Origin of the sequence: Bacteroides mucinivorans, assembly GCF_034654355.2 — a bacterium.
GTDB classification, from domain to species: Bacteria; Bacteroidota; Bacteroidia; order Bacteroidales; family Bacteroidaceae; genus Bacteroides; species Bacteroides nordii.
Map to the genome: position 1 here is coordinate 1787820 of NZ_CP178179.1, position 57671 is coordinate 1845490.

At 40.0% G+C, this 57671-nt stretch carries 35 protein-coding genes, 2 tRNA genes and 1 pseudogene (1 of these 38 only partly in view); 19 read left to right on the forward strand and 19 right to left on the reverse strand.

The genetic code is table 11. The features are described from left to right. Nucleotides 1–381: 381 nt before the first annotated feature. Nucleotides 382–897, reverse strand: a complete 516-nt coding sequence (locus VCM39_RS06200; RefSeq protein ID WP_221650467.1) for an outer membrane protein — start codon at nucleotides 895–897, stop codon at nucleotides 382–384. Between the two features lie 892 nt (nucleotides 898–1789). On the opposite strand from VCM39_RS06200, the gene VCM39_RS06205 reads away from it, so the two are divergent. The 11 genes from VCM39_RS06205 (at nucleotide 1790) to VCM39_RS06255 (ending at nucleotide 25313) form a co-directional block, all read left to right on the forward strand. Beyond that, nucleotides 1790–2767, forward strand: coding sequence for a T9SS type A sorting domain-containing protein (locus VCM39_RS06205; RefSeq protein ID WP_221650466.1), 978 nt, complete (start codon nucleotides 1790–1792; stop codon nucleotides 2765–2767). A gap of 20 nt (nucleotides 2768–2787) precedes the next feature. After that, the gene (locus VCM39_RS06210; RefSeq protein ID WP_322933875.1) at nucleotides 2788–5397 is read left to right on the forward strand and encodes a LamG-like jellyroll fold domain-containing protein; all 2610 of its coding nucleotides are present in this window, start codon (nucleotides 2788–2790) and stop codon (nucleotides 5395–5397) included. 24 nt (nucleotides 5398–5421) lie between these two features. Continuing rightward, on the forward strand, nucleotides 5422–8622 hold the full coding sequence (locus tag VCM39_RS06215; protein ID WP_221650465.1) for a SusC/RagA family TonB-linked outer membrane protein: 3201 nt from the start codon (nucleotides 5422–5424) through the stop codon (nucleotides 8620–8622). A 9-nt stretch (nucleotides 8623–8631) separates the two neighbouring features. Continuing rightward, a complete protein-coding gene (locus tag VCM39_RS06220) occupies nucleotides 8632–10338 on the forward strand; it encodes a RagB/SusD family nutrient uptake outer membrane protein (protein WP_221650464.1) in 1707 nt (568 codons plus the stop codon). Nucleotides 10339–10642: 304 nt separating this feature from the next. Next, complete coding sequence (locus VCM39_RS06225; protein ID WP_289291314.1) at nucleotides 10643–12223, forward strand: sulfatase; 1581 nt, start codon at nucleotides 10643–10645, stop codon at nucleotides 12221–12223. Between the two features lie 21 nt (nucleotides 12224–12244). Next, nucleotides 12245–14569, forward strand: a complete 2325-nt coding sequence (locus VCM39_RS06230) for a family 20 glycosylhydrolase (protein WP_407934712.1) — start codon at nucleotides 12245–12247, stop codon at nucleotides 14567–14569. A gap of 47 nt (nucleotides 14570–14616) precedes the next feature. Beyond that, a complete protein-coding gene (locus VCM39_RS06235; RefSeq protein WP_322933877.1) occupies nucleotides 14617–17679 on the forward strand; it encodes a glycoside hydrolase family 2 TIM barrel-domain containing protein in 3063 nt (1020 codons plus the stop codon). A 98-nt stretch (nucleotides 17680–17777) separates the two neighbouring features. Then, nucleotides 17778–18908: a DUF5009 domain-containing protein gene (locus tag VCM39_RS06240; RefSeq protein WP_322933878.1), complete on the forward strand. Its 1131-nt coding sequence runs from the start codon at nucleotides 17778–17780 to the stop codon at nucleotides 18906–18908. A 34-nt stretch (nucleotides 18909–18942) separates the two neighbouring features. Further along, on the forward strand, nucleotides 18943–21615 hold the full coding sequence (locus tag VCM39_RS06245; RefSeq protein WP_407934713.1) for a glycoside hydrolase family 2 TIM barrel-domain containing protein: 2673 nt from the start codon (nucleotides 18943–18945) through the stop codon (nucleotides 21613–21615). Between the two features lie 125 nt (nucleotides 21616–21740). Then, nucleotides 21741–23555, forward strand: a complete 1815-nt coding sequence (locus VCM39_RS06250) for an alpha-L-fucosidase (RefSeq protein WP_322933880.1) — start codon at nucleotides 21741–21743, stop codon at nucleotides 23553–23555. Between the two features lie 228 nt (nucleotides 23556–23783). After that, nucleotides 23784–25313 (forward strand): sulfatase, encoded by a 1530-nt coding sequence (locus VCM39_RS06255; RefSeq protein ID WP_322933881.1) that lies wholly within the window; start codon nucleotides 23784–23786, stop codon nucleotides 25311–25313. A gap of 182 nt (nucleotides 25314–25495) precedes the next feature. Here the strand turns inward: VCM39_RS06255 and VCM39_RS06260 are convergent, their stop codons facing one another. From VCM39_RS06260 to VCM39_RS06270, 3 genes are all read right to left on the reverse strand, one after another. Then, a complete protein-coding gene (locus VCM39_RS06260; protein ID WP_322933882.1) occupies nucleotides 25496–26539 on the reverse strand; it encodes an endonuclease/exonuclease/phosphatase family protein in 1044 nt (347 codons plus the stop codon). Further along, the gene (locus tag VCM39_RS06265; protein WP_322933883.1) at nucleotides 26532–27965 is read right to left on the reverse strand and encodes a hypothetical protein; all 1434 of its coding nucleotides are present in this window, start codon (nucleotides 27963–27965) and stop codon (nucleotides 26532–26534) included. The genes VCM39_RS06260 and VCM39_RS06265 overlap by 8 nt, the downstream gene beginning before the upstream one ends. A gap of 77 nt (nucleotides 27966–28042) precedes the next feature. After that, nucleotides 28043–29503: an aminoacyl-histidine dipeptidase gene (locus tag VCM39_RS06270; RefSeq protein ID WP_322933884.1), complete on the reverse strand. Its 1461-nt coding sequence runs from the start codon at nucleotides 29501–29503 to the stop codon at nucleotides 28043–28045. Between the two features lie 161 nt (nucleotides 29504–29664). On the opposite strand from VCM39_RS06270, the gene VCM39_RS06275 reads away from it, so the two are divergent. Beyond that, nucleotides 29665–29895 carry a hypothetical protein gene (locus VCM39_RS06275; RefSeq protein WP_221650453.1) on the forward strand — a complete coding sequence of 77 codons (231 nt, stop codon included), beginning with the start codon at nucleotides 29665–29667 and terminating at the stop codon, nucleotides 29893–29895. 27 nt (nucleotides 29896–29922) lie between these two features. Beyond that, entirely contained in the window at nucleotides 29923–30534 is a 612-nt protein-coding gene (locus VCM39_RS06280; protein WP_221650452.1) for an OmpH family outer membrane protein, read from the forward strand. Nucleotides 30535–30893: 359 nt separating this feature from the next. Here VCM39_RS06280 and VCM39_RS06285 read toward each other — a convergent pair whose 3' ends face one another. Both VCM39_RS06285 and VCM39_RS06290 read right to left on the reverse strand, forming a co-directional pair. Then, nucleotides 30894–31235 (reverse strand): hypothetical protein, encoded by a 342-nt coding sequence (locus VCM39_RS06285; RefSeq protein WP_221650451.1) that lies wholly within the window; start codon nucleotides 31233–31235, stop codon nucleotides 30894–30896. Next, nucleotides 31235–31534 carry an FtsB family cell division protein gene (locus tag VCM39_RS06290; RefSeq protein WP_002561156.1) on the reverse strand — a complete coding sequence of 100 codons (300 nt, stop codon included), beginning with the start codon at nucleotides 31532–31534 and terminating at the stop codon, nucleotides 31235–31237. Before VCM39_RS06290 ends, VCM39_RS06285 begins: the two co-directional genes overlap by 1 nt. A gap of 223 nt (nucleotides 31535–31757) precedes the next feature. Here VCM39_RS06290 and VCM39_RS06295 point away from each other — a divergent pair, with 223 nt between their 5' ends. Beyond that, nucleotides 31758–33584, forward strand: a complete 1827-nt coding sequence (locus tag VCM39_RS06295) for a DNA polymerase III subunit gamma/tau (protein ID WP_322933885.1) — start codon at nucleotides 31758–31760, stop codon at nucleotides 33582–33584. Between the two features lie 150 nt (nucleotides 33585–33734). On the opposite strand, the gene VCM39_RS06300 is transcribed toward VCM39_RS06295, so the two are convergent. The 9 genes from VCM39_RS06300 to rho all read right to left on the reverse strand — a co-directional run bounded on the left by VCM39_RS06300 (nucleotide 33735) and on the right by rho (nucleotide 47664). Further along, entirely contained in the window at nucleotides 33735–35969 is a 2235-nt protein-coding gene (locus tag VCM39_RS06300) for an ankyrin repeat domain-containing protein (protein ID WP_322933886.1), read from the reverse strand. 116 nt (nucleotides 35970–36085) lie between these two features. Further along, nucleotides 36086–36164 (reverse strand) — tRNA-His (locus VCM39_RS06305). 73 nt (nucleotides 36165–36237) lie between these two features. Then, nucleotides 36238–37380, reverse strand: a complete 1143-nt coding sequence (locus VCM39_RS06310) for a CapA family protein (RefSeq protein ID WP_221650448.1) — start codon at nucleotides 37378–37380, stop codon at nucleotides 36238–36240. Beyond that, nucleotides 37377–38258, reverse strand: a complete 882-nt coding sequence (folD, locus tag VCM39_RS06315) for a bifunctional methylenetetrahydrofolate dehydrogenase/methenyltetrahydrofolate cyclohydrolase FolD (RefSeq protein WP_221650447.1) — start codon at nucleotides 38256–38258, stop codon at nucleotides 37377–37379. The genes VCM39_RS06310 and folD overlap by 4 nt, the downstream gene beginning before the upstream one ends. Before the next feature lie 401 nt (nucleotides 38259–38659). Beyond that, a complete protein-coding gene (gene ffh, locus VCM39_RS06320; RefSeq protein WP_221650446.1) occupies nucleotides 38660–39982 on the reverse strand; it encodes a signal recognition particle protein in 1323 nt (440 codons plus the stop codon). 219 nt (nucleotides 39983–40201) lie between these two features. Continuing rightward, nucleotides 40202–41524: an MATE family efflux transporter gene (locus VCM39_RS06325; protein ID WP_221650445.1), complete on the reverse strand. Its 1323-nt coding sequence runs from the start codon at nucleotides 41522–41524 to the stop codon at nucleotides 40202–40204. Nucleotides 41525–41564: 40 nt separating this feature from the next. Continuing rightward, on the reverse strand, nucleotides 41565–43523 hold the full coding sequence (locus VCM39_RS06330) for a histidine kinase dimerization/phospho-acceptor domain-containing protein (RefSeq protein WP_322933887.1): 1959 nt from the start codon (nucleotides 43521–43523) through the stop codon (nucleotides 41565–41567). Beyond that, a complete protein-coding gene (locus tag VCM39_RS06335) occupies nucleotides 43520–45346 on the reverse strand; it encodes an ATP-binding protein (RefSeq protein ID WP_323674039.1) in 1827 nt (608 codons plus the stop codon). Before VCM39_RS06335 ends, VCM39_RS06330 begins: the two co-directional genes overlap by 4 nt. A 260-nt stretch (nucleotides 45347–45606) precedes the next feature. Then, nucleotides 45607–47664 (reverse strand): transcription termination factor Rho, encoded by a 2058-nt coding sequence (gene rho, locus VCM39_RS06340; protein ID WP_289291286.1) that lies wholly within the window; start codon nucleotides 47662–47664, stop codon nucleotides 45607–45609. 268 nt (nucleotides 47665–47932) lie between these two features. Between rho and VCM39_RS06345 the strand changes: the two genes are divergently transcribed. Next, on the forward strand, nucleotides 47933–48769 hold the full coding sequence (locus tag VCM39_RS06345) for a 4Fe-4S binding protein (RefSeq protein WP_221650442.1): 837 nt from the start codon (nucleotides 47933–47935) through the stop codon (nucleotides 48767–48769). 121 nt (nucleotides 48770–48890) lie between these two features. Here the strand turns inward: VCM39_RS06345 and tilS are convergent, their stop codons facing one another. Next, the gene (gene tilS, locus VCM39_RS06350) at nucleotides 48891–50204 is read right to left on the reverse strand and encodes a tRNA lysidine(34) synthetase TilS (protein WP_322933889.1); all 1314 of its coding nucleotides are present in this window, start codon (nucleotides 50202–50204) and stop codon (nucleotides 48891–48893) included. A gap of 166 nt (nucleotides 50205–50370) precedes the next feature. On the opposite strand from tilS, the gene feoB reads away from it, so the two are divergent. From feoB to VCM39_RS06365, 3 genes are all read left to right on the forward strand, one after another. Then, the gene (feoB, locus tag VCM39_RS06355; protein WP_322933890.1) at nucleotides 50371–52857 is read left to right on the forward strand and encodes a ferrous iron transport protein B; all 2487 of its coding nucleotides are present in this window, start codon (nucleotides 50371–50373) and stop codon (nucleotides 52855–52857) included. Continuing rightward, nucleotides 52854–53072 carry a hypothetical protein gene (locus tag VCM39_RS06360; protein ID WP_007486464.1) on the forward strand — a complete coding sequence of 73 codons (219 nt, stop codon included), beginning with the start codon at nucleotides 52854–52856 and terminating at the stop codon, nucleotides 53070–53072. The genes feoB and VCM39_RS06360 overlap by 4 nt, the downstream gene beginning before the upstream one ends. 52 nt (nucleotides 53073–53124) lie before the next feature. Further along, nucleotides 53125–53196, forward strand: a tRNA-Cys gene (locus tag VCM39_RS06365). Nucleotides 53197–53494: 298 nt separating this feature from the next. Here VCM39_RS06365 and VCM39_RS06370 read toward each other — a convergent pair. The 3 genes and pseudogenes from VCM39_RS06370 to VCM39_RS06380 all read right to left on the reverse strand — a co-directional run bounded on the left by VCM39_RS06370 (nucleotide 53495) and on the right by VCM39_RS06380 (nucleotide 56054). Then, nucleotides 53495–53812: a hypothetical protein gene (locus tag VCM39_RS06370; protein WP_322933891.1), complete on the reverse strand. Its 318-nt coding sequence runs from the start codon at nucleotides 53810–53812 to the stop codon at nucleotides 53495–53497. A 19-nt stretch (nucleotides 53813–53831) separates the two neighbouring features. Next, a pseudogene (locus tag VCM39_RS06375) lies at nucleotides 53832–54644 on the reverse strand (DnaB-like helicase C-terminal domain-containing protein); the annotation flags it as partial. Nucleotides 54645–54854: 210 nt separating this feature from the next. Beyond that, nucleotides 54855–56054, reverse strand: a complete 1200-nt coding sequence (locus VCM39_RS06380) for a hypothetical protein (protein ID WP_322933893.1) — start codon at nucleotides 56052–56054, stop codon at nucleotides 54855–54857. 307 nt (nucleotides 56055–56361) lie between these two features. On the opposite strand from VCM39_RS06380, the gene VCM39_RS06385 reads away from it, so the two are divergent. Beyond that, nucleotides 56362–57671, forward strand: the 5' portion of a protein-coding gene (locus tag VCM39_RS06385) for a hypothetical protein (protein WP_322933894.1). It continues 28 nt past the right edge of the window; only the first 1310 of its 1338 coding nucleotides appear in the window; the start codon lies at nucleotides 56362–56364; the stop codon falls past the right edge of the window.

The window sequence follows — 57671 nt, forward strand, 5'->3', positions numbered from 1 at the left end:
TTTTTGCTGGTTGCCCTCGGTATGTGTATAAGTGGAAAATAGCAAGATGGTTGATATGTAAATTGTTTGCAAATAAAATGTAATAAAAATAGACGATATACATAGTATATTAACACGAAGTGAAATATGATACAAACTATCTGAATTATCTAACCGGGAAAATACGGGTATTTTTTACACTATCCCATACTTATGCCTTAAATATCTTATTTTACAGGATTAAGAATATCATTTTGACAGAATGCTAAAAGGATGCCCCCCTTTTCCCTTATGCATTTTTCCGTAGGAGCTTTACCACAAAAAAGAGGCTGTCTCCCGTAAGGAAATAGCCTCATAGTTATAAGTATAGAAAGCGATTGGTGTAGCTTTAGTTATCAGTATTTAGAATTTATATCCGTATCCCAACATGATAACGACATTGTCATCGTGGGCAAACATGAACTTCGCTTCCGCATTTAAGTAACTGTGTTCAGACAATGGCAGCGTTATACCACCACCAAGATTGAAGGCAAATTTACTTGTATTGTCTCTGCCTATTTTTACATGCTGCCCATCAATTTCAGTATCTTGTTTCCCATAAAAATTGTTTTGCATACCAAACCCGGCAAGGGGATAAACAGAAAATCCCTGCCCGTCTTTACTGAAATTAAAGACATAATGAAAATTGATATTTACATCTAATCCCGTAACTTTATCTTTAGGAAAGAAAAATGTAAGATCCGGGGCTATCCGAAGATTTTTTGCTATTACATAACGTCCTTGTACTCCCAATCCAAACCTTTCATAATTGGTCTGATAACCTACATTCCCAAGAAGAGAACCTTCACCTTTTAATGTTTGGGCATTTAATCCAGTAGCTGCTATCGCTATCATAAATGCTAAAAATAATTTTTTCATAATTGAAGCGTTTAGTTAATACTATTTTTTGATTGAAAACTTTTGCTTTCTCTGTCCAACCAACAATCCCTGATCGATTATTGTTTTCGGACAAAGGAGTAAATCTTGGTCATATTTATTTTATTAACAGAGTACGATAATGATTTATGTTTTGCCTATAAAATAATGATTAATTTATAATTTTAGAATATGAGTAGTTTGTAGTATGTACTGTTTTTGTGAAAAATGAAATAGAAAATCTGTTAACATTGTTAATGGGAAATTTAAATATACAACCTTAGCAATGTAAAACTACTATCTTTTAGGATACAAAGTAACGTTACTTTGTATCCTAAAAGATAGTAATTAATACACTATTAAATACGTACTTTTTCATTCTAAATTATGTATTGTTTATAGTGTTGATTATAAGCAGTAAAGCTACTTCTCTTAAAGGATTTCCAGATAAAATAGCTTTCATTGGGAAAAAACAGAATAAAGTATAGTTGTTGAAAAAACAACTATTAGAGGGTTATTCGGTAAATTAATCCTTCTGCCCAGCATTCTTCATTACTTTCTGTTGTATTCGATTGCCTCATTATACTGTTTGCTGTCATGATATAATCATTCCGGAAGGCTTTGATTATTCAACATAAGTACATCAGGGGCAGGAGATTTAAGGATACGTATTTGTGGTATCTCCACTATTTCTTATTTTCACTTCCAGGAATATCTAAAACTTGCTATTAATGGGTAATTTAGATGTTTTTGGAAGTATAAAAAGTTGTTTTTGAACATTGATTTGTGATTCAAGTCATATGTTTGCAAAGACAAAAGTCGTTATGTATTTGATTAGTGAAAATCAGTAAAGAACGATTGGAGTCAAATTATTAACTTTTAATTTTCTATTATTATGAGAAGAAATGTACTCCTTTCAGCAGTCGCACTGATGATGGCTGCTAATGTTTTCGCACAAGAAGATGTAACTCCTGCATCATTTAAGTTTAAAGATCTTCCGGTAGGACCCGTCCAGATGTATTGGGGAACCGGGGCTAATCCCAGTGTTGCAGAATTGAATGTAGCAGGTTCTATTGTTGCAGGTGTGGCTCCTGCGAACATTACAACTGAAGAAGCCATATCTTCTGGTCTCTCCATTGTTGATAGTGAGTTTGGACATCTTTTATTATTAAAAGGGAAGGATGCCCCTGCGTCTGTAGCAGGCCCGGCTTCTACGGGAAATTTATCTATGGGTTGGTTTAACTTGGCGTTTGTTGGACCGGCAAGTGCTGAGGGAGGAAACAATTATCGTGTTACTTTTCAGATGAAATTAGCTTCCAGTCTGGCGGTAGGTGCTAAAAAAATAAATTTAGAGTTAGTTTCCGGTGGTGGTAATAATAAACTGCTTGGATCAAAAAATGAAGTATTGTATACTGGAGATACCGGTTGGTGGCAATTCCAGGTTGGTGCAGTCACTGGTACTACAGATCCTTTCCGTGCTCGTGTTGGCTTTGATGGGCAAATGATGGGAGAGTCCGCTTTGTATCTTTATGAAATTACTTTTATAAAAAATCCGGAAGGAGACTTTGTAAATACAGAAGGTACTCCAAATTCAGATGACTCTATGCATGGTATGGACAAACCGAATGGGGCAGAAGGTGGTGGTTCTGTAGGTATTGGCTCAATGGAAGATACAAATGCTCCGTTTGTTGCCTGGGATCGTCATTCAATCTATGTAAATAATGCAAACAACGGTGAAGAGGTTCATATCTATAATTTGGTTGGACAGTTAGTTTACAGTGCTGAAGCAACACCCGGATTTATGGAAATTCCAATGGCTTCAGGAGCTTATATTGTAAAAGTAGGTACTAAATCAACCAAAGTAGTATTGTAATCAGTTGAATATTATTTCAGGTGACAAAGAAAAAGGGTGCCGGTATAGTTCCGGCCTCTTTTAATTTCTATTTCTTTAAATTTAATATAACTATGGGACAGGTAGGGAAGATATTTTCATTGGTTGTGGGCTGTTGCTTCTGTTTCTCTTGGGTACAGGCACAAGTCGTTAATTATGCTTTAAGACTTTCTGGAAGTGATTATGTTACTTGTGGACAAGTATCTGAAGTGGATGGAAAAAATGAATATGCCGTTCAGTTTCTGATGTCTCCACAGGAGTGGAGTACGGGTGCTTATATTTTTAAGCGGGGTTCTGGGACCAGTGAATTTTCAGTTAGATTATCCTCTGTTCAGGGAAATATCATTTTCAAAGTAGCAGATCAGGAAATTACGGTTACAGGAATTTCTGTTAATGGATGGACACAGGTTTCGTTCGGAGTATTTGCAAACGGAGCAGATACTTGGGTGAATGGAGTGAAGACGTGGAATGCCAATAATAAACTACAAATGCCTTCATCTAATGAAAATCTGGTATTAGGTCAAGGTTTTAAAGGGCGTTTGGATGAATTTCGTTTGTGGAATACTGCAATGCCGAGTGATAGTAAGGAGCTTTTGATGTTTCAGAATACGGTTAATAAATTTCATCCGCAGTGGGAACATCTTGTTTTGTATTACAAGTTTGACCAGGAGCAGTGTCCGGATATCGTGGACTACAAATTTACACATCATGGTACTTTAAATGGGATTGCTCAACGTGAAAAAGTGACAGATAATGATTATTTCCGTTATCGTGTTGTGAGTGGATATTCTGATTTTAATCGTCATTCCGACCGTTTACAGATCGATCAGGATATGCATTTACTGACAAATGATCTGATTTTTTTGAATGCTTCGGTGAATGGAAAAACCGGTGAAGTGACGATGACAGCTTTAGACGATGCTACTGTGACAGGAGGAGCTACCTATCTGGCTATGGATGGAGAACGTTCGGGCGTTTTAGTTTTAGATGGCACCGGCGAAGTGAATTTAGGTAAAGCGCTTCGTGAAGGGGCACCAGCAAGTGCAGCGGCAACTATTGAAGGCTGGTTTAATGTGAAAGAATGGGCAGAGAATGCTGTTCTATTTGAGCAAAAAGAGAGTGATACTAATTTATTTGGTATATATCTGGGAAAAGAGGAAAACAAACAGTTGATTATTAAAGCAGATGGATGGCAGATGGAGTGTAATGACGTCTTCAATGTAGGCCAATGGCAACATATTGCTGTGACAATGGATCCCAATTCATCCCGTAATCCGATTCGTCTTTATGTTAATAATCAAAGTGCTAAAGGAACCATAACAAAGCCTTCTGATGGTACGATGTATACTCTTAAGGATATAGATGCTGATGCTATGGTAGGTTCCGGTTTTATAGGGAAGATGGATGATTTGATGGTTTGTAGAAATGCGCGTACTTCTTTTGCTTCAGATATGGATGGAACATTATCTGCTGCAAAATTTCCGGGTGGTGGAAGTGATGCGATATACTTTGATGGTTATTGGAGATTTGACCGGGAAAATAATATTGGATATAATTCCAGAGGTTGGAAAGCGATGATCGAACAGACCCGGAATTTATATGAAGGTTACAGAGGATTTAAAATAAGAATAGGCCTGATCAGTTCGGATAGTGATGCGAGTGGAAATAAAAACTGGCCTAACTATATAGGTAATGAATTCTGGCGTACTAATATAGCTAAAGGAATTGAGGCGTTACTTCCTTATTGCGATGGTGTGGATATTGATTTGGAGTGGTTGGATAATAATCCGAATAATTCTAAATGGGCATCTTATGGAGCAATGGTAAAAGCTATACGTGCAGTAATGCCGGATAATAAAATTTTTAGTGTAAGTTTGCATCCGGTTTCATACACAATGCCTTTGGATGCTATTGAAGCAGTTGACTTTGTTACTTTCCAGAATTATGGACCACGAAAGAGCAGTTTGGTATGGGATGCTTATTCTTCTTTTTATACTACTGCTGTGAATTATGGTTATCCTGCAGAAAAGATTCGTCTTTCTATGGCAACAACGGCTGTTATGAGTGATAACTCTGCAAAAAATGTAAAAGGATATAAAGACTTGGATTTTTCTACAGTGACACCGGAATCGAATACAGGCACTATCAGTGGTGTGAGTTATACATTTAATGGAGTGAAGGAAGTACAAAAGAAAATGCAGTTATTGGTTGATAATAATACTGGTGGGTGTATGTATTTTGATATGGGAAATGATTTAAGTGTACAAAATGAGTTGAGTCTGGTGCGTGCTTTGAGTATGGCTATTCATTCCAATGTAGATACATTAGTAACAAAGGTGGATAAAGGCCCTGTAGGCATAATAAAAGAAAAATATTCCCAATCAGCTCAGATCAATGTATATCCCAATCCTTCTGATGGTAATTTTCAGGTAGACGTACCTTTTGAAGGTAAAGTTGTGTGTGATCTGTTTTCTATATCCGGTAATAAGGTATATAGTACAGTAGGTGAAAAACAAATTCGATTTTCATTAGATTCCCTTTGGGAGGGATTATACGTACTGAAAGTAAGTTCTTCTACGGGTGGAGCTACAGCGAAAGTACAGATAAAATAACAGTGAAACTTAATATAATAACGTATGAAAAACAAATGGCAATTTAGTTTATTGGCTTTTGCTCTGTTTATGATTATTCCTTTTCTATCGTTACATGCTGCTGTTGACGATGTACAGCAGTCTAAGGTAGTGAAAGGACAGATCACAGACGAGTCAAATGAGGGAGTTATTGGTGCAAATGTTTTGGTAAAAGGGACTACAAATGGAGTCATTACAGATATTGACGGTAATTATTCAATCTCTGTATCTGGCAGTAATGCTGTTTTGGTAATTTCATTTATCGGATATAAAACCCAGGAAATAAAAGTTGGTAATCAAACAACTATTAATATCAAATTGGTTGAGGATTCAGAAGTATTAGATGAAGTAGTAGTTGTAGGATACGGAACAGTTCGTAAGGGAGATGTTACCGGTGCTATCTCTTCTTTGAAACCTGATCAGAATGAAGCAGCAAAAGTTGTTTCTATCGATAATCTGTTACAAGGTAAAATAGCTGGTGTAAATGTAGGAGCCACTGTAGCTACTCCAGGTGCAGCTTCTTCGGTGACAATTCGTGGTGCCAACTCTCTGCGTGGTGATAATCAGCCTTTGTATGTAATTGACAACATACCGCAGGCTTCAACCGGTGAGTTTGCCGCCAGTGCATTTGGTGATGGTGATTTTCAGACAGCTCAAAATCCATTGACCAGTTTGAATCCACAGGATATTGAAGATATCCAGATTCTGAAAGATGCATCGGCTACGGCTATTTATGGTTCGCGCGGTGCTAATGGAGTTATCCTTATCACGACGAAGAAAGGAAAGAGCGGGAAACCAAAAGTAAGTTTAAGTGCCAACTTTACAATAGCGAATGCTACGAAACTGAAGGATATGTTGAATCTGGAAGAGTATGGACGTTTTCGTAACGAGCAACTGGGAGAAAAGGCTGCACAATTCTTTTTTGAAAACAATGAAGTGCGTTATATTTATTCCGGTGGAGAGTATGATCCTGAAAATCCGGAATCTTACAATGTATTAACTTATCATAATTGGCAAAAAGAGATCTATCAGAGTGCTTTTTCTCAGAATTATTCAGCCACTATTAATGGTGGTAACGATAAAACTACTTATTATGTTTCTGCTTCTTTTAAAGATATCAATGGTATTGTTTATAATACAGGTTTAAAACAGGGTGACCTGCGTACAAATCTTTCGATGGATTTGTCTAAGAGCGTGAAACTTAATTTGGCACTGAATGGCTCTATCAAACAGAATGATATGATGTCGGGAGGAGATACCAGAGGGGGAGCAACCGGATCTGTTACTCGTACAGCTCTTGACTCGGCACCTTATGTGGCTCCATCGGGTGAGCAAAATCTGTCGGCAGAACAAAAAACAACTGTATGGAGCTGGATTAATGATTATGATGATATTACGACAGAAAAAACATTCAGAGCTTCGGCAGATCTGACATGGAATATCGGTGCAGGTTTTTCATATAATGCACGTGTAGGAGGTGATATCTTTACACAAAATCGCGGACGCTGGTTTGGACTCCAATTATTTAAAGGAGAAAATGATAATGGTTCTCTTGGTCTGACAAATTTGGAAAAGAACCATTATACGGTTGAGAATATTGTAAATTACAATACGAAGATTAAAAACATTGTTGATATTGCAGCCACTGTAGGTGTCACTTATGATGACTATGGATATTTGAACAAAGTTACTTCGGCTCGTAATTTTGAAAATCATTCGTTCCGTACCAAAGGGTTACATATGGCAGGTACCATTAATGAAGAGCAACCCATTCAGAAAGACTATCAGTTGCTCTCTTATCTGGGACGCTTAAATTTATCTTTTATTGAAGGACGTTATTTGCTGACGGCTACATTCCGTGCGGATGGTACAAGTAAGTTTGTGAAATCCAACCGCTGGGCATACTTCCCTTCCGCAGCTTTGGCATGGCGTATGGAACAAGAGGACTTTATCAGAGAAAATACTCCTTGGATTGATCAGTTGAAATTTCGTTTAGGATATGGACAGACAGGAAATCAGTCTATAGATCCATACAATAGTTTTTATAATTATAAAAAGACAATTGATTATGCAGATGCTAACGGTAATAAAGAGTTGGCTTTGGCTGTAAGTAATTTGCAGAATCCTGAATTGAAATGGGAATCGACAACTTCCTATAATATTGGTCTTGATTTTGCTATATTCAATAATCGCCTGTCCGGTACATTAGACTGGTATTATAAACGTACAGATGACTTACTCATCGATCGTTCTGTTTCTTTCACTACAGGTTTTGCGAATATCCTGATGAATCAAGGTTCTTTGTCAAATAGGGGGTTTGAAATTTCTTTGGATGCAGATGTTATCCGTTCTAAAGATTTCACTTGGAATGTATCGGGTAATATCGGTTTTAACAGTTCTAAGATCAGAAAATTAGGATTACCTCTTGCTTTTTATGGCAATAATCAATATTCAGCTTATTTAGGGAACTCAATAGGTGACCATTTTGGTGTTGCAAATATCTTTATTGAAGGAAAAGCTCCGGGTTTGTTTTGGGGATATAAAACAGATGGTATAATTCAGGAGGGAGATGATGTTCCTCAGAAAAGTGAAAACAAGAATACGATTGCAGGTAGTACGGACCCGGGTAATATTAAATTTGTCGATAGTAACGGTGATGGTATGATTACTGAAGATGATAAAGTAATTCTGGGAGATCCGAATCCGGATTTTACATATGGTTTCCAAACCAGATTGACTTATAAAGACATTTCTTTATCAGCTTCCTTTAATGGAGTTTACGGAAATGATTTATTAAATAGTAATCTGCGCTATGAAGCTATGCCTGCCAAGAATTCATCTAATAATATTCGTAAAGAGGTTTATGCTAATATATGGAGGGCTGATAATCCTACAAACCTTTATCCGGGAGTAAATAGTACAAATCCGTCTTCAGCTGTACTTGACAGATATATTGAAGATGGTAGCTTCCTGAGATGTTCGGATATAACATTGGGATATACTATGCCGAAAAGTATTGTCAGTAAAATAGGTTTCGAGAATATAAATATTTTTGCTTCTGTAAAAAATGCATTCATTATTACCAATTATTCTGGATATGATCCGGAGGTGAATACTTTTGCATTCGATGGTTTAAAAAGAGGCGTTGATATGAACTCATTTCCTCAGTCACGTTCTTATATCTTTGGTTTAAGTGTAACATTCTAATCAGGTATTATGAAAAAATTAAAATTAATATATTTCTTATTAGCTATTTGTACTTTTTCTTCCTGCCTGGATGAAGATCCGCAATATGCTTTGAATAGTGAATCTGTGTTTTTGGATGAGAATACAGCTCAGTTGGCATTGCTTTCCTGTTATGGACAGTTGACTACTTATGATGGTTTTGGGCAGGCTGCTCAGGAATTACTGGTGGGAGCATCCGGTTTGGGATGGGCACAGACAAATGCCAGTGATCAGGACCGTTACGTATCTCTGAACGTATCTTCTGGTTGTGTGATAACCAAGATGTTTTGGAGAAGTTTATATAAAACGGTCTCAGAGACAACATTTTTTATAGAGAATATGAAAGAGAGCCCATTGGACGAGGACTTTAAAAACGGATTAGTAGCACAAGCTAAATTTCTGAGGGGATTCTCATATTACCATCTGTTGACTACTTTTGGTGGAGTACCTTTGCGTAATACAATTCCATCTCTCAAGTCGCTTTCTATTCCGAGAGCTACTGAAGAAGAGATTGCAGCACAGATTGAAAGTGATTGGAAAGATGCTATTGGTGGATTGACTGAAACCGCAGATGCCGGAAAAGCTTCGGGACTTGCAGCGCATGCTTATTTGGCTAAACTATATTGGTATTTGGCATGCCAGGGAAAACAAGCTTCGGGTAGCAAGACTTATTGGGAGTTAGCTTTGGAACAATGTGAATTTGTATATGGAAAATTTCAATTGGAACCAAACTATTCAAACTTGTTTGTACAACATTCAAACTCGAAAGAATCTATATTCCAACTCAATTTTTCAACAGAATCTTCTACTACCGGTAATCGTGGAAGTTGGATATTTGCTCCTCAAAACTCTACAGCCGGTATATCATGGGGACGTATTCGTATTTCAAAAGCTTTTCATGACTATCTGAAAGGTACCTATCCGGACGATCCGAGATATGGTGCAACTGTTCTTTCAACATGGGTAAATAAGAGTAATGGTGAAAATCAGTTTGCTTATCCGAAATTGAGTTACAAAGAGGGTCGGGTTACTCATAATGTAGAAATAAATTATAGTATATGTAACGATCCTACCAATCCTACAGTTGAAGAGTTAGAGGCGGTTGATGATAAGTTGGTGAAACGTTTTGTACAGCCTACCGGAGAACATTACGGATGGTCTTATTATAAGAAAGCGATGGACTTGAATTCTACTGCTCAAAATTCGCATATGAATCTTATTGTATATCGTTATGCTGATTTCTTATTGATGATGGCGGATGTGCTGAATGAATCTGGTGAAACAGGAAAGGCTATTAGTCTGGTGAAAGAAGTATTACAGAGAGCGCGGCAGTCAGGTACGCCGAATGCTGTTTACCCTAAGGACTGGGAAACTAATCTTACTAAAGATCAGGTGAGAGATAAAATATTCTGGGAACGTTTGGTTGAATTGGCTGGTGAACAAACGATGTATTGTGATGCACGCAGACGAGGAACTGAATATTTGAAGAAGGTTTTGGAAATTCAGAATAATCATCATATTACAAGAGCTATTGTTGAGAACAAGGAATTAGGTGAACATCGATTTAAAGAACGTCTGTTTAATAATGGAGATTTAACGGAAAATTTCTTGAAGAAAAATTTGCGGTTACCTATACCACAGGAAGAATTGAATACTAACGAGTCAATATCTGCCAGCGATCAAAATTACGGATACTAATTTTATTATTCTGTTGATTTGTAATGAAGCAGCAGAAACATCCGAAAGAGTTTTGTTTTCTGCAACAGGGGTAGTAGCATGGTTTGCTACTACTCTATTTAAGAGCTATCGTTTATTGTTTTTGTTCTTTCTTTCAAATAAAATTCAAAAAAAGACATATTTGGGACATTTTTGGAATATATAAAATTATTTTCGAACATTGGATTAGTACCTGCTGTCGTAAATTTGTATTTAAAAGAAACATAGAACTACTAAATAATAAAGGGTAGAGAAATTATTGTATTTATATTAATCTTGTTTTACCATGAACCGACCAGACTTAAAAATAGTTTATCCCTTTGCCGGATTGGCAACATTGGCTGTCGTAACTTCTTGTCAACAACAAAAAAAGGAAGAAGCAAAACCATATAATATTGTATATATTATGACGGACGACCATACGGCTCAAATGATGAGTTGTTATGATACCCGTTATATGGAAACTCCTAATCTGGATCGTATAGCCAATGATGGTGTACGCTTTACCAATAGTTTTGTTGCTAATTCGCTGAGTGGTCCAAGCCGTGCCTGTATGATTACCGGTAAGCATAGTTGTGCCAATAAATTCTATGATAACACGACTTGTGTTTTTGATAGTGCACAACAAACTTTTCCGAAGTTGTTACAGAAGGCTGGTTATCAGACTGCTTTGGTAGGGAAGTGGCATTTAGAGAGTCTGCCTACAGGGTTCAACTACTGGGAGATAGTGCCAGGCCAGGGCGATTATTATAATCCGGATTTTATTACTCAGGATAATGATACGATTCAGAAACAAGGTTACGTCACAAATATTATCACAGATGATGCTATTGACTGGATGGAGAACAAACGGGATAAGGATAAACCTTTCTGTCTGTTGATTCACCATAAGGCTATTCATCGTAATTGGATGGCAGATACCTGTAATCTGGCACTGTATGAAGATAAGACATTTTCTCTTCCCGGAAACTTCTTTGATGATTATGAAGGCCGTCCGGCTGCTGCTGCACAGGAAATGAGTATTGTGAAGGATATGGATATGATCTATGACCTGAAAATGCTTCGCCCGAATAAGAATTCACGTTTGAAATCTTTGTATGAGAAATTCCTCGGACGTATGAATACGGAGCAGCGGGCTGCCTGGGATAAGTTTTATGGTCCGGTGATTGATGATTTTTATAAGCAGAACCTAAAAGGAAAAGAACTGGCCAACTGGAAGTTTCAACGGTATATGCGCGACTACATGAAGACAGTGAAATCTCTGGATGATAATGTAGGGCGTGTACTCGACTATCTGAAAGAAAAGGGAATGCTGGACAATACGTTGGTGGTTTATACTTCCGATCAGGGATTTTATATGGGCGAACATGGCTGGTTTGACAAACGCTTTATGTATGAGGAATCTATGCGTACTCCGCTTATAATGCGTTTACCTAAAGGATTCGACCGGAAAGGTGATATAACGGAAATGGTACAGAATATCGATTATGCACCTACTTTTCTTGAGTTGGCAGGTGCTCCTGTTCCTGATGATATCCAGGGAGTATCTCTATTGCCTTTGCTGAGAGGAGAGCATCCCAAAGATTGGAGAAAAGCGTTGTATTATCACTTTTATGAATATCCTGCCGAACACATGGTAAAACGCCATTACGGTGTTCGCACGGAACGATATAAGTTGATTCACTTTTATAATGATATAAACTGGTGGGAGTTGTATGATCTTCAGAAAGATCCTGCTGAGATGCATAACTTATATGGAAAAGCAGAGTATGAACCTGTAGTGGGAGAACTTAAAGAAGAAATGCTGAAGTTGCAGGAGCAATACAACGATCCGGTTCGTTTTTCACCGGAAAGAGATAAAGAGTAAAAAAAAGGAATATATTGATTTATGATGAAATACACCTTATCAATTATAATAGCGTTACTGTTTTCCCCTATGATAGCAGTACAGGCTGAAGATTTAACACAAACGATCTCTATAGTACCCACCCCTGTGCAAGTTGTGCCAGGGGAGGGGAGCTATCGTTTTTCGGAGAATACGGTATTTGCTGTAGAGAATGCAGGGCAAGCAGAAATCGCTCGTAATTTTATCGGTCTTTTTACTTGTGCTGGCGGATTCACTCCGTTGTTGAAAGAAGGAAGTAACACCGGGGATGTTTGTTTTATAACAGATCGTAGCTTGAAGAGTGAGGCCTATCGGTTGGATGTCACTTCGGATAAGATTGTGATTAATGCTTCGGATGTAAAAGGCTTCTTCTATGCCTTGCAGACGATCCGTATGTTGCTGCCGGCTTCTATAGAGAATGCAAGAAATGTAGGCGGAGATGTTGACTGGGCCATTCCTTCGGTAAAAATCAGTGATGAACCTCGCTTTGGCTATCGCGGGTTATTATTGGATGCTGCCCGCTTTTTTATACCCAAAAAGAATGTATTGCGCATCATAGATTGTATGGCAATGCTGAAAATAAATAAACTGCATTTTCATTTGTGTGATGATAACGGTTGGCGCCTGGAAATAAAGAAACACCCTCGTCTGACAGATATAGGTGCATGGCGGGTAGATCGTACCGACGTTCCTTTTCATTCCCGAAGGAATCCGATGTTAGGAGAATCTACTCCAATTGGTGGATTTTATACTCAGGAAGATATGAAGGAGATAATAGCGTATGCTACCGATCGCCAGATAGAAGTGATCCCTGAAATAGAGATGCCGGCACATAGCAATGCTGCCTTGGCCTCTTATCCCGGATTGGCTTGTCCGGTAGTAAAGAATTTCATAGGTGTATTACCCGGGTTGGGAGGTGCACATGCTGAGGTTATCTATTGTGCCGGGAATGACAGTGTGTTTACTTTTTTACAAGATGTGATTGATGAAGTGCTGGAATTGTTTCCTTCCCGTTATATTCATTTGGGAGGTGATGAGGCCAGAAAGACGAACTGGGAAAAATGTCCGCTTTGCCAGGCACGAATGAAAAAAGAGCATCTGGCCAATGAAGAAGATTTGCAGGGGTACTTTATGAAACGGATGTGCGAATATGTACAGAGTAAAGACCGTGAAGTGATAGGCTGGGATGAATTGACGAATACGACTATACCGGACGGAACCATCATCTTAGGTTGGCAGGGATTGGGTACTGCTGCCTTGAAAGCTGCAGAGCAGGGACACCGGTTTATTATGACTCCGGCGCGTATTATGTATCTGATACGCTATCAGGGACCTCAGTGGTTTGAACCTGTGACTTATTTTGGTAATATAACTTTGAGGGATGTATTTGATTATGAACCGATACAGGATGATTGGAAACCTGAATATAAGTCTCTTTTGATGGGGATACAGGGTTGCATGTGGACTGAGTTTTGCAATAAACCCGAGGATGTGGATTATCTACTCTTTCCGCGTTTGGCAGCAGTGGCCGAAGGGGGCTGGGCTAAACCGGAATTGAAAGATTGGAATCGTTTTTTAAAAGGATTGGATGTATATAACTGCCATATTGCAGCTAAAGGAGTGGGGTATTCCCGTTCAATGTATAATATTCAGCATACAATAACACCTGAAAACGGGGCTTTAAAAGTTAATCTGGAATGTATACGTCCGGATGTGGAAATTCGTTATACGCTGGATGATAGTGAGCCTTCTGCAAAATCCCCCCGCTATATCAAAGAATTGACTATTCGGGGCGTACAAACTTTAAAGTGTGCTACCTTTGTGGGGGATAAGAAAATGGGAAAAACATTGATTTTACCTGTTATCTGGAATAAGGCTACCGGTAAGCCTGTTCTTGCCGATAATAAAAATGTGGAAGTAGTAACCAACGGGATACGGGGAAGCCTGAAACAAACAGACTATGAATGGGCTTCCTGGGAAAAAAGTGATACGGTATCTTTTACTATTGATTTATTGAAAAAGGAAACACTCCATACGGTTACAGTAGGTTGTATTACAAATTATGGAATGGCAATACATAAACCGGCATCGATAGAAGTAGAAATATCAGATGATAACCGTAAATTCAGGAAGGTGGGGACATTAAACTTTACTCCTCAGGAGATCTTCCGGGAGTGGAATTTTGTGGAAGATCTGTCTTTGAATATCAACGGGAAACAGGCACGCTATATCCGTGTGACTGCCAAAGGACCAGGGGCTTGCCCGGAAGATCATGTACGTCCGGGACAGGAATCCAGAGTGATGTTTGATGAAGTGATAGTGAAGTAATTTAGTAGTAAGTAGCCCAGTAGTAACTACTATAAAAACATAAAACCATGAATAACTTATTAAAACGAATTTATCTGATGATACTGGCAGTGCTGGTTATCATTCCCGCTGCGGCACAACAACAGCCCGAATGGCAGAGCCAGTATGCGGTAGGATTGAATAAGCTGAATCCCCATGCCTATGTCTGGCCGTATGCAACTGCTGCTGATGTACAGAAAGGAGCTTATGAAGAATCTCCTTATTATATGAGTCTGAATGGCAAATGGAAGTTCCATTGGGTGAAGAATCCCGATACCCGTCCGAAAGATTTTTATAAACCTTCGTTTTATACCGGAGGATGGGCCGATATCAATGTGCCGGGCAACTGGGAGCGTCAGGGGTATGGTACGGCTATTTATGTAAACGAGACTTATGAGTTTGATGATAAGATGTTCAACTTCAGGAAGAATCCGCCGTTGGTTCCATCTGAAGAGAATGAGGTGGGGTCTTATCGTCGTACTTTTACGATTCCTGCCGGTTGGGAAGGCCGTCGCGTGATACTTTGCTGTGAAGGGGTCATTTCATTTTATTATGCATGGGTAAATGGAGAGTTTTTAGGATACAATCAGGATTCTAAGACCCCTGCCGAATGGGATATTACCGACAAACTGAAAAATGGGGAAAATACAATAGCCCTTGAAGTCTACCGCTGGAGTGCGGGTGCTTATCTTGAGTGTCAGGATATGTGGCGGTTAAGCGGTATTGAGCGGGATGTGTATCTCTACAGTACTCCCAAGCAATATATTGCCGATTATAAAGTGACTTCTATCCTTGAAAAGAATACTTATAAAGACGGAGTTTTCGAACTTGATGTGACTGTAGAAGGAGCGGCAGCCGGAATAGCTACCATTGCCTATGAATTGCAGAATGAGGCCGGAAAGACGGTATTGAATGGTAGTCAACCGGTTAAATCCCGTGGTTTGAGCAATTTGATTACTTTTGATGAGAAACGTATTCCGGATGTTGAAAAATGGAGTGCAGAACATCCGAACCTGTATACATTGATATTGGAATTGAAAGATGCTAATGGAAAAGTGACTGAGGTGACCGGGACGAAAGTCGGTTTCCGTACTTCTGAAATAAAGGACGGTCGTTTCTGTATCAATGGTGTGCCTGTATTGGTGAAAGGGGTAAATCGTCATGAGCATTCACAGTTGGGGCGGACAGTAAGTAAGGAACTGATGGAAGAGGATATCAAGCTGATGAAACAGCATAATATCAATACCGTCCGTAATTCCCATTATCCTGCTCATCCTTACTGGTATCAGCTTTGTGACCGGTATGGCCTTTATATGATTGATGAAGCAAACATCGAATCTCACGGTATGGGCTACGGACCTGCCTCTTTGGCAAAAGACAGTACGTGGCTTACGGCTCATATGGATCGTACGCATCGTATGTATGAGCGTTCGAAGAATCATCCTGCCATTGTGATCTGGTCATTAGGCAATGAATCCGGCAATGGAATTAATTTTGAGCGTACGTATGACTGGCTGAAGTCGGTAGAAAAGAATCGTCCCGTACAATATGAACGTGCGGAAGAAAATTACAATACGGATATCTATTGCCGTATGTACCGCAGTGTGGATGTCATTAAAGAGTACGTAGCCCGTAAGGATATTTACCGTCCTTTTATTCTTTGCGAATATCTGCATGCAATGGGGAATAGTTGCGGGGGCATGAAGGAATATTGGGATGTTTTTGAAAATGAACCGATGGCTCAGGGTGGTTGCATCTGGGATTGGGTGGACCAGTCTTTCCGTGAGGTAGACAAGGATGGCAACTGGTATTGGACGTACGGTGGCGATTACGGCCCTAAAGACGTGCCGAGCTTTGGCAACTTCTGTTGTAATGGTTTGGTGAATGCCGTTCGTGAGCCCCATCCGCATCTGTTGGAGGTGAAGAAGATCTATCAGAATATCAAGAGTACATTGGTTGATAAGAAGAACCTGACTATCCGTGTGAAGAATTGGTTCGATTTTTCGGATTTGAATGAATATCTTCTTCATTGGAGTGTGACGGGAGATGACGGAACGATTGTTGCTGAAGGAAGTAAAGAGGTGACTTGTGCTCCGCATGCCGTAGTGGATATCACTTTGGGAGCTGTGAAACTTCCTAAAACGCTTCGTGAGGCTTATCTGAATCTGAGTTGGACGCGGGTGAAGGCTACTCCGTTAGTAACATCCGATTGGGAAGTTGCCTATGATCAGTTTGTACTTCCTGTATCTAAAAACAGTTGGTCCGGCAAACCTGCCAAAGCGGGGAACACAACGTTTGTTGTTGATGAGGCTACCGGTGCTTTGAAATCTCTTTGTCTGGATGGAGAAGAATTATTGGCAAGTCCGATAATTTTGAGCTTGTTCCGTCCGGCTACGGATAATGATAACCGCGATCAGAATGGAGCTAAACTCTGGAGACAGGCTGGTTTGGACCATTTGACACAAAAGGTGGTTTCTTTGAAAGAAGGTAAGAATAAGACGACTGTGAAAGCTGATATTCTGAATGCCGAAGGAAAGAAAATAGGAAATGCCGAGTTTATATATGCTTTGAACCGTGACGGTTCTATGAAAGTGCAGACTACTTTTGAGCCGGATACTTCATTGGTAAAATCGATGGCTCGATTGGGAATTACTTTTGAAATGAAGGATACCTACGAAAATGTAACTTATCTGGGCCGTGGGGAACATGAAACCTATACTGACCGGAATCAATCGGGAAAAATAGGTGTTTATAAAACAACTCCTGAACGGATGTTCCATTATTACGTTGTTCCTCAGTCTACAGGTAACCGGACGGATGTCCGGTGGATGCAACTGACTGACGAACATGGGAAAGGTTGCTGGATAGAGGCAAATTCTTTATTCCAGTTTAGCACTGTTCCTTTCTCAGATGTAATATTAGAGAAGGCACGTCATATTAATGAATTGAAACGGGACGGCAAAATAACAATACATCTGGATGCTGAACAAGCTGGAGTAGGTACTGCTACTTGTGGTCCGGGAGTTTTGCCTCCATATCTGGTTCCATTGACAAAGCAAACCTTTGATTTCACTATTTATCCTGTGAAGTAAAAAGAGAGAGAGTGATATATACTAATGAGGATATCTCCGGAAGGAGGTACCTCATTGGTTTTTCTGTTTTTCTTCCGGGGTTAAATCTATAAAATACCATGAACAAAATACCGGAAAATGATTTTACCCGATTAGCCTCATTGGATATACTTAGAGGTTTTGACTTATTTCTTCTTGTCTTTTTTCAGCCGGTGTTCGTTGCACTGGCACGACAGTTGAATCTGCCATTTCTCGATGAGGTTCTTTATCAGTTCGACCATGAGGTTTGGGAAGGGTTTCGTTTCTGGGATCTTGTAATGCCGCTTTTTCTCTTTATGACAGGGGCTTCAATGCCTTTTTCCTTATCTAAATACAAAACTGCTTCTGTAGATTATTGGCCTGTTTACCGACGGATTCTTAAACGGGTTATTTTACTTTTTATCTTCGGAATGATTGTCCAGGGAAATTTGCTTGGATTTGATGGCAAGCACATTTATTTCTATTCTAATACATTACAATCTATTGCTGTTGGTTATTTTATTGCAGCAGTTATCCAATTACATTTTTCATTCAGATGGCAGATAATAATAACGCTGTTATTGCTTCTTGTCTACTGGATTCCTATGACATTTCTGGGTGATTTTACCCCGGCAGGAAATTTTGCAGAGCAGGTAGATCGATGGGGTCTGGGACGTTTCCGGGATGGAGTTTTTTGGAATGAAGACGGAACCTGGAGCTTTTCATCCCAATACAATTATACATGGATATGGAGTAGCCTGACATTTGGGGTTACTGTGATGCTTGGAGCTTTTGCCGGAAAGATAATGAAAGAAGGCAAGATGAACCGGAAAAAGGTGGTACAAATATTACTGCTTACCGGTCTGTTATTGATCGGTCTGGCAGAGTTGTGGAGTTTGCAAATGCCTGTCATTAAGCGTTTATGGACAGCCAGTATGACGTTACTGTCCGGTGGATATTGCTTTTTGCTCATGGCATTGTTTTATTATTGGATTGATTATAAAGGGCATACACGGGGATTGAATTGGTTGAAAGTGTATGGCATGAATTCTATTACTGCCTACGTGCTCGGTGAGGTAGTGAATTTCCGTTGTATTGCAGCTTCGGTTAGTTATGGTTTGGAGCAATATTTTGGAAATTATTATCCAGTGTGGTTGACTTTTGCCAATTATTTTATTCTCTTTGTACTTCTGAGGGCAATGTATAAATGTAGGTTATTTTTGAAGGTTTGATTGTATAGATGGCATAACTAATTCCAAGAATAATATGATTATGAGAAAAGTTTTTTATTTATTATTTCTGTTTCTACTATGGACAGTTCCGGTGAGATCAGCTTATCAGCCTCAATATTCTGTGGCTGGCTTTTATCCGCTGGAGCACACAGGGCGTGAAGTGTATTCGATGAATCCGGCCTGGCGTTTTTATAAAGGAAGTGCTCCGGAGGCTTATCGGGTAGATTTTGATGATGATAACTGGGCGGTTGTTTCATTGCCGGACGGGATAGAATATTTACCGACTGAAGCAAGTGGATGTATAAATTATCAGGGGGAAGTATGGTATCGTAAGCATTTCACTCCTGACAATAGTCTTAAAGGTAAAAAGCTGTTTCTCCATTTCGAAGCTATTATGGGGAAGTCAAAGGTATGGATAAATGGTCAGTTGATTAATGAACATTTCGGAGGGTTTCTGCCCGTAATTGCCGATATAACTCCTTATGTGACTTTTGAAAAAGAAAATGTAATAGCGGTATGTGCCGATAATAGCGATGATCCTTCTTATCCTCCCGGTAAGGCACAGGATGTATTGGACTTTACCTATTGCGGGGGGATTTACCGGGATTGCTGGTTGATAGCCCACAATGATGTTTATATAACTGATCCGAATTATGAGAATCAGATAGCAGGGGGTGGTTTGTTTGTGGCTTTTGATAAAGTGTCAGAGCAGACAGCAGATATTTTACTGAATATACAAGTTAGAAATGACCGTAAACAGTCTTTTAACGGGAGAGTCGTTTATGAACTGTTGGATGCAGATGCTGAAAAGGTAGGTGAAGCTACTCACAAACTTTCTGTTGGAAAACAAAAGGCTGCGGTTGTTGCCAATAAGATCAGAATTTCTGACCCTCACCTTTGGTCGCCGGATTCTCCTTATTTGTATCAACTGCATGTATATGTACAGGATAACTACGGAAATACGATTGATGGATATAAGCGCCGTATTGGTGTACGCAGTATCGAATTTAAAGGAAAAGACGGTTTCTGGCTGAATGGGAAACCTTATGATGCTCCATTGATTGGAGCTAATCGCCATCAGGATTTTGCTGTTGTAGGCAATGCGCTTTCTAATAGTATGCACTGGCGGGATGCGAAGAAGTTGAGAGATGCCGGTATGAAAGTGATCAGAAATGCCCATTATCCGCAAGATCCGGCTTTTATGGATGCTTGTGATGAACTTGGACTTTTTGTGATAGTCAATACTCCGGGATGGCAGTTCTGGAATGAGGCTCCTGAGTTTGCTCAGCGGGTGTATTCGGATATTCGGAATATGGTACGGCGAGATCGTAATCATCCTTCTGTATGGATGTGGGAGCCAATTCTGAATGAAACCTGGTATCCGGCTGATTTTGCACAGAAAGTGAGAGATATTGTGATGGAAGAATATCCATACCCTTATTGCTATACAGGTTGTGATTCTGAGGCTAAAGGGCATGAATACTTCCCTGTGCTTTTCAAACATCCTCATTTGGGAGGAGTAGATAAAGAGGAAGCAGAACATCCGGAAATAACGTATTTCACTCGTGAATGGGGCGATAATGTAGATGATTGGAGTTCGCATAATTCTCCCAGTCGCGCCAGCCGTGCCTGGGGAGAAACGCCTATGTTGATCCAGGCACAGGGATATGCTAATCCTTCTTATCCGTATACTTGCTATGAAACGTTGTTCCAAACACCCCGTCAACATATCGGAGGCTGTTTGTGGCATTCATTCGATCATCAGCGGGGATATCATCCCGATCCGTTTTATGGAGGGATTATGGATGCTTTCCGCCAGCCCAAATATTCATATTATATGTTTAAGTCACAGCGTAGTCCGAAAAAGACAGATTTGATTGCCGAAACCGGGCCAATGGTATTTATTGCGCATGCTATGACTCCTTTCTCACCAAAGGATGTGACGGTTTACTCCAATTGTGAAGAAGTTCGCCTGACGGTATTTAAGGATGGTAAACAGTATAATTATAAAAAAGAAAAAAGAGAGAAAGGGATGCCTTCGCCTGTGATAACATTTAAAGATGTATATGATTTTATGCAGGATAAGGCTTTGTCCCGTCAGAGAAAACAAGCAGATGTATATATGCTTGCAGAAGGACTTGTGGATGGAAAAGTAGTGGCTACTCATAAGGTGTCACCGTCGCGTCGTCCTTCCAGGCTTTTGTTATGGGTTGATAATGAAGGTATGAATATGGAGGCTAACGGTTCGGACATTGTGACGGTGATTGCTGCTGTTGCCGATGATAATGGAAATATTAAGCGTTTGAATAATTATTTTATTCGTTTTGAAATAGAGGGTGAAGGTGTAATTTTGGGTGGAGAGGATGTGATGGCCAATCCGCGTCCTGTACAGTGGGGTACGGCACCTGTGCTTGTGAAGTCCACGACCACTCCGGGAAAAATTAAAATTCGTGCTTCTGTATTGATAGAAGGTAAGCAGATGCCTGCCAGTGAAACGATTGAGATAGAGACACAACCGGTCACTTATCCTTTAATTTTTGATGTAGCGGAAGAAAACGCAGCTGTTAAAATGGTTCGGGAGAAAAGTGCAGATAAAGTGAGAGATGAAGATTGTGCCCGTGAAGTAAAGAAATTGCAGATGGAATTGAATCAATATAAATTGAAAGAAGTGGAACAGCAACAAACTGATTTCGGAGAAAAAAGATAATATTCACCACAGAGTTTCACAGAGTCACACAGAGTTTTATTTAATTTAGTTTCAACAATAACACTCTGTGGTACTCTGTGAGACACTGTGGTAAATATAGTGAAGTAAACGTAAATATTCAACCAATGAAAAAGCTTTTATTATCAGTCATTCTGTTCGCTTCGATTTGTAGTGGACAGGCACAAAATGAGAAAGGGTATTATGTGAAGCATCTGGAATTTCCACAGAATGCCACGCTTCAGGAGAAAGTAGATATGGCGGCGAGGTTAGTGCCGACTCCACAGCAATTGGCCTGGCAACAGATGGAGCTGACAGCATTCCTGCATTTCGGTATTAATACTTTTACCGGGCGTGAATGGGGAGACGGGACGGAAGATCCGGCTTTGTTTAATCCTTCACAGTTGGATGCAGAGCAGTGGGTACGTACACTGAAAGATGCCGGTTTTAAAATGGTCCTTTTAACGGCTAAACATCATGATGGTTTCTGTTTGTGGCCTACCAAAACTACAACCCATTCCGTAGCCTCTTCTCCTTGGAAGAATGGTAAAGGGGATGTTGTGAAAGAACTTCGTGACGCTTGTGATAAATATGGAATGAAGTTCGGTGTTTATCTCTCTCCATGGGACAGAAACGCTTCATGTTATGGTGATTCTCCGAAATATAATCAGTTTTTTATTCAACAATTGACGGAGTTGCTTACTAACTACGGAGAAGTACACGAAGTGTGGTTTGACGGTGCAAATGGTGAAGGTCCTAACGGGAAAAAACAGGTCTATGACTGGGATGCATTTTATAAAACGATTCAGAAGTTGCAGCCCAAGGCTGTGATGGCTATAATGGGAGATGATGTACGTTGGGTTGGCAATGAAAAAGGAATTGGCCGTGAAACGGAATGGAATGCTACGGTACTTACTCCGGGAATCTATACCCGTTCGGAGGAAAATAATAAACGGTTGGGAGTGTTCAGTAAGGCAGAAGATTTAGGGAGTCGTGATATACTGAAGAATGCAACCGAACTCTTCTGGTACCCGTCTGAGGTGGATGTTTCTATTCGTCCGGGATGGTTCTATCATAAAGAAGAGGATAGCAAGGTGAAAAGTCTGAAGCATCTGGCGGATATTTATTTCCAATCCGTTGGTTACAATTCTGTCTTGTTATTGAATATTCCGCCGGATCGTCTCGGATTGATTAATGAGGCGGATGTGACTCGTTTGAAAGAGTTTGCCGAGTATCGTAAACTGGCTTTTGCAGATGACAGGGTGAAAGAGGGGCAGAAGTTATGGGAGGCTACTCCGAATGGAGAGCGTACCTATAAACTGAAATCCGGTTCGGAAATAAATGTAGTGATGTTGCAGGAAGATATTGCAAGAGGACAGCGTGTGGAAGCTTTTTCTGTGGAGGCACAGACTGCTGATGGTTGGAAAGAGATAGCTCAAGGGACTACGGTTGGTTATAAACGTTTGTTGCGCTTTCCTGATGTAAAGGCCAATCAGTTAAGAATTAAAATTAAAAATTGTCGTCTGACTGCTAATATCAGCCGGGTAGCAGCTTTCTATGTGGCTCCTTTGCAAGAAGAAAGTGAAGAAGTGGATTGGAATAATTTGCCGCGTACTACCTGGAAACAGGTGTCTGATTCTCCACTTACCATTGATTTAGGTAAATCGGTAATATTAAGTGCTTTTACATATGCTCCTGCTAAGGCAGAGGCAAAACCGACTATGGCATTCAGGTATAAATTCTTTGTAAGTACAGACGGAAATAATTGGCAGGAAGTACCTGTAAATGGTGAATTTAGTAATATTATGCACAATCCTCTTCCGCAAACAGTACCATTTAAGGAAAAAGTGAAAGCACGTTTTATCAGGTTGGAAGCTACTACGCCGACCGACACTCCTGCAAAGGTGGAAATAAATGAGATTGGTGTAACTGCTGAAAAGTAAATTAAAGCAGTTTCTAAGAGCCTGTTTAAATTTTGTTCAGCATTCTTTTGAGAGTTATTTTTGAGGATATTTTTTCGTTTTTACGAGGAGCATAGCGGGCTATGTGACGACTAAAAACGGAAAAATAGACCGGAAATAAACTCAAAAGAAGCTGAAAAATCCTATTTGAAGAAAATTTAAACAGGCTCTAAGTTGTAACAGAAAAAATCTATTAAACAAGAAAATACCATGAATGTAGATAAGCGTAAATTATGGACTGCTGCTTCTGTCTTGATTTTATCTGGACCGCTAACAGCCCAGCAACAGCCTAATATCATTCTCTTTTTGGTGGATGATATGGGGTGGCAGGATACTTCGGTTCCTTTTTGGACAGAGACAACGGAACTAAACCAGATTTATCATACGCCCAATATGGAGCGACTTTCTCAAATGGGGGTTAAGTTTACTCATGCTTATGCCAACTCGATCAGTTCACCATCACGGGTGAGCCTTTTCACCGGAGCTAATGCAGCAAGGCACCGGGTGACTAACTGGACCTTGAAGAAAGATGTTTCGACAGACAGGAAGAACGATTTGCTGGCATTCGGTGATTGGAATTATAATGGCTTGTGCCCGCAGGAAGGTATACCTTACACTTTTTATGCTAAATGTCTGCCGGAATTGCTTCGTGAAAACGGATATACAACCATGATGGTAGGTAAGGCGCATTTTGGCTCTCTGGATACTCCGGCTGCTGATCCGTTGACTATTGGTTTCGATTATAACATTGCCGGACATGCTGCCGGGGCTATGGGAAGCTATCTGGGAGAAGAAGGGTATGGTGCAAGCGGAAATCCGGAATGGGCAAAGATATGGGCAGTACCGGATCTGGAAAAATATCATGGTACGGATACTTTCCTGACTGAGGCTTTGACTTTGGAAGCCAAAGGGCTTATGGACAAAGCACTTGCCAAAGAAAAACCATTCTTTTTGTACATGAGCCATTATGCTGTTCATGCTCCTTTTGCTACTGACAAAAGATTTTATGATAGATACATAGCCAAAGGGCTTTCGCATAAGGAAGCGCAGTATGCCGGATTGGTGGAAGGCATGGATAAGAGTTTGGGAGATCTTATGGACTATCTGGAAGTAAAAGGTATTGCTCAAAACACAATTATTATTTTTATGTCCGATAACGGGGGATATACCATTGGACGTACAAATAAAAATTATCCGTTGAGTGAGGGAAAGGGTTCGTTAAAAGAAGGTGGGATTCGTGAGCCAATGATTGTTTGTTGGCCGGGAGTCACACAACCTGCTACAGTGAATGTAACTCCTGTGATAATAGAAGATTTCTTTCCCAGTATACTGGAGTTAGCCGGAATGAAAGGGAAAATACATACTCCACAGACTATTGATGGTAGAAGTTTTGTTGCACAGTTAAAAGGGAAACAGGGAGATCAAAAGAGACCTTTGTATTTTCATTATCCTAATAACTGGGGAGAACGGCACGAAACGACCGGTGCTCCGCAAAGTGCTGTTATTGAAGGAGACTGGAAGTTGATTTACTACTATGAATCGCAGACATCGGCTCTGTTCAATCTGAAAGAAGATATCTCGGAACAACATAATCTTATCGGCGAAAAAGCATATCAGAAGATAGCTTTGAAACTGGCAAAGGATTTGACTCGCCATTTAAAGAAGACAAATGCTACTATGCCTGTAGTAAAAGCTACCGGAGATTTTGTGAAATACCCGGATGGGGCAGGAGTGGAATAATGGAATATTAGAAACTGTTTTGATTTTCTTTTTAAAAGTTTTTATTAGCACCTTCTGAGTTTATTTTCGGTCTTTTTACCTGTTTTCATTTGTCACATAGCCCGCTATGGTCCTCATTAAAACAGATGAAATCCTCAAAAATAACTCTCAGAAGAAAGCTAAAATAAAATCAAAACAGTTTCTTAATGTATCTCTTTCAGTTCAAAATCGGTATATATAGGTAGATGGTCACTGTATCCACCTAAATATTTCATACCATAATAAGTGCGGAAAGGTTGTTTTCCACCATATTTATCATCATCGGATAACAGAAAGGGCAGGCGGCTTACGTTTGCCCTTTCTTCATTGGTAAAAAAAGGTGCAGAAACATTCAGAAGAGTGCCGGAAACAATCATGTGATCCAATAACCCCCATTCTCCCTGATATTTATAAGAGCCGAATGTATGTTTTCCGGCTTTGGCTTTTCCGGCTAATAAATGATAGAGTTTTAATGCTTCGGGATAGGGAGGAGGTGCAATGGCTGCAAGGACTTCCGCAATGGATTTATTTTCCGGATAGTCATTGAAGTCTCCCATGATGATCAGTTGTGGACGACGGCGGGAGGTTAGTATACTGTCTGCTTCCAATCGGATTTTCTTTGCAACAGACAGGCGATAAGGTTCCGATTCTTTGGCTCCTCCTGAACGGGAAGGAAGATGAACTACCAATACATCCAGGCTGTCTCCGGTGGATAAAAGTCCGCATACGTGGAGAATATCTCTTGTAGGGCGCTTGTGTAAATGGACGTTATCTATTGGAACAGATCGATGGAATAATAATTTAAAACGGTCACGCTGATAAAGCAAGGCCACATTGATACCCCGTTCGTCGGGAGAGTGAGTCATAACATAACGATATCCATGTTCTTTTAAAGGGGAGTAATGTACAAGATCCCGCATGACACTGTCATTCTCTACTTCGCAAAGTCCTACTAATGCAGGAGGAGTCCATTCTCCAACCGCTGTAATAACACGTGCTATACTTACCAGTTTCTTTTTGTAGCGGCTGTAATTCCAGTGACGAAGCGCATTGGGGAGAAATTCATAATCATTCTTTAGAGAGTCATGACGGGTATCGAACAGGTTTTCCACATTCCAGCACATCACACGGAATTTCTTTTCTTTTTGCGCTGTGAGTAAGGAGGGGGATAAGAAAAGGAATAATAAGATAATTATCCCTTTATTCATTTTCTTCTGTTTTTTCTTTCCATTCGTAACATCCGGCATCCGGTGCTTCATCTTCAAGACGGGGTATTCCTTTTAAGTCCTGCGGATAGTTACGGGCATCTTCAGCCAATCCTATATTGATGGCGGCCGATTTTGGAGTTAATTGGAAATCGTACAATTGTTCTCCGCGTTTGTCTATCAATTGGAAGTTATCATCTTTTTTCCATATAACATTCACTATCTTATCATTTTTCTCCTCTATTGAGTTTATAAGGCAATAGGAGAAATAATAATTGAAAGGTATAGAAGAGTCTTTGGAACGTCCGCCACTAATCTCATCACTGGACGAACCGACTATGATACAATTACGGAACGCAGCTAATGTCAGTGGGTAAGCAATTTCTTTCTTCTCGTTGCTGAGGGCAAGGGCGACCCCTTGCTTGATATCCCAACTGTAATAATTGGCCAGTGTGCAGTGTACGAATTCATAATCACCTCCAAGCAGGCTGACACAGTGGTTGCCGGCATTACTAATCTCACTGTTTCCTATGGTTGCCTGGCAGGAAGTCATTTCCAATCCGTTGCCCGATACCTGGCGGATAACAGAATTAGTAAGTGTGAGTTTCTTTCGGTCTACAGCAGCCGAATCGCAGCGGATACCATATATTCCTCCGTGAATATCGACAAAGTTCAGTGAATTCTCATAGCTGGAGGTGTGGAAGCGAATACCATCCCATTGACCCGGCAAACGGTCGTAGGGGAGGTTAGAGAACATTTTATCAGTACGGTCGCCCCGGAATACAACAGGAGCATTCAGTGTGCCTTCTGCCACAAGTTGTCCATGTACCTGTATACTTGATTTACCATGGAAATAAAGGCGTGTTCCGGCGGCAAGAGTAAGTCGGGCACCTTCTTTTATGCTTAAACTATCATAAATAACGATAGGGCGGGACGAGCTGATTAGTGTGTCCTGGGTGATTTCTTTTTTACGTAAAGAAAGAAAGTCTTGTCCGTATGCTTGTAATTTAACATCCTGCCAGTTACCATTCGTGATAAACACGATGGAGTCTTTTTTGAAAAAAGGAACATCACGGTCTCCGGGAGCTAACGTAGCTTCTACAAAAATAAGCAAGCTATCTTTGCCCCGTAATTCAACGTCTGAAAAGTGGCTGCCTTTAGCTCCGTCTACATTGATGCGGAAACCAGAGTTGGCTGCATCTGCTAAGGTGATGGATGAAATGACCAGCGACTCCTTATTGCGATTGTACACTTTTAGCTGATAAGTGGAGGTACCGATACCTGCAAGTACAGTATCCATACGCAGGGTGTCATAAGAGAAAGCCAGTTTGAGAGAAGAATCGGTAGAAAAGTTCTCATCGTCACAAGCCGAAAACAATGCCAGACCTGTAAACAGAAAGAGGAGAATATGTACCAGATTTCTTTTCATACCTTAATCTTATATATAAAAATCAGGCACGGATAGAGGAATCCGTGCCTAATATTAACGGCAAATGCGTTGGTTTATTATTTCTTTTCCGGGATATTTGCCAGTACGTCCAGCAGATGACGCCAGAATTTATCTACCGAAGGAATGTACATACGCTCATCCGGTGAGTGAACTCCGGTTAATGTAGGACCAAAGGAAATCATGTCTAATGAGGGATATTTGTCGAGAAAGAGTCCGCATTCCAGACCGGCATGGATAGCTTTCACTTTAGCGTCTACACCAAACAAACGTTTGTAAGAGGCGGCTGCCACTTCAAGGATGGCTGAGTGTGGGTTGGGTTTCCAGCCTGGGTAGCCTTCTCCGAAACTGACCTTTGCACCTGCCAGTTGGAAAGCTGCACGAACTGTATTTGCCATGTCGTTGCGGGCAGAAAGGATAGAGCTGCGTTGGCTGGTTTCAATGCGGATAACGTTGCCCGGTTTCATCTTGACAGATGCCAGATTAGTAGATGTTTCTACCAATCCCGGAATATCCTGACTCATGGCATATACTCCGTGAGGTACTGCATAGAGTGCTTTGAGTAAACGGGCAGTAGTATCCTGATCAATTGCTTTAGCACGGGGAGTTTCTGATTCTAATACAAGTTTTAAATCAGGTTCTGTTACGGCAAGTTCGTTCTCTACTTCAGCTGTGAATACGTTGAGATCTGCCCGTACGTCGTGTTTGGCATCTTCAGGAACAGCACAGATGGCATATGCTTCGCGAGGGATGGCATTGCGTAGGTTTCCTCCATTGATTTCGCATAGATATAAGTCGTACTTCGTACTCATCTGACTAAGGAAGCGATTTAGTATTTTATTGGCATTGCCACGTCCCAAATGGATATCACCACCGGAGTGTCCACCTTTCAGGCCTTTCACTTCTACTTTAAAGAAGAAATATCCGGCTGGAACTTCTACCTCTTTATATGTGAATTCGGCAACAGAATCAATTCCTCCTGCACACCCGATAAACAATTCTCCTTCGTCTTCTGAATCGAGGTTCAACAGGATATCTCCGTTCATAAATCCTTCTTTCAGGGCAAATGCTCCGGTGAGGCCGGTTTCTTCGTCTACAGTGAACAAGCACTCCAATGGTCCGTGCTCAATAGTATCGTCGGCAAGGATAGCAAGTTCGGTGGCTACACCGATGCCGTTGTCTGCTCCCAGTGTTGTACCTTTTGCTTTCAACCATTCACCGTCTATTTCTGTTTCAATAGGGTCCGTGAGGAAGTCATGCTCCACATTATTATTCTTTTCGCATACCATGTCTACATGCGATTGTAATACTACGGTTTGCAGGTTTTCTTTGCCTGGAGTAGCAGGCTTCTTGATTAATACGTTTCCGGCTTCGTCTACTTTTGTTTCCAGATTATGTTTTTCTCCGAATTCTTTTAAATATGCAATAATTTTTTCTTCCTTCTTTGAAGGACGTGGCACTTGGCATATTTCTGCGAAATACTTGAATACGCCTGCCGGCTTTAGTTCTTGTTTTTCCATTCTTTTTCTTTTTATTTAAGTGAATGATTAAAATTTAACGTCATTCTGCTAAATATGGTTAAAACTCTTGAGGTTTATGAGCACGTTTCTCTTTTTTTATAATAAAAAAGGCGGTTGAGTCCATACAAAAGTCTATATTTGCACCCACAAAATTAATAGAAATGCTTAATACAATACTGTTTACTCTGTTAATAGTTGCTATTTGTCTCGTATTATTAGGTCTCAAAGTCTTTTTTGTAAAGGGTGGAAAATTCCCTAATGGACATGTGAGTGGTAATAAATCACTGAGAGAAAAGGGAATTGGCTGTGCTCAGTCTCAGGACCGTGAAGCGCAACAAAAGCGTCGTTCTATTGCTGATCTTGAAAAAGCCTTAAATGATAGTATGAACTAATTAATTAAAAACTATATTTTACAAGTTATGAAGAGAATAAATTGCCTCATTAACGGTTTTGCTGCTCTTGCGATCATCGTTTTATTTTCACAATGCGCAGGTAAAGCTGACACACAAACTACGACAACTGGCGGAGAAGCAGCAACTGCTACTGTATCCGGTGATTTAAAAATCGCTTACGTTGAAGTAGATACATTGCTTTCCAAATATAATTTTTGCATTGACCTGAATGAGGCCATGATGAAAAAGGAAGAGAACATCCGTATGACGTTGAATCAGAAGGCTGCTGCTCTTGATAAGGAACAGAAAGAATTCCAAAAGAAATATGAAAACAATGCATTCATCTCTCCGGAAAGAGCTCAACAGGAGTATAACCGTTTGATGAAGATGCAACAGGATTTGCAGGTATTACAAAATAACCTGTCCAATCAGCTGGCTACAGAGAATCAGAAGAATAGTTTGCAGTTGCGTGACTCTATCAACGTTTTCTTGAAAGAGTATAACAAGACTAAAGGTTATAATCTGATTTTAAGTAATACAGGTTTTGATAATCTGCTTTATGCCGATAGTTCGTTTAATATCACACAAGAGATTATCGACGGTTTGAATGCAAGATATACTTCTGCTGCTAAGAAGTAATAGATAAAAAACTTAGAGCTAAAGGCAGTTTCGTGATAAACGGGGTTGCCTTTTTTCTTTATTAGTAATGAGTTCAAAGCTGACCGGAAATGAATCAGTTTACCACAGAGGACACGGAGGGCACAGAGATATTATTTTCTCTGATGAAACACGGATGATCGTGGATGAACACAGATTAAAAAACTGTAGTTCTTTATTTTATCATTATTTCCCTTTGCGAGAATTTGCGTTCATCTGCGTTTTAATAAAGATTTAAAACTCCGTGTTCTCTGCGTTCTCTGTGGTGAAATATTGATCAAAATCGCACTAATCTGCGTCAATAATGACCATTACTGATGTACCTTCCGATGCCGGAAATATTATTGTTGTAGTTTGGCTTCTTCCTGTGGAATACGGAAAGCTGTGTAGAGTTCGAGAATAGCGGCGATAGTGAGACATGCGATCCAGTCATTACCACGCGTGAAAAACATGAAAGCTCCGGTTAGTACAAGTGCAATTGCTCCGAATATTTGTTGAATACGGAGGCGCTTCAGTGTTTTACTTTTACCGCGAACGGGGGTATTGATTTGTGCCAGTGCTACAAAGCCTGCACCAATGGTATATATATAAGGTGCATAAACCCATCCGGTGATGAATACTGCTGCTCCAACAAGAGCCATGAGAGCGCCTACGGCGAAAAGTGCGGGTATGAGTTGCTTCATTATTTATCTTCAAATACGTAAATGTCTTCGTTCGGTTTCTTCATCAGATACTTTTCACGCGCTATCTGCTCAATGGCATCCGGATTACTGCTTAGTTCGTTGAGCTTCTTTGTATTCTCTTCGTAATCGGCACGGTATTTATCAATTTCACTCTGCAAGCGGCTGATTTCACGCGTGTATCCAATACGGCGAATGGCACTGTTCTCATCCAGAAAACCAATGATGGCTGCAAAAATCAGAATAGTGATAAGGTATTTATGCTTACCGATGAACTCCCAGATTGTTAGTAAATTGCCCATGATTTCTCCTTTAATTCTGAATGCAAAGATAAAACTTATAACTTAAAAGTTGCCACTTCTTGCCTAAAACTTCTCACTCGTCACTTATTACTTCTTACTTTTTTTGCGTACATTTGCAGTGAAAGCAAAAATAGGTTCACTTGACATAGCTCAGGCAGGCTTGCCTCTGTTCTCATTGCGCTATTTTTGCATAAACTCAAAAAAAACAGAGAGATTCTGACGTATGGAAAACTATATTGTATCTGCCCGTAAGTATCGTCCGTCCACCTTTGAGTCGGTGGTAGGTCAGCGGGCATTGACTACTACACTGAAAAATGCCATCGCCACACAGAAACTGGCTCATGCCTATCTGTTTTGTGGTCCCCGTGGAGTAGGAAAAACAACTTGCGCCCGTATTTTTGCCAAGACTATCAACTGTATGTCGCTTACTGCGGATGGAGAAGCGTGTAATGCTTGTGAATCTTGTGTGGCTTTCAATGAGCAACGTTCGTATAATATTCATGAACTTGATGCAGCTTCCAATAACTCGGTGGATGATATCCGTCAGTTGGTAGAGCAGGTGCGTATCCCGCCTCAGATAGGTAAGTATAAAGTGTATATCATTGATGAGGTGCATATGTTGTCTGCTTCTGCTTTTAATGCGTTCTTGAAAACGCTGGAAGAGCCTCCCCGTCATGCTATTTTTATTTTGGCTACAACGGAGAAGCATAAAATACTTCCTACTATCTTGTCGCGTTGCCAGATTTATGATTTCAATCGTATCAGTGTGGACGATACGGTACAACACTTAACTTATGTTGCTTCCAAAGAGAATATAACAGCCGAACCCGAAGCGCTGAATGTAATAGCACTGAAAGCAGATGGTGGTATGCGTGATGCTCTTTCTATCTTTGATCAGGTAGTTAGTTTCACCGGTGGGCATATTACCTATAAAAGTGTTATTGAGAATCTCAATGTGCTGGATTATGAATATTATTTCAGGCTGACCGATTGTTTTCTCGAAAATAAAGTAAGTGATGCATTGCTGTTGTTCAACGATGTATTGAATAAAGGCTTTGATGGCAGTCACTTCATAACAGGGCTTTCGTCACATTTTCGTGATTTGCTTGTGAGTAAAGATCCCGCTACTTTGGCATTGCTTGAAGTGGGAGCAAGTATTCGTCAGCGTTATCAGGAGCAGGCACAGAAGTGTCCGTTACCTTTTTTGTATCGGGCTATGAAGCTCTGTAATGATTGTGATCTGAATTACCGGGCCAGCAAAAATAAGCGTTTGTTGGTAGAACTGACCTTGATACAGGTTGCCCAGCTTACCATCGAGGGGGATGATGTGGGTGGTGGGCGTGGCCCTAAACAAGCTATAAAACCCATATTTACGCAATCTGTAGCTGCTCAGCAACCACAGACTGCTCCTGTTGCACCTCAAACTCAGCAACAAACTGCAACTGCTCAACCGGCTCAGGCTGCTCCGGTTCAACCTGTTTCTGCTGTCGGATCTTCTACTTCGTCTCCTGCGGGTGTACCCGATGCTGTAGTGAAAGCCGCTGTACAGGAAGAGAAGAAAATACCTGTAATGAGTAAATCCAGTCTTGGAATGTCTATCAGACGTCCTCAAAGGGAAGTTGCTGCACAGAGTACAACAGCTGTCCAGGCACCTGCTCATGCGCAGGTGCAACCTGAAGAGGATTATATATTCAATGAAAAGGATTTGAATTATTACTGGCAGGAGTATGCCGGTCGTCTTCCTGTGGAGCATAAAGCACTTGCTATGCGTATGCAGAATATACGTTTGACATTGCTTAGTGATGCTATTACTTTCGAGGTTGTGGTAGATAATGAGATTGTAGCAAAGGATTTCACTTCTATGATTCCGGATGTACAGAACTATCTTCGAAGCCGTTTAAAGAACCGGAAAGTGAGAATGACAGTCCGTGTCAGTGAGGCGGCAGAAAATGTACGGGCGTTTAGTCGTGTGGAGAAGTTCCAGATGATGGCAAAGAAAAACGAAGCGCTGTTGCATTTGAAGGAGGAGTTCGGGTTGGAATTATATTAGTGTAAGTTGTAAAGATTAAGCCAATATATGTAATGCCCCGTTACAATATATGTTATCATGGATAATAATATATGTAACGGGGCATTACATTTAATGCTGCTTTGTAGAGTTGCATACTTTTAGAAACGTCCCTTTCAATTCATCAGATGCTTATATCTCATTTGTCGTAAACAGGTCATAAAGTTCCTTTTCGTTTTGTTTTTTTTCTAATTCTTCCAGCGTATCTGCTTCGAACGATCTGAAGATAAGATACTGGAGATAGCAAAACTCCTGACCGGGCAGTATATCTTTCATCCGGTTGTGTATTTTATACAGAATTTCTCCTTCTGTGAAGGTTGCACCGTTATCTGCTTCCATATCATATACCTCCATGTGCCTTGTTTGCGGGCTGTAATAGCAAAGGGTGAAGGATGGTTGTTTAATCACGACAACATCCGGATTCCAGAAATGGTTTCCGTGTTCCGATTGAAATACGATTACTTCTCTTATAAAGGTGCGGTAATCCGTATATTCCGTTTCTGTAAACTTCCAGATGACATCTGCCAATATCACATCACTATCTTCCAAAGACGAGAAGAGTGATAAATCGCATTTCATTTCCTTTCCTGCTGTCCATCCTTTGAGAATCCATACATTCGCACTGTCAGGTTCTCCCAGGCTTTCCATATAAGGAGCGAGTTCATTCTGAAGTTTATATATCCATTCGTCCATAGAAATGTATTTTCCGTTATCGGGAAGGATTTCTATTTCAAAGTGAGGTGAGTTCTTTTCAGTCATTCTATTGTATCGGATTAGAATACAGGGTGTCTCATATGTTTTATCAGAATAATCCTCCATGTCCCATTCTGCACGGCAATGTTCCAGTTCACTCTTGAATTGGTCGAATGTTTCGTACTTCTTATTTTTGAAGTGCCATGGGAAATAGATATAATCTTGATAGGGAGTATCATGTTTTGAATGCCGGGTGCGAAATACTTTCTTTAATAGGAAGTTGAACTTACCATAGCACAACAGGAAGTTCAGCAGCAGGAGAATACCGGTAAGGAGTATCTGGTTCCAATTTCGGAGCGTGTATTTCTGCATATCGACAACCAGCTTCCTTGCTGTATCATCGTAACGAATGGGAATGCATGTCTCTGAGTCTACTCCGCCATCGAATGTGCATACTCCTTTTACTACAACAGCGATACTGTCTGCTGTGACAAAGTGGAAACCAGTGTAATCATACTTGGCGGCATATTCCTTTCCTGTATTCCTTACGATTAGTTCGTCAAAATCAGTATATAGGGAAGAAAACATAAAATAAAGTATGATACTTTGTATGACGACAAAGTATAGCATGAGAAAAAACATGCCTTCTTCTTTGCGGATAGAAGGGAATACTTTTTTGGACATCACCCAGACAAAGATGACTGCAACGAGTATTGAAAGTAGCACGAGCGTTGGCGTAGCACCTTCTCCAATATGATTGTGCAGGTAATCTACCCGGGGAGAAGCATGGATCCAACTTCCCGTCCTGCTCGTCCCGTCTTCTTCTATGATAATGCGGATAGATGTATTTAGTTCCCACTTTTTATGATCATAGTTTCCGGTTTCCATCAGATTGCGCAAGCTATCCTGTTCGCGCAATTCTGCCAGTTTTCGTTCTTTTCTTTGTTGCTCTTTTTGTTGTTCTTGTTTGGCCTCTTCTATGAATTGCAGTCGAAGCAATCTGAACTTAAGGCTAAGTTTCGTAGCTTGTTCGGAAGAAATAGCATACATGCTCAGAAGTTTACTGTTTTTAATGTCCTGTGGGCTGACTGTTATTTTTTCACCCTGTTGCAACCAGAGTTTTAATGCCGGCGTGTAAACATCTGCTCTCATGTGTTTTTTTTCATTATGCTGGTAGGTCAGGTAACACAATAACTCTTTTATCTCCTTTTCATCCACTTTGGCTCCTTTTTCCAACAGATAACGCGTCATAGTAAGGTTGTGGAAAAAACTGATTTCTGCAGTGATGGATAATCCTAATGGTCCTTTTTTGTTCAGGTCGGCACCAGCCTTCAGTAGCATATCAATGGCTTCTTTCTGGTTTTCACTGGCTGCATAATATAATGGAGTATACCCCTTATTGCTTTTTTGCTCCACATCGGCACCGGCTTCGAGTAAGAATTTTATTTGTACTAAATCGCCTTTGGCAGCAGCTTTCATCAACAGTGTTTTTCCGTCTTCCTCTGCAGCATCCATCGGGACTCCCTCATTCAACATCTGACGTAATGTCAAAGTATCACCCGTTTTTATGGAGGTATATTGAGCCGGGAGAAGAGTTCTTTTTGTGTTTTGTGCCTGAATTGATAGGAAAAGAAGGCAACATAGAAGCTTCAATAGTAGTTTGGTCTTTATCATATCTAATAATTGTTGTTGAATCTAATCTACGAAAGTATGAAAAAGTAGAAATACATCCGCAAATGTCTTATAAACAAAAAGAAAGAGGAATCTCATTACTGAAATTCCTCTTTCTTTGGGGGTGGAAGACCGGACTCGAACCGGCGACATTCAGAACCACAATCTGACGCTCTAACCAACTGAACTACATCCACCATGTTTGCGTTTCTCTAACGCGGTGCAAAGATAGATATAAACTTTTAATCTGCAAATATTCCATGAGATTTTTTTAATAAAAAGTGTACTCTTTTATTCCTTTGTTATGCTTCCTAAATAGTGATTGAGCATCATTTATGAAGATTTTCAGGTGGTTACGCTCTGTAACAGAAAGTGAGTCTGCCGGATAATTAATGGGATATAATATATGATTTTTTTTTCGGGAGAGAACGGGACGTGATGTCCACACTAAGCTATAACCACAATTGGCTACACGAGTGACACTGTCTTTTTCGAGTTCTAACTTAAATAGTAAACCACCATCAGTACGCCGGGCAGACATATTAGAGATGAAATTTCCGAGAGAATAGACTATCACATGCTGATTTCCGGTTATGCTGTCCGTAAGGAGCTCCATGGGTTGCACTACGTGTGGGTGCGAACCGATAATGTGGGTAACTCCCTGCTGTAATAACCAGTCTGTGAGATTCTTTTGTTCTTTATTGGGAAGTGACTGATATTCATCACCCCAATGCATACAGGCAATGAGGGCATCGGGATGTTGTGCCCTGGCAGCTTCAATATCTTGTGCCATTACTGCTTTATCGATATAGTTTACCACATTGGGAGAGGTTACTTTGATACCGTTTGTACCATAAGTATAATTTAAAAGGGCAATGCGAAAGCCATTCTTTTCCAGTAATAAAGGGTATTGTTGGTCACGTGATTCAGTATTGACATAAGTTCCTGCATGTGGAATTTGTAATGAATCGAGCATTAGCAAGGTCCTCTCTAATCCTTTTCTACCTTTATCAAGACAATGGTTATTAGCTGTTATCAAAACATCGAAACCTGCATCGCGAATGGCGAAAAGATATTCATCCGGTGCACTAAAGGCAGGGTAGCCGCGATAGGGTTTCCCCCCCAATGTTACTTCAAGGTTTGCAATTGCAATGTCTGCCCGGTCTATTTCTTCCTTAACGAATTTAAAACAATCTGAGTAATCGTATCCTGTAGAGGTACGGGCGGCATTAATCTGCGCCTGGTGTTGCATAAGGTCTCCGGCAAAGAGGAGGGTGATCCGTGAGGTGGTAATACTATCTTTTGGGCAGGAAATAGAATCCGAAGTATTAATAACAGAATCTCTCCTTTCCTGCGACATGGATGTGCAGGAGTAGGAGAGAAAGAAGAGGATTACCAAAGAGATATTTCTCATTTATAGATGGCTTTTTTACCCGCCAACAATGTATTCTTCATTAAAGAAACAATAGTCATCGGACCTACACCTCCCGGCACAGGAGTGATGTATGAGCATTTGGGTGCTACTTCGTCAAATTTAACGTCACCTGTCAGCTTAAAACCGGATTTTTTGGTAGCGTCGGGTACACGTGTGGTACCTACGTCGATGATTACTGCACCTTCTTTTACCATATTTTCTTTTACGAAGTTCGGTTGTCCTAAAGCGGCAATGATGATATCAGCTTCCTGGCATTCTTTTACCAGATCGCGGGATCGACTGTGGCAGACAGTCACTGTAGCATCGCCCGGATAGGCTTTTTGCATCATGAGGGCAGCCATGGGCTTACCGACAATGTTACTGCGTCCCAGCACTACGCACTTCTTCCCTGAGGTTTCTATCTTATAGCGTTTCAGCAGTTCAAGAATACCGTTCGGGGTGGCAGACACGTAGCAAGGCAATCCGATGGACATACGTCCCACGTTGATGGGATGAAAGCCATCTACATCCTTCCGATAATCGATGGTTTCGATTACTTTTTGTTCGGAGATGTGTTTGGGTAGGGGTAATTGTACGATAAAGCCGTCTACGTCCGCATCTTCATTGAGTTCGCGTACTTTGGCCAACAGCTCCTCCTCTGTCACATCACTTTCGTAGCGGATGAGGGAAGATTTGAAGCCGCAAACTTCACAGGCTTTTACTTTGGCAGCTACATACGTTTCGCTACCTCCATCGTGGCCAACAAGGATAGCAGCCAGATGAGGACGTTTGCCACCGTGGGCTACAATTTCTGCCACTTCAGCTGCAATCTCTTGCTTTACTTGCTCGGAAATGGCTTTTCCATCTATAAGGGTCATGTTCAATAGTATTTTGGTGAAGGACAAAAGTAAAATAAATAACTGAATCAGCCAAAAGGAATTCATTTTTTGTCAATAGCCGATTTATAGATTATTAATGGAGCGAAAAGCTTGGAGAAGAGGAACCGGTATTTTATCAAAATAACGGTTACATTGGAGCGGAGTTACATTGTATCTTGAACCAGATTATGCCGTAACTTTGATCGAAAAACAATGGCCTTAATGCAAGACTCACTGACTTTTTATTTGAAATCGGCTTTGTGGGAGCTCTTTTGTGAATGAATGGTACAAAAAAAAGGAGAAAGCCATAACTCTCTCCTTTTATACTGGTTTTATCTCAATCTGCTGATATTAAAGGTACAAAATAAAAATACCAAAGTTAAGTGCTTCGTCTTAAAAGACTAACGTTTCATTTTTGGCATCATTTTACCCATCTTGCTGCCAGTTACCATCTTCATCATTTTACGAGTCTGATCAAATTGTTTCAGCAGGCGGTTTACTTCCTGAATAGTTGTACCACTACCTTTAGCGATACGGGTACGGCGCGAACCATTCAGTATTTCCGGATTGGAACGTTCTGCAGGAGTCATAGAATAAATGATGGCTTCAATGCTCTTGAAAGCGTTATCGTCAATATCAATATCTTTGATGGCCTTTCCTACACCAGGGATCATAGATGCAAGCTCTTTGAGGTTACCCATCTTCTTGATCTGAGCTATTTGGCTAAGGAAATCATTGAAGTCGAACTGATTCTTGGCAATTTTCTTTTGCAGACGTTTTGCTTCTTCTTCGTCGTACTGTTCTTGTGCACGTTCTACCAGTGAAACGATGTCACCCATACCTAGGATACGGTCTGCCATACGTGCAGGGTGGAACTGATCAATAGCATCCAGCTTTTCGCCTGTACCTACAAACTTGATGGGCTTGTTGACAACCGAACGGATGGAGAGTGCTGCACCACCACGGGTGTCACCGTCAAGCTTTGTCAATACTACACCATTGAAGTCGAGGCGATCATTAAATTCTTTTGCAGTATTAACAGCATCTTGTCCGGTCATGGAGTCTACCACGAAAAGGATTTCATTCGGGTTGATGGCTTTTTTAATAGCAGCAATTTCGTTCATCATCTCTTCGTCTACAGCCAGACGACCGGCTGTATCGACGATTACAAGATCGTATCCTTTGGCTTTAGCTTCTTTAATTGCATTTTGTGCAATTTCTACCGGATTCTTACTATCCGGTTCAGAGTACATCGGTACTTCAATCTGTTCAGCCAGTACACGGAGCTGTTCGATAGCAGCAGGACGATACACGTCACAGGCTACGAGCAACGGTTTGCGATTCTTTTTAGTTTTGAGCATCCGGGCCAGCTTTCCGGAAAAGGTAGTCTTACCTGAACCTTGCAGACCAGACATCAGGATAACAGCCGGATGGCCATCTGTGTTAATTTCAACAGTTTCTCCACCCATTAACTGAGTAAGTTCGTCGTGAACGATTTTCACCATCAACTGGCTTGGTTTCACGGCAGTAAGTACGTTTTGTCCCAGTGCTTTCTCTTTTACTGCATCGGTAAAAGTTTTTGCTACTTTGTAGTTAACATCGGCATCCAACAGGGCTTTACGCACATCTTTCAGTGTTTCTGCTACATTGATCTCGGTGATTTGACCCTCACCTTTCAAAATCTTAAACGACCTCTCTAGTCTCTCGCTTAAATTATCGAACATATCTTATACTAATTACTGATTACTAAACTTATAGACCGGTTTACCACAGAGGATACAAAATTTTTAGTGAGTAGTGAATAGCGATAAGTAATTTAGTATCATGCAGCATGATAGTGCAGCCAGTTAATCACTAATCACTTATCACTACTCACTAAAAAACTGTACCCTCTGTATCCTCTGTGGTAAACCGGGATGCAAATGTACAAAAATCTCTTGTATTTATATCTTTTTATTCTGCCATTTTGCTTTTTTGAAGTAAATATAGCTTGTGGTAAGTAACAATGTATAGTACACAATCTCAATGGTAAAGCACCATTCGATGGGAGCTTTCAACCACATTCCGATGAAGATTATATACGAACCATAAATGACGATGGTTATTACTTCAAGTAACAAGGCGGCTTGTGTGTTACCGGTACCGGATATTCCGTTAAATACGATATTGGCTACGGAGGCTATGAGCATGGCAATGCAGATGACATAGACAGATGGAACAGACTCGGCTATCAGGGCAGCTTCATTTGTATAGATGGAGAGCATAGCTTGCGGAAATGTTGCGGTGATGACGACCAATGCCAGCATAACGAAGAATGAAAAACGGGCTATCTTATTGATGAGTGTCATTACGTATTGTATTCCTCCTGCGCCAATGGCGTTACTGACCAAGCTATTAGTAGTGGTGGCCAGTGCGTTTACCGGAATGAGCATTACGATGTATATGCTTCGCACAATATTGGCAATGGCAAGTTCACGTTGTCCCAACCTTTCTACAGCTACGAAGAATATGAACCAGGTAGCCATTGACAAGAAGTACTGCAACATAGTGAAGCAGGAGATACTAAGTATACGCATCAGTAACTGAGGATCGAAAGAACGTAATTTATTCAGGCCATACTTTTTCAGGTCGACGGTGATATACGTATAAATGAGGAAGAACAGAATGGAACTGGCTTCTGCTATTACAGAAGCAATGGCAGCTCCTTTGATACCCATTTCCGGGAAGCCGAAATGCCCGAATATCATTGCATAGTCCAGCACTACGTTTGTCAGTGCCATGACGACGGCATTGATGGTAAGTACCTTTGTACGCGTAATGCCGATATAAAGTGCCCGGAACATTACGTTGATAAACGAAAAGAAGAATCCGTAGATACGCCAGTCCAGAAATTCCATTGTGGCATCGTATATGGATTCGGAGGAAACCAACATCCGCATAATATTGCCTCCGAAAGCCTTTGTAAAGCTGAATAATAGTAATGCCATCAGCAGCATGAACATAACACCTTGTATCATTACCGGTCCTACGTCAGAGTAACGACCTTCGCCATTACGGCGGGCAATAACAATTTGCGAGCCGGTACTGAAGCCGAAAGCAATAGTAAAGATGCAGATATAGAAAAGTCCACCCATAGCCGAAGCTCCGAGTGCTACTTCACCTACACGTCCGAGAAAGGCGGTATCAGTGACGTTAATAACATTTTGTGCCAGTAAACTAAGAAGTATCGGGTAACTGACACTCCAAATTTGCTTGTTAGTGTACATAAATGAGCGTTTAGGTTTGCAATTTGCAAAGATAACGCTTTTATCCGGATATACTGTCGGGGGGAAGAGTTAAATCAATTGTGTGTTTGCCGTGTTTATCGGTAGTGACGGTATAACTACCTCCGAAATGTTTCAATAACAGCTTATTTATTTCATGGCGGATGCTTGCTTGTTGTGAATGGTATTTCGGATCAGCCAGTGGGCTATTGATAATTTGGAAATGAATGATTCCTGAAGTATCGCTCTGGTTTACTGTAAAGGTAATTTTTCTTCTTTCTTTGCTTTTGTCCGGATAGATCAATGTGCTGAGCAAGGCTTGTGTTATCCGTCCGGTATCTGTTGTGATGTCCTGTGTGCTGATATTAGCCTTGAACAGAATTTCTATGACTCCCTCGTTTCTCATCTGTGCCATATAGATGGCATCATTACAAAGTGCAATTGCATCGTAAGTCTGTATTTGAAACTTCATCATATTGGCTTCGAGGCGGGATAGATCGAGTACATCATTTACCAGTTGTATCAGTTCTTCAGAATTCTTCTGGATGATGGCCGAATACTCTTGTCTCGTATTTTCGTCCATATTGGGTTCCGAAGCTATAAGTTGTGAAAAACCAACAACTCCGTTGAGAGGGATACGGATATTGTAGCTCATATTAGAGAGAAAATGATTTTTAGTCTCGTTAGCTTTCTCAATCATCAGGGTGGCTTTACGGGTTTCGCTTTCTGCTATCTTCAAAGCTTTTCGCACCTGGTAGGCACGTATCGTGAAGAAGATTAATATGATCAGGGCAATAGCGATAATGCAGAATACCAGAAGTTGGATTTTACTCTTCAACTGTTCTTCTTCAAGCTCCATTTTATCTATATGGTAGTTGCTTTGTATCAGATTCATTTGCTTATCGGACAGTTCGGTAATCAGTGAATCTTTCATCTGTATAACTTTTTCGTAGATTGGTATTGCTTCCTGACTACGTCCGGCTTCGGTTAGAATATCAGCTTTGGCGGACAGTTGATTGACGTAATCGCTGCTGAAAGCGTCTTTTAATAGTACAACAGTAGAATCCAATTGGTTGATAGCACGGTTGTATTCTTTGCAAAGACGGTAATAAGAGGAATATGCATCGTGATAAAGTACCCGATACATAAAATAAGTATTGGGAGTGAGGTATTCGGTGCTTTTTTCAAGATGTTGGAGGGCCAGCAGAGGTTGTTTCATCTCTACATAATAATATGTATAGTAGATATCATTGAAAATCATCGGATCCTGAAAAGCCTCTTTCATCGTTGGATTTTCTGCGATATAATCAGAAAGAATTTTCTTTTGTTCATCCAGATACTTTTTCTGATCCTGGAGATCTTTGTTGGCTTTGCTGAGTGAGATAAGTTGGCAAAGTACGGAGTTTCTTACAATCACATTATTCATTTGAGGAAGAAGTTTATGAGCTTCTTCCAAAGCTTGTTTACCTTCTTTCCATCGGCCTGTACCCATATAGGCATTGGCGAGACATTGCTTGGCGCCTATCAGACCACGTATGTTCTTGGCCTCTTGTGCTTTCTTATACATTTCAAGCGACTTGTTGATAGCAAGCTCGATTTGCTCTCTGTAGGAGTATAGATCTATCTGGCATCTTTGTGAATCGAAGTAATAATCCCACAAACCAGCTTGCCGGGCGTAAGGCTCCATGTCCGATATCTTTTTGACTACGCTATCCAGCTCATTCTGATTATAGTAATAAATAACCTGAAAGTAGAGTGCGATTCCGGCATACTTGGGATTGTTTTGAGTGATAGCCTCCTTTAACAACATATTTGAGTAATAGATGCATTTGGGGCTTGTCTGTTCCATCCGTGTTATGCTTTGTATAGTGTGCAGGCGTAGAGAATCATGCGGCATGTCGGGCAACAGTCTTTCCAGACTATCAGCATTGGTTGTTGACGGAACTGCCAGACTTATCAGGATATGGCAGCATAAAGCGAATATGAAGATCAGTTGTTTCATTGTAGCTTTTTGTTTTTGGTTGCTGCATCTGGTTTTATAGGATGGGTGAACATGAAACGGGCACCTGCTGTATATTCCGGATCAATCCATATTTTTCCTCCGATCTGTTCAACAATAAGCTGGCAGATAGAAAGTCCCAAACCTGTACCCTGGGCGCCTTCATTCAGCTTTTCGAAGCGGTTGAATATCCGGTTTTGATTTTCCAGAGGAATACCGCAACCGGTATCAGTGACCGAAAAGATGGCGGTATCATCTGATTCTTTTTGTATCTCAAGAGTAATGGAACCTTCCGTAGTGAACTTTGTAGCATTAATTAGTAGGTTGATAAGTAGCTGTTGCAGGCGTGAATCATCGGTTAACAATGGCAATGATTCCAGTGTGGTGACAAAGTGAACATCGGCTTGCGTTTGCTTTACTTTCTTTACGGTGTCGATAACATTACGGCATATGACTACTGCATCACACTTTTTAAAATTAAATACCAATTTAGTCATATCCAGATTGGACAGGTCTATTACATCGTTGATCAGGTTTAATAGTAATTCGGAGTTTTGCTGTATGATATCATTGCATTGCCGCCGTGTTTCATTGTCAATAGAATCATCTGTGAGAATGGCGGAGAACCCCGATAGAGCATTCAATGGAGTGCGAATCTCATGACTCATATTTGAAAGGAACAGACTTTTGGTTTTGATGGAATTTCTTGCATGTCTCTGTGCTTTTTCCTGTTCTTCTTTTGAATGGCGCAAGCGTTTGTTTTCTGTTCGTATGTGGAAAATGAGTACTGTGATAAGAATTGATAGAGAAAGTACTACCAGAATACCCCATAGGATAGTCTGGTTACGTTCCTGTTGGTTCTGAATTTCCATTTGATCTATTTGATAAATGGTTCGCAGTTCGTTAATCTGACGCACATAGCTGAGATTATCCAAAGAATCCTGCAATATATTGGTCGTTTGGTAAATGAGGCATGCTTTGTCAGTTTGTCCTAATTTGGACAGAAGTTGGGCTTGCTGAAGATTTAACTGTATGTGCTGGTTAGGAGAGTAGGCTGGATTTATCTCTTTGGTGAGATTGCTATATTTCTCTAGAGCCAGATCATATTGACTACTTTGCTTATAATAGCTGGCATACAGGTAATTCAAAACAAAACGCATATATAGATTGTTATGTTCAGAGTTTGCTTTTGTAGCCTGTGTGATATATATGAGTGCTTTGTCTGGTTGATTGATTGCGACATAATAGTAGGCCCGGCATATCGAAACGTAAAAAAGAGTGGAAGTAGTTGGGTATTTGTCGAAAAGAGCTTCGAACTGTTTTAAATATGTAAGTGCCTTATCTGTATCTCTTATCTTTAACAGTGTGAGAATCAGATTTGGGAAAATATGTATTTTCAGATGATCTGCATCTTCCGAAGTGTTTAGAATATTTGATGCTTCTGTGTAAGAATCGATGGCTTGTTGTCTCATATTTGCACCCAGATAGGCGTCTCCGATAGCACGAAGGGAAAGGGCAATGCCTTTATCATAGTTCATTTCCTTGGCTTTCTCATACATGGTGTGTGCTTTATCTACAGCTATTGTAATATCACCACGAATAGCATATGCACTGGATACCAATTGTCTCAGATGAAAAAGGCTACTATATTGTTTGTTTTTTTCTAGTTGTGGATCAAGCTCTTTCTCCCATAAAATAATACTGTCGGCAGTTATATTTTTTGCATAAGGTAAGTTGTTGTCTATGAGAATTTGTAAGTCGGCAAGGTGTTCCGAAGTGTTATTCACAGAATAGACTGGGACAGAATATAGAAAACCGGCCAGCATTCCTAATATGTAATAGATATAAATTCTCACTGTTTGATGTCCTGTTCGCGATGTTTGGTGCAAAAATAAGTAAAAAGAGTGAAGATATCACGATATCTTCACTCTTTTTACTTATTTATTTTCTGTCTATCAGGTTCTGTACTCCAGGACCTTCATGATTGGGATAACCGAAGGTGACTACGCCAGTGTTTATCTGTGTCTACTTTTAGGCTGTAATAGTCATTTTGGGTCCGGTATTTGAATACTAAGAGATTATATGTTTAGCTATTCATACTCATCAGGAACTCGTCGTTGTCTTTTGTCTTTTCAAGACGATCTCTTACGAAATCCATAGCTTCTATCGGATTCATATCTGCCAAGTATTTGCGTAGGATCCACATGCGGTCAAGTGTTGTCTTGTCAAGTAACAAGTCGTCACGACGTGTACTTGAAGCCACAATATTGACAGCTGGGAAGATACGCTTGTTGGATAGATTGCGATCAAGCTGCAGCTCCATATTACCTGTACCTTTGAATTCTTCGAAGATAACCTCATCCATTTTGGAACCGGTATCGATTAATGCTGTTGCGATGATGGTTAGCGAACCGCCATTCTCAATATTACGTGCAGCACCAAAGAAGCGTTTGGGTTTGTGCAATGCATTGGCATCCACACCACCGGACAATACTTTACCTGATGCCGGAGAAACGGTATTGTAAGCACGTGCCAGGCGTGTGATAGAGTCCAGGAAGATAACTACGTCATGTCCACATTCTACCAGTCTCTTTGCTTTTTCAAGTACGATACCTGCAATCTTCACGTGGCGTTCTGCCGGTTCATCAAAAGTAGAGGCGATAACTTCGGCGTTTACACTACGTGCCATATCGGTTACTTCTTCCGGGCGTTCGTCGATCAATAGCATTATCATATATACTTCCGGATGATTGGCTGCGATGGCGTTAGCAATATCTTTCATCAACAGGGTCTTACCTGTTTTAGGCTGAGCCACGATCAAAGCACGTTGCCCCTTACCAATTGGTGAAAATAGATCTACTACGCGTGCGGACATCGAATCGGAGTATCCGCCTTTACAGAGTCTGAACTTCTCATCCGGGAAGAGGGGAGTCAGGTGGTCAAAAGGTACACGGTCACGTACGAATGCGGCATCACGACCATCTATTTTAGATACTTTTACCAGCGGAAAGTATTTTTCTCCTTCTTTAGGAGGACGAATGATACCCTCTACTACATCACCGGTTTTTAGACCGAATAATTTGATTTGTGATTGAGATACGTAGATATCGTCCGGAGATGAAAGGTAGTTATAATCAGAAGAACGAAGAAAACCATAGCCATCCTGCATGATTTCCAGAACTCCTGTACCGGTGAGGATATCATCAAACTCATAAGGTTTTTCGCGCTCAATCACTTTACGTTCCGGAGCCGGAGCATTCTCTCCCATATTCTGCTGTTGGGCAGGTCTCTGCATAGGCAGGCGGGGGGGATTATTTCTTGGTGCGTTATTGTTGTTAGGATTATTGTTGTTATCGCGGGGACGGATAACGCGGGGACGCTGTTGGTTCTGTGCCTGTTCAGGAACAGGAGTAACCACAGGCTCTGTTTTGGTTGATTCGAATTTACCGAAAAGTTCTGTTGGTAATTCTACTTTCTCAGAAGGGAGATCTTCTATTGGGATAAAATCGTCATCAGCACCTTCGGATAAGATATTGCTTTCTTCATCGATAACTGCTGGTGCTTTGGGTTTAATAATGGGCTTTGAAATAGGTTTTGTCTCTATTTTCTTTACCTCAACCTTTTTTGCCTCTGTCTTTTTTACTTCAACCGGTTTTTCAGTTTCGGCTGCTGCAACTGGAGCTACTTGCTCTTCTTTAGGCTTGTTTTCTGTAGCATTTTTACGAGGACGGCCTACTTTCTTTTTGGGAGTTACTGCTGTTTTTTCTGTTGCAGGAGTAGTAACTTCAGTTTTTATAACTTCTGCTTTTACAGGCTCAGCTTCTTTAGGTTGTACTTTGGCTGCCGGAGTCGGAGTGGGAGCAGTTGTTTCAGTTTTGGTTATCTCACCATTTTTGGTAGCGGAGAATACTTTGTTTTCTTTCTTCATTGCTACCCGTGAACGTTTTTTCTTGTCTTCATTACGCTCCTCTTTCAATTTATCTGCGGCAACTTTCTTAGTAGCGCCTGCGATAGCTTGTTCGTCAAGGATTTTGTAAACAAGTTCTTCTTTCTTTAGTGAGTCTGTCTTTTTTATACCCAGTTCGCGGGCAATAGTTTGTAGTTCCGACAAATCTTTGTCGTTTAATTGGATAATGTTATACATACAGTATAGTAAGTTATTAATATTTTTTGTTCAGCTGGAATACGGACGTCACAACACAACTTCACCAGTCATTGGTTATGCGAACATATGCTTTAATTATTATGAATCAGGGATGTTTCTGTTGAATTGGATATCTACCTGTTTCTCTCCTATGAGAGAAGGCAAAGTATTTCAACGGCGCAAAGATAATAAATAATTTTGGTTTCATAAATAAATCATCATTTTTTTCATTTATAAAGTGTATCTTTGTTACTCAAATTATAACATTATGATAATTACTGAAGCTCATCTTATTTATTTTTCACCTACCCATACTTCTAAACAAGTAGGAGAGGCAATTGTTCATGGAACGGGGGCAACAAATGTGTTGACGACGGATTTGACTTTAAAATCGGTTGATGAAATGGAACTTCCTACTTCGGCATTGGCTATTGTTGTTGTCCCGGTATATGGTGGACATGTAGCTCCTTTGGCTATGGAGCGCCTGGAGAATATCCGTGGTACGGATACTCCGGTAGCTTTGGTAGTAGTTTATGGGAATCGTGCCTACGAAAATGCGCTGACGGAGTTGGATGCTTTTGTTTTACTGAATGGCTTTAAAGTAATAGCTGGAGCTACTTTTATTGGAGAGCATTCTTATAGCAGTACTAAATGTCCCATTGCAGCAGGCCGTCCTGATACTCATGATTTAGAGCTTGCCAGAGATTTTGGTAAGAAGTTGAGGGCAAAAGTTGAGGCAGCCTCTTGCCTGGAGACTCTGTATCCGGTTAATCTTCGTTCTATTCCTCGTCCGCAACAACCTTTTTTCCCTTTATTCCGTTTTTTACGTAAAGTAATAAAACTACGTAAGAGTGGGGTACCCTTGCCACGTACTCCGTGGCTGGATGATGAAAGTCTTTGTACGCATTGTGGTACATGCGTACGTCATTGTCCTGTTGGCGCTATTGTAAAAGGAGATGAAGTGCATACGGATGCTGAAAAATGTATTAAGTGCTGTGCCTGTGTCAAATCATGTACACAACAGGCGAGGGTTTATGATACTCCGTTTGCTGTGTTGCTTTCCCAATGTTTTACCCGTCAGAAAGAGCCAAGAACAATCTTGTAATAAGGGTTGCAAAAAGGCTCGAATAATAGATATTGCAAGAGTGTACACTTCTGTCATACAAGAGTGTACACCTTTGTGGTGCAAGGTTGTACATTCTTGTTATACAAAAGTGTACATTCTTTTAAGTGTTGATTATTAGCGGGTTATCTGTTGCTTTCTCACTCATCTTGAATACTGTTACTTTCTTGGTTTTTTCGTCTATCCGGAAGCGATTGTCAGTTCGTTCTCCTACGATCCAGATTATTTTGTCTCCACAACATAATACCCATTGGTTTTCTTTCTGGATAATTGAAAACTTCCTGTCTGTCAGATAATCACTGACTTTCTTTTTGCCTTTCATACCGAAGGGAATAAATATATCTCCCGTTTGCCATTTTCTTAAGTTAAGTTCTCCGATTAGTTTGTCGGTGTCGAAACAGGCAATATGTTTCTCATGGGGAATAATAAAATCTCTTGTGTATTTTTTCTCTTCTTTAATCAGGCAGAAAGGAGGGATTTCTTGCTTTTCTTTCTTGTCGATTAATAATAACTCTCTGTCTTTGACTACTCTCCAGCCGTCTTTACTGATAAACTGTTTTCCGGTTTGCCCTTCCAGCATAGCCAGAATATTTTTTGTTTGTGCTGCATTGAATCCAAGTGGATAGAGTATCTCGAATAATAAAGCTCCTGGTGAAGGCTCTTTTAAAAGGGGGACGATACGGATATTTCCTTTCTCTATAACCCGTTGCTTTCCTTCTTCTATACCTTTATTATATATCCGATTTACATCATTCAGATAATTGCTTGTATCAATAATATGCTCTTTGACTAAAGGATTGATTTCCTGCATCAGTGGCAGTAGGTTTAGACGTATCTTATTGCGTGTATACTCGTCCTGTAGGTTTGTACTGTCCGTCACGTATTCTTGTCCGGCATTTTGCAGGTAGTCTGTAATTTCTTTGCGACTGATGCATAGGAGCGGACGTACAATATCTCCGTTTTTAGGGCGTATTCCTAATAATCCGTTGATACCCGTTCCTCGTATGAGGTTGAGTAATACAGTTTCTACACTATCGTCCTGATGGTGGGCTACAGCGATTACATCCGCTTTGGTTTTCTCTTTTATTTCCGCAAACCATTGATAACGTAGTTCGCGCGCTGCCATTTCTATCGATATTTTCTTTTCAATAGCATATTGTTCTGTTGCAAAATCAATGGTATATAATGGAATTCTCATTGTTTTGCATAACTTTCGGACAAACATTTCGTCCCTGTCTGATTCTGCTCCCCGCAAATGAAAATTACAGTGGGCGGCTTCACAGTCATATCCTAATGTGTGAAGTATACGTAATAGTGCTACCGAATCAGCGCCACCGCTCAATGCTACTATTATCCGGGCATTTAAGGGGAACAACCTCTCATTATCAATATATTGCGCAATCTTTTTTTCTATCATATCGCAAAGATAAACAATGTAGTTAAATTAAGAATTAATAATTAAACATTCTTTTCTATCGCCTGGTGTACTTCCCTGTACGGGAGACGCTATTTAAAAACATTCTAAATAATTTGTCTCCTCGGAACTAATCTGTTATCTTTGCCGAAAATTAAGAGAACAAAGTATGCGTTTGTCCGAATTAAGAACAGGAGAGAAGGGTGTTATCGTTAAAGTACTCGGCCATGGAGGTTTTCGTAAACGTATTGTCGAGATGGGTTTTATTAAAGGTAAGACCGTAGAAGTGCTACTCAATGCCCCTTTGAAAGATCCCATTAAATATAAAGTATTAGGTTATGAAATTTCGCTTCGTCGGCAAGAAGCTGAGATGATCGAAATTATAAGTGAACAAGAAGCGGCAGAACAGGCACAGCGACAAGAGAATTATCACCAGAGTATCAGTGAGAATATTCATCCGGGTGAAGAGGAATTGAAGCGTCTGGCCCTTGGTAAGCGAAGAACAATCAATGTTGCGTTGGTTGGTAATCCGAACTGTGGAAAAACCTCTTTGTTTAATCTTGCATCCGGTGCCCATGAGCATGTTGGCAACTATAGTGGGGTGACTGTCGATGCAAAAGAAGGTTATTTCAACTTTGAAGGTTATCATTTTAAAATAGTCGACCTTCCCGGTACTTATTCACTTTCGGCATATACACCGGAGGAAATATATGTACGTCGTCATATTATTGACGAAACTCCCGATGTAATTATTAACGTTGTAGATTCTTCCAACCTGGAACGTAATCTTTATCTTACGACTCAGCTTATCGATATGAATGTCCGTATGGTAATTGCTCTTAATATGTATGACGAGCTTGAAGCCAGTGGCAATACCCTCGATTATCGTCTGTTGAGTAAACTATTCGGCGTACCTATGGTTCCCACTGTTTGTAAGAGGAATTTAGGTATTGATCATCTGTTTCATGTGATTATTAATCTTTATGAAGGGGGGGATTTCTTTGATAAAAATGGTAATATTAATCCTGAGGTAGTTAAAGAATTGCAGGATTGGCATCGTACGCATGTCGATGAAACTCATCATGAGGAACATCTTGAAGATTATATTCATCCTCATAAATCGGGTGAACGTGTTTTCCGCCATATACATATCAATCATGGGCCCGATCTGGAAAAGGCCATTGATGCGGTAAAAGAGGAGATTTCAAAAAATGAAGCCATCCGGTCTAAATATTCTACCCGTTTTCTTGCAATCAAACTTTTAGAGAATGATCCGGATGTTGAACGGATTATCCGAACCTTGCCCAATGCAGAAGAGATTATCCGTATACGCGAAAAAGCGGCGAAACGTGTGATGACTGCATTGAATGAGGATAGTGAATCTGCTATAACCGATGCTAAGTATGGTTTTATCAGTGGTGCACTGAAAGAAACCTTCACAGATAACCACCAGGAAAAGGCACAGATGACGAAAGTGCTTGATTCTATTGTGACACATCGTATATGGGGGTATCCAATCTTTTTCCTTTTCATGTATATCATGTTTGAGGGTACGTTTGTACTTGGAGAGTATCCGATGATGGGGATTGAGTGGTTGGTAGAGGCATTAGGAAATCTTATAAATAATAACATGTCCGAAGGTCCGTTGAAAGACATGTTGGTCGATGGTATTGTAGGTGGAGTAGGAGGAGTTATTGTTTTCCTGCCTAATATTCTTATTCTCTATTTCTTTATCTCTCTGATGGAAGATTCCGGATATATGGCTCGTGCAGCTTTTATTATGGATAAGATAATGCATAAGATGGGACTTCATGGTAAATCGTTTATTCCTCTGATTATGGGATTCGGGTGTAATGTGCCTGCTATTATGGCCTCTCGTACCATTGAGAACCGGAAGAGCCGTCTTGTTACCATGCTTGTTAACCCATTGATGTCGTGTAGTGCTCGTCTCCCTATTTATCTACTGTTGGTGGGTGCATTCTTTCCGAACAATGCGGGGCTGGTATTGTTTTCTATCTATTGTATTGGCATATTGTTGGCAGTGTTATTGGCACGTCTGTTCAGTAAGTTTCTGGTTAAAGGAGATGATACCCCGTTTGTGATGGAATTACCGCCGTATCGTATGCCAACTATGAAATCTATTTTCCGGCATACCTGGGATAAAGGCGAACAATATCTTCGTAAAATGGGAGGAATTATTATGATTGCATCCGTTGTTATCTGGTTCCTGGGATATTATCCCAATCACGATGCCTATGAAACCGTAGCCGAACAACAGGAAAATTCTTATATCGGGCGGATTGGAAAAGCCATTGAACCTGTTATCGAACCTATGGGTTTTGATTGGAAATTAGGTATTGGACTGATTTCCGGAGTTGGTGCAAAGGAGTTGGTTGTTAGTACGCTTGGTGTACTTTATACAAATGATGCTAATGTGGATGATACCACTTTGGGCGAACGAATCCCTATTACGCCATTTGTAGCTTTCTGCTATATGTTGTTTGTACTGATATATTTCCCATGTATTGCTACATTTGCAGCTATTAAGCAAGAGTCTGGAAGTTGGAAATGGGCATTTTTCACAGCCGGATATACGACTGTGTTAGCATGGGTATTAACTTTTGCTGTTTATCAGATAGGAGGATTATTTTTATGACTTTGAACTGGCAGGAATGCGTTGTTGCTGTATTATTAGTTCTTTGTGTGATTCGCATTGTGTATGGAATTTATAATTTTTTTCGTCGCACGAAAAATAATGAGAATCCTTGTGCAAACTGTGCAAGTGGCTGTGAATTAAAGCGTCAGCTTGAAAAGAAACAACAGGAATGTAAAGAAACCAAAAGTCGTCCAAAGAAAAATTGCTGCGGATAGTTTGGAGATTTGAAAATTAGTATTACCTTTGCAACCGCAAACGAGGAAATAAGGTTCCTTGGATGAGTGGCTTAGTCAGCGGTCTGCAAAACCGTGTACGGCGGTTCGAATCCGCCAGGAACCTCAACTATTACTCTAAAGCCCTTGAAAGTCAAGTACTTTCAAGGGCTTGTTTTTTATGGAGACCGTTTCGGGGACCACTTGAAAATTTGAGAATATTCTCCAATATTTCTTTTGATTATTTTTAGGATTCAGTTTACAGTGGAAGCACAAATGATTTAAAGTGATTTGCCATTCAAGAATCTCGTAGTCCTTAAGTGTTCTTTCTATTATATGTGATTTATATGAAGAAATATAGATTGAGGGGATTGTGTACCCCCTCTTCTATGGAAGACCAGCTAAGAGACCATAACTAATGTAGTTTAATTTGGTGCTATAATTAAGTAACCTGCCAAATCTTCCGGTTCATCATTCTTGGGTGCTTCATTTATAATATCCCAAACTAATGTTTTACCTACAATTGATTGTATAAAGCTAGCAAGGTTATATATATCCTCTAATTCTAATTTGCAGTCTATATTCCCAATAAATAGTAATGTACACTCTTTGTTTGCTTCCAGTTTGATAGAGTTACTAATTAATTGGCGAATAACCTCAATAGACAAATCAGAGAAGTTTAGTGACAAGATTATACTTTCACTATCTCTAATAACCTTAAACTTAAAAGACTTTACTCTCATTGTAGCTTTCTTTCTAATGGATTATGTTATCAGCTATGTTATCAAAACGTGCAAATTGACTGGAAAATTTTAATAGAGTATTTCCCGTCTTTCCATTACGATTTTTAGCAACTATGATTTCAGCCATACCGTGCAAATCATTTCCTTTTTCATCTTGGTATATTTTGTAATATTCGGGACGATGGATAAAGCAAATCATATCTGCATCTTGCTCAATAGTTCTGGATTCTCGTAGATCACTTAATTGAGGACGTTTTCCCTCAATGCCTTCACGTGATTCTTTACCACGATTTAACTGTGAGAAAGCTATAATAGGAATATTCAATTCCATAGCCAATGCTTTGAGTGAACGAGTAATTACGCTAACCTCTTCTTCACGATTGCTATAACTCATGCCACTTGCATTCATCAGTTGGAGATAGTCAATGATAATTAGCTTAACTTTATGTTCTCGTACAAGGCGAGATGCCTTAGTGCGAAGTTCTTGTATAGATAACGCTGGTGTATCATCCAGAAAGATAGGTGCATCTTCTATAATTTTTTCTGCATCATCCAATAAGGCTTGTTCTTTCTCACTATACAATTCTGCATGATTTATTTCCACGTTGCTTACATTTGATAAAAAACGATTCATGAATTGAACAGTGGACATTTCGAGGCTAAAGTAAGCAATAGGGGTTCTATTAAGGATGGCGATATTTCTCACCAAGGATATTGCCAATGCTGTTTTTCCCATTGCTGGGCGTCCACCAATCACAATTAATTCTCCTTTTTTCCATCCGAATGTAATTTTATCCAATTCAGTGAAACCGGATTGTATGGCTCTCTCACCTACATACTCATATTTGAATATACCCAATTTTTTCATATTCTTTTTCTTATTTAGTCTTAGTGTGAGCAAAGTAACTAAGACATATACGTCATTTTACGACGTAACTCTCGAAAAAAAGAAACCGCTACAACTTGACATTATAGCGGTTCTTGTTCGTAGTTAGTATGTAATACTTTGATTTATATTTCATTACATGAGAACAAATGTTTTTTATTCCACATCATTATTCAAGAAAATATCCAATTTAGCTTCGGAAGTCTCTGCTTTTTTAAATAATTTCTCAATAGGAGTAATTTTCTTGCTATACCATTTCCTCATTTTGGAACTAACAGTTGCATACTGTTGGAGTATAGCCAACGTCTCGCTCAAGTTTTTACCCTCCAAGCTTAAAGTAAGGTATTTAGTTGTTGCAAGATATGCATTGTAAGCATTCTTGTGTATTTTGGGCACATTATCTTTATACCCTTGTTGACCTCTATAATAAGTGTAAGAACATTCCACGCATTGTAAGTCATCTGAAATCTGTTCTACTATTTTTTTCATCATAGATAAAGTATCATACTTCTGCATGAAGTCTCGACTGATTTTATCAATGTATTCACTTATCAATTTTATCGATTTATAATATTTCCCATCGTTTTCTTTAATCCCTCTTTCCGTATATTCATTGCGTAGACGAATAACATCATCTAATTCTTTTTTATGCATTTTAACCGCAGTCTCTAAAGCCGAGGATTTTCCACTACTCTCATATAATCCTTTTCTACAATATACTACGTCAGGACGAACAAACTCCATTTCTTTTATATTCATGGAAACTTTTGTAGGGAGAATTTCTTGCAGCTTGTTATATAAGGAATCATACTGAAGTTCTAATAGCTTTTCTTTTCTTAATTGCTCCACATCATTTCCATTTTGATCTACTATCTTCTTAGAATATACTTCGTTATCTTTATATAAAGATACCTCATAATATTCATTTCCTGCTTCTCTCAGAACTTTTATAGATTTGGTTAAAGCACCATTATCATAACATTCTATCACATCTGTGCTTAGGTTCTCTTTTTGTGTGATAGTTTTGCCATCTTCCGCATAAAACGAAATGATATTATCATCTAGTTTCTCAATTAATATGCCCGTTTCGCTATATCTGGTATACTGAATTGGAGTTTTTATATTTCCATAGTTTCCCGGTGTCACTTGAAGTATTCCTTTGTATTCTATTTGTCCGTTTTGAAACCAGTTTGTGTTATATTGTTTGTCATCTACTAATTTTGCATGGCTTTTCTTTTGCCCTCTATTTTTGGCATCCGTGTAGTAGGATGTTTTCTCTATCATTTCATCTTCCTTATATATACATTCTTCCAAGAGATAGTGCCCACTACTTCCCAAATTATAATTCTTTTCCACTCCGCTCTTTTTCCCATTTAGATAGTTTGTGGATTTAGAAATATATTTTTCGGGTGTTCCGAAATATTCGATACATGATGGTTATGTGATTATTGTTCTAAAAAAAGTAATGAAGACAAAATTAGCTACTACAAGGCATTGGAAAAGTCGCATACGGACACTTAACAGAAGATTTCCAAACGTTAGTTGTTGAAGCTGAAATAACCTCTTTGCAGAAATATTTGTCTATCATGCTTGAAATAACAGCTGATTCTTATGATGAATTAACAAAAAACGCTATCTTTGAAAATGCTTTTAAGATGATGCTATGCCTATGATTGTTTCACATGAAATAATATATTGGAGTATTATATTAATTTCGATATTCCAAATGAGTTCGGTACTCGGACAAACAAGTGTGGTACCTCATTTTCCTCATTTTCAAATGAATCGATATGATAATCTCTATCAAGCACCTCAACCGACAATTCCAAATTCTCCATCGTCTTTTCAAAATATTTTTATCCAAAAGCAAAATGAACTCTTTGTGCGTGAAGTTGAAGAAAATGAGCGTAAAAGGGCTGTAGCTAATCGCCAGCATATTGTTCGGGAATATCTAAAATCTGACTCAATTCCTTTACCGGACTTTTCAGCCACTTCTGGTACGGAATGCTTTCATAGTGCGCGCAAAGAAATTCTTGGAATGCTTGAAGGTAAAAATGCAATGAGTTTGAAACGTGCTGTATTTGTTACAGAAAATGCTTTTTTTCAGAATAAAATGAAATATGAAGAGTTTGATGCGGCTATTCAGAATCTAAAACATATTTGCCAGTTGAAGATGCAAGAGCAGAAACTTGACGAGAACGATGAATTGGCAAAGTTGATGATGGTTTTTCGTGTTTTGTCAGAGGTCATAGAAGTTAAAGAACCCAGCAGTGAGAAAATGATTGTTCACTATCCGATAAAATATGATTTTGACGATTATAGGGCTGAAGTCAATACGAGTAATTATATGGTATCTAAACTCTTAAACCAAAATACCGGACAGTGTCATTCGATGCCTTTATTATTTCTTATTCTTGCGGAAGAGATGAATACGGAAGCTTTCTGGTGTTTCTCTCCGAGTCATTCTTTTATAAAATTCAAAGACAAGCAAAACCGTTGGTATAACATAGAACTCACTCAAAGTGCTGTTGTCACAGATGATTTCTATATGAATAGTGGCTTTATAAAATCTAAAGCTATTCAAACGGGCATTTACCTAAATCCTCAAACTACAAAACAAACGATTGCCCACATGCTTAATGATTTGTCATATTATTATATATCACGTTACGGGTATGATCGTTTTGTGGAAGAAAATAGTAATTTGGTATTTTATTATGCTCCTTCCGATTTGACTACCTACCAAATGCATGCAAATGTTTGTACGGCACAGGCCATGTATGTCATTGATGTTTGCGGCAGACCTTCCAAAGAGCAGTTACCGGAATATCCACAGGCCTATAAACTATTTAAGCGAATGCTTCAATCTTATGAGAAAATAGACAGTCTTGGTTATGAAGAAATGCCCACTGAAATGTATTACAATTGGCTAAAGCAAGTAGATAAGGCTAAGACATTGCCGGAAAATCAACC

Coding starts and splice junctions, on each gene's coding strand:
- VCM39_RS06200 (WP_221650467.1), bottom strand. CDS start 897: ATGAAAAAATTATTTTTAGCATTTATGATAGCGATAGCAGCTACTGGA.
- VCM39_RS06205 (WP_221650466.1), top strand. CDS start 1,790: ATGAGAAGAAATGTACTCCTTTCAGCAGTCGCACTGATGATGGCTGCT.
- VCM39_RS06215 (WP_221650465.1), top strand. CDS start 5,422: ATGAAAAACAAATGGCAATTTAGTTTATTGGCTTTTGCTCTGTTTATG.
- VCM39_RS06220 (WP_221650464.1), top strand. CDS start 8,632: ATGAAAAAATTAAAATTAATATATTTCTTATTAGCTATTTGTACTTTT.
- VCM39_RS06225 (WP_289291314.1), top strand. CDS start 10,643: ATGAACCGACCAGACTTAAAAATAGTTTATCCCTTTGCCGGATTGGCA.
- VCM39_RS06230 (WP_407934712.1), top strand. CDS start 12,245: ATGATGAAATACACCTTATCAATTATAATAGCGTTACTGTTTTCCCCT.
- VCM39_RS06235 (WP_322933877.1), top strand. CDS start 14,617: ATGAATAACTTATTAAAACGAATTTATCTGATGATACTGGCAGTGCTG.
- VCM39_RS06240 (WP_322933878.1), top strand. CDS start 17,778: ATGAACAAAATACCGGAAAATGATTTTACCCGATTAGCCTCATTGGAT.
- VCM39_RS06245 (WP_407934713.1), top strand. CDS start 18,943: ATGATTATGAGAAAAGTTTTTTATTTATTATTTCTGTTTCTACTATGG.
- VCM39_RS06250 (WP_322933880.1), top strand. CDS start 21,741: ATGAAAAAGCTTTTATTATCAGTCATTCTGTTCGCTTCGATTTGTAGT.
- VCM39_RS06255 (WP_322933881.1), top strand. CDS start 23,784: ATGAATGTAGATAAGCGTAAATTATGGACTGCTGCTTCTGTCTTGATT.
- VCM39_RS06260 (WP_322933882.1), bottom strand. CDS start 26,539: ATGAATAAAGGGATAATTATCTTATTATTCCTTTTCTTATCCCCCTCC.
- VCM39_RS06265 (WP_322933883.1), bottom strand. CDS start 27,965: ATGAAAAGAAATCTGGTACATATTCTCCTCTTTCTGTTTACAGGTCTG.
- VCM39_RS06270 (WP_322933884.1), bottom strand. CDS start 29,503: ATGGAAAAACAAGAACTAAAGCCGGCAGGCGTATTCAAGTATTTCGCA.
- VCM39_RS06275 (WP_221650453.1), top strand. CDS start 29,665: ATGCTTAATACAATACTGTTTACTCTGTTAATAGTTGCTATTTGTCTC.
- VCM39_RS06280 (WP_221650452.1), top strand. CDS start 29,923: ATGAAGAGAATAAATTGCCTCATTAACGGTTTTGCTGCTCTTGCGATC.
- VCM39_RS06285 (WP_221650451.1), bottom strand. CDS start 31,235: ATGAAGCAACTCATACCCGCACTTTTCGCCGTAGGCGCTCTCATGGCT.
- VCM39_RS06290 (WP_002561156.1), bottom strand. CDS start 31,534: ATGGGCAATTTACTAACAATCTGGGAGTTCATCGGTAAGCATAAATAC.
- VCM39_RS06295 (WP_322933885.1), top strand. CDS start 31,758: ATGGAAAACTATATTGTATCTGCCCGTAAGTATCGTCCGTCCACCTTT.
- VCM39_RS06300 (WP_322933886.1), bottom strand. CDS start 35,969: ATGATAAAGACCAAACTACTATTGAAGCTTCTATGTTGCCTTCTTTTC.
- VCM39_RS06310 (WP_221650448.1), bottom strand. CDS start 37,380: ATGAGAAATATCTCTTTGGTAATCCTCTTCTTTCTCTCCTACTCCTGC.
- folD (WP_221650447.1), bottom strand. CDS start 38,258: ATGACCCTTATAGATGGAAAAGCCATTTCCGAGCAAGTAAAGCAAGAG.
- ffh (WP_221650446.1), bottom strand. CDS start 39,982: ATGTTCGATAATTTAAGCGAGAGACTAGAGAGGTCGTTTAAGATTTTG.
- VCM39_RS06325 (WP_221650445.1), bottom strand. CDS start 41,524: ATGTACACTAACAAGCAAATTTGGAGTGTCAGTTACCCGATACTTCTT.
- VCM39_RS06330 (WP_322933887.1), bottom strand. CDS start 43,523: ATGAAACAACTGATCTTCATATTCGCTTTATGCTGCCATATCCTGATA.
- VCM39_RS06335 (WP_323674039.1), bottom strand. CDS start 45,346: ATGCTGGCCGGTTTTCTATATTCTGTCCCAGTCTATTCTGTGAATAAC.
- rho (WP_289291286.1), bottom strand. CDS start 47,664: ATGTATAACATTATCCAATTAAACGACAAAGATTTGTCGGAACTACAA.
- VCM39_RS06345 (WP_221650442.1), top strand. CDS start 47,933: ATGATAATTACTGAAGCTCATCTTATTTATTTTTCACCTACCCATACT.
- tilS (WP_322933889.1), bottom strand. CDS start 50,204: ATGATAGAAAAAAAGATTGCGCAATATATTGATAATGAGAGGTTGTTC.
- feoB (WP_322933890.1), top strand. CDS start 50,371: ATGCGTTTGTCCGAATTAAGAACAGGAGAGAAGGGTGTTATCGTTAAA.
- VCM39_RS06360 (WP_007486464.1), top strand. CDS start 52,854: ATGACTTTGAACTGGCAGGAATGCGTTGTTGCTGTATTATTAGTTCTT.
- VCM39_RS06370 (WP_322933891.1), bottom strand. CDS start 53,812: ATGAGAGTAAAGTCTTTTAAGTTTAAGGTTATTAGAGATAGTGAAAGT.